The organism is Bradyrhizobium sp. MI1.7 (assembly GCF_055811795.1).
The window spans coordinates 198,669-256,210 of the sequence record NZ_JBVVPO010000005.1 but is presented as its reverse complement, the minus strand read 5'-3'; the positions used below and the strand labels follow the sequence as shown (position 1 = coordinate 256,210).

Sequence of the window (57,542 nt, the reverse complement as noted above, 5' to 3'; positions counted from 1 at the left end):
TTCCTGCTCGAGCCGCTTCTGCTTCTGCACCAGCCAGGACGAGTAGTTGCCCTCGTAGGGAATGCCCTTGCCGCGGTCGAGCTCGAGAATCCAGCTCGTGACGTTGTCGAGGAAGTAGCGATCGTGGGTGACGATCAGGATCGCGCCGGGATAGTTGCGCAGATGGCCTTCCAGCCAAGACACGGACTCGGCGTCAAGATGGTTGGTCGGTTCGTCGAGCAGCAACAATTCGGGCTGGTCGAGCAGCAGTTTGCACAGCGCGACGCGCCGGCGCTCACCGCCCGACAGTTTCGTCACATCGGCATCGTCGGGCGGACAGCGCAGCGCGTCCATCGCCTGGTCGACCTTGCTGTCGAGATCCCAGAGGCCCTGGGCCTCGATCTCGTCCTGCAGCTTGGTCATCTCGTCGGCGGTTTCTTCCGAATAGTTCATCGCCAGCTCGTTGTAGCGATCGAGGATGGCCTTCTGCTTGGCGACACCCAGCATGACGTTCTCGCGCGCGGAGAGCGCCGGATCGAGATGCGGTTCCTGCTCGAGATAGCCGACGCGGGCGCCCTGGGCGACCCAGGCCTCGCCGTTATACTCCTTGTCGAGGCCGGCCATGATCTTGAGCAGCGTCGACTTGCCCGAGCCGTTGACGCCGAGCACGCCGATCTTGGCGTCCGGGTAGAACGACAGATGAATGTTATCGAGCACCTTCCGGGTCGGGTAGCTCTTGGTCAGGCCCTGCATGAAATAGATGAACTGGCGCGCCATCGGTCCCGTGAAACCTTCGATTTGAGGAAATTTGCTTGCCGCCGATGTAACGATCCCGCCCCCAAAGGGCAATGTTTTCCCTCCGTTCACCACGGATCAATACGGAATGGACACCATCCGGCCGCCGATCCGGACAATTGAAACCATTTTTTAATAAAGTGGGCCAAAGCTCGTCATGGCGCCGAAAAAGACGCCACCCGCGGCAGAAGCGACGGGGAGAACAGCGAGGCCGCATCATGGCTCTGATCGAGACCAATTCCATCGCCGTTCCGGCACGAGCCGGTAGCGCTTCCGGACTCGTCACGGAGATCAAGGGCTTCTGGAAGCGCTTCTTCGCCACCGCTTTCAACCCTTACCGCCCCGAGCTGCACTACATGCGTGGGCCCGGCCCCGCCTGGCGCGCCAAGCACGGCATGGATACGCCGTTCCGCCTCAAGCCCCGCGACCTCTGAGCCCTTCTCTCCTATCGGATTTTTGAACACGTCAGCTGCTTGCGCGCAGGCGTGATTGCGCGCAACCATGGCCAGGTTCCGACGATGGCGCTCCCCGCCTGGCGCCGTCACCTCTCGCCATGGATGAAAGCTGATGACGCGGCTGCGCTGTGCAATTCTCGACGACTATTTCAACCTCGCCCTCGACGTCGCCGACTGGCAAAAACTGTCCGACCGCGTCGACGTCACCGTGTTCAGCCATCCCTTTGCCTCGGAGCAGGCCGCGGCGAGCGCGCTGGCCGATTTCGAGATCATTTGCGCGATGCGCGAGCGTACGGCGTTCCCCAAGAACCAGTTCGCGTCGCTGCCGAAGCTGAAGCTGCTTTTGACCTCCGGCATGCGCAACGCCTCGATCGACATGGAGGCTGCGAAGGCGCAAGGCGTTGCCATCGGCGGCACGCAATACTCCCGCGATCCGACCGCGCCGCTGACCATGGGCCTGATCCTCGAACTGACCCGCGGCATCGGCCGCGAGAACGCGCGCATGCATGCCGGCGAGCCCTGGCAGAGCTTTGCCGGTGTCGAGATCGAGGGACTGACGCTCGGCGTCGTCGGGCTCGGCAAGCTCGGCAGCAAGATGGCGGGTATTGCGAAAGCGTTCGGCATGAACGTGATCGCCTGGAGCCCGAACCTCACGCCGGAGAAGTGCGCGGCGGCCGGCGTCGGCTACGCCACCAAGGAGGAGCTGTTCGCCAAGGCCGATATCGTCACCATCCATGTGGTGCTGAGCGATCGTTCGCGCGGACTGGTCGGAGCTGCCGATCTCGCGCGGATGAAGCCGACGGCCTTCCTCGTCAACACCGCGCGCGGCCCGATCGTGGACGAGCAGGCGCTGCTGGAAGCCTTGCAGCAGCGGAAGATCGCGGGCGCCGGCATCGACGTATTCTCGGTCGAGCCGCTGCCGGTCGACCATCCCTTCCGCAAGCTCGACAATCTCGTGCTGACGCCGCATCTCGGCTACGCCACCGAGGACGGCTTGCGCATCCATTACGGGCAGATGGTCGAGGCGATCGACGCCTTCACCGGGGGTCGCGAGCTGCCGCGCAAGCTGGCCTGAAACGAAAAGGGCGTGCCGACGGCACGCCCTTCGCGATTTGAGCTGTTTCGAAGCGCTTAGCGCACGGTGACCGGCGCGGGCAGCGGCGGCACCACCGTCGGCTGGGTGCCCGGGACGGGGCCAGCCTGGGCAGCCATCGGAGCCGGACCGGCAGCGCCCGACGTCGGCGCAGCGGAGGCGGTCGCCGTTCCCGGCGGCGGGCCACCCGGCATCACCACCACGCGGGTGCCGACCTTGACGCGGTCGAACAGGTCGGAGACGTCCTCGTTCAGCATGCCGATGCAGCCCGACGACACGAACTTGCCGATGGTCGAAGGCTGGTTGGTGCCGTGGATGCGGTAGACGGTCGAGCCGAGATACATCGCGCGTGCGCCGAGCGGATTGCCGGGGCCGCCGGCCATGAAGCGCGGCAGATAGGGCTGACGCTCGATCATCTCGGTCGGCGGATGCCAATCCGGCCACTCGGCCTTGCGGGTGATCTTCTGCACGCCGGTCCAGGTGAAGCCATCGCGGCCGACGCGGACGCCGTAGCGGATCGCACGGCCGCCTCCGAGCACGTAGTAGAGGTAGGTGTTCGGGGTATCGACGATGAGCGTTCCAGCCGGCTCCTTGGTCGCCAGCGAGACTTCCTGGCGGCGCAGGTTCGGCGACAACTGCGCGGGAGCAGCGTCGGGCTGCTCCTCGGGCGGCAGCGAAGCGATCGCCATCGGCCGGCCATCGTTGCCCACGGGCGGCTGGCCGGACTGAACCGTTCCGGTCGCGGCGGGGCCGCCAACGGCCTCCGGCGGACGCAGGCCGTCCCTGCCGGGTGCCTGACCCGGGCGATCGGCATAGATCACCGCGGGCGGGCCAGCGGGGCGGCCGTAGCGGGGATCGTCGGGCGACATCACGGGACCCTGCGGCGGCGCCGCCGAATAGACCGGCGGAGCGCCAGCCGGACGGCCATAGCGCGGATCATCGGGCGACATCACCGGCCCCTGCGGCGGGGCGGCGGAATAGACCGGCGGAGGACCAGCCGGGCGGCCGTAACGCGGATCGTCGGCCGGACCAAGCGGCGGCAGCGACGCCTGCGGCATCGCGTCGTCTTCATCGTCTAGCGAGTCGAAATTCGGCGTGCGGTCGCCGGGGCGATATTCGGCCGGAGCGCCATAGCTCGGCGCCTGCTGGACCGGATAGCTCTGAGCCTGTGCGAGCGAGGTTCCCGCCGCAGCGACTGTTGCGGCAGCGCATATCGTCAGAAAATGTTTGATCATCATCGCTCTTGTATAGTCCCCGAGCCCATCCGGACCGTTAACGGCCAGATGACCGAAGATAGCGGCACATTCAAGACATTACAGGCTGATTTGTGCCCGAGTTAGCGATTTGTGATGCAGGCACACACAGTTGCCCCGTTGCATCACGGGGCGGAAATCGCATCGAGCTGTAGATTGCCGGAGTCTCCGGCCCCGAATTTAAGGGAACGGCGCGGAGGCGTTGCGATATGTTCGAATCAGCCTGATTCGCCTCCGCTTTGAGCTTCTGTCCCGGCGTGGCGAACGGCAATCAGTACCGTCACCGCGTTCAGATGGCTCTTGGGTCCCGGCCGCCACCCGCCGGGGCGGAAATTCGTAACCCGTCCGATGCTTCCCGGCTTTCGCTTCCTGTTTGCCGCGATCCTGCTGTCAACCTCCATCCTGGTGTTCGGCCTAGGTGCCGCCGCGCTGCTGCGGGCCACCCACGAGCAGTATGTCAGCAACCCCTCCTGGCGGAACGGCCCGCAGGAAAAGGTGTTTGCGCAAAGCCCAGAGCCGGCCCAGCCGGTGCTAGCGGCGCTCCGCGCCGAGCCGGAGGCGGCCGCCGAGCCCGCGCCATCGCTGCGCGACCGGGTGCCGACCATCGGCTTGCCGGTGAACGAGCCCGAACAGGTGGCCGCCCTGACGACCGAGGCCAACGTGCCGCCGCAGGTCACCGAGGCCGCGCCTCCGGCCGCCGAGCCGGTGCAGGCCGAGGCCACGACGGAAGCCATCGCGCCGGCTCCTGCCGACACACTCACCCCGGCCGACACAACGGCATCGATCCCCGAGCCCACGCCTGCCGTGACCGCCAGCGAACCGGCGCCGGCCGATCCCGATCCCGGTGCGGCCCTCGCCTCCCCGGCGCCCGACATTGCCCCGGCCAAGGTGGCCGCGCTGAACGATCCGGCGGCGCCGGCCTTGAAGGATGCGCCGGCGAAGGCCAAGGGGGACACCAAGGGAGACGCGAAGGCGGACAGCAGCGCCCCGGACAGCAAGGCGGCCAAGCGCCAGGCGAAGGCGAAGAAGCGGCACCGCATGGTGCAGCGTCCTCCGCCCCAGCAGTTGCGGCAGAGCTATGATCCGTTCGGCCAGCAGCAGATGCTGGCGACAACGGCCACGCGCACGCGCCAGTAAGGCTACGCCGGCCCGGTCGCGACCGGCGGGCCGCCGGCCTGGCCCCACTCCGACCACGAGCCGTCATAGAGCGCGGTGTCGGTGATGCCGAGGCGATAGAGTGCGAGCGTCAACACGCCGGCGGACACGCCCGAACCGCAGCTCGTCACGATCGGCGCATCGAGCCTGACGCCGGCGTTCGCGAAGGCGGCGCGGAGATCGTCGAGCGGCTTCATCTCGCCGGTCGCGGCATCGAACAGCTGATTGTAGGGCACATTGCGCGCGCCGGGGATGTGGCCCGAGCGGATGCCCGCGCGCGGCTCAGGCGCGCGGCCCTCGAAGCGGTCGGCGGCGCGTGCGTCGATCACCTGCTCTGCGCTGCTTTCGACGTTGGCGATCAGCTGCTGCATGCTGCGCACGCGTTTTGAGTCGTAGCTCGCCCTAAACGTCGCGGGCTTCGGCTTTACCTCGCCGCTCTCGACCGGATGCCCCTCGGCGCGCCACTTCTTCAACCCGCCATTGAGAATGCGTACATTGCTGTGGCCGAAGGCCAGGAACATCCACCAGGCGCGGGGCGCAGCGACCCATCCGCCGGCATCGTAGAGGACGACGGTGTCGGCATTGGAGATGCCGAGTTGGCCTGCGTCACGGCCGAACTGCTCGGCGCTCGGATACATGTGCGGCAGCGGGTTGGAATGATCCGACACCGCGTCGACGTCGAAGAACACGGCGCCCGGCAGATGCGCGGCGAGATAGTCGTCCTTCGGCAGCGGCAGCACGCCCGGCAGCTTGAAGCTGGCGTCGAGGATCTTGACGTTGGCGTCGCCAATGTGGGCGGCGAGCCATTCGGTGGAGACGAGGGGGTCGGTGACGGTCATGCGAGGTCTTTCTTGTCATTCCGAAGTTGAAGCAATGCGCATCAAACTCCGCTGTCAACGCCCGGCTTGACCGGGCGATCCAGTATTCCAGAGGCGGTTGTGATTGAGTCGAGACGCTGCGGCGTACTGGATTCCCCACTTCGCGGGGAATGACAGCGGAGATTGACGCGACAGCGCAGCACTTCTCACCCCTTCTTCTTCGGCTCCCACTGCTCCACCGGACCGCCGGCATCGCGCCAGGCGGCGTAGCCGCCGGCGATGTGGGCGACGGGCTTCAGGCCCATGTCCTTGGCGGTCTTCGCCGCGAGCGCGGAGCGCATGCCGCCGGCGCAATGGAAGACGAATTTCTTGTCTTCCTGGAAGATCGGTTTTGCGTAGGGGCTCTGCGGATCGATCCAGAATTCGAGCATGCCGCGGGTGCAGGCGAACGCGCCGGGGATGCGGCCGTCGCGCTCGATCTCGCGGGGGTCGCGGATGTCGACGATGACGACATCGCCGTTCTTGGAGATCTCGATGGCCTCCTTGGCGTTGAGCGTCTCGATCTCGGCATTGGCCTCGTCGATCAGCGCCTTGATGCCGCGGGTGATGGTCTGGGGCATGTGGTTCTCCCTCTTGTCGGCCTCTGCGCGGCCGTCCGGACTGACGGCGCGTACAGCTAGTGCGTCAATTCCTTCATCGCACCCTCGAGCCCCTCGATCGTGATCGGGTACATGCGGTTGGCAAAGATGCGTTTGATGATGGTGGTCGATTCCGAATAGTCCCAGTGCTTCTGCTGCACCGGATTGAGCCACACCGTATGCGGATAGGTGCGGATGATGCGGTCGAGCCAGACCGAGCCGGGCTCCTCGTTGACATGCTCGACCGAGCCGCCGGGCACCATGATCTCGTAAGGCGACATCGATGCGTCGCCGACGAACACGACCTTGTAGTCGTGCGGGTATTTGTGCAGCACATCCCAGGTCGGCGTGCGGTCGGTAAAGCGGCGCTTGTTCTGCTTCCACACGCCTTCGTAGAGGCAGTTGTGGAAGTAGAAATACTCCATGTGCTTGAACTCGCTCTTCGCCGCCGAGAACAGCTCCTCGACCTGCTCAATATGCGAATCCATCGAGCCGCCGATGTCGAAGAACACCAGCAGCTTCACCGCATTGCGCCGCTCGGGCCGCATGTGCACGTCGAGATAGCCGTGATTGGCGGTCTCGCGGATCGTGGTGTCGAGATCGAGCTCATCAGGCGCGCCGGTGCGCGCGAATTTGCGCAGGCGCCGCAGCGCCACCTTGATGTTGCGGATGCCGAGCTCGACATTGCCGTCGAGATCCTTGAACTCGCGCTTGTCCCACACCTTCACGGCACGGTTGTTGCGGTTCTTCTCCTGGCCGATGCGGACGCCTTCGGGATTGTAGCCGTGGGCGCCGAACGGCGAGGTGCCCGCGGTGCCGATCCACTTCGAGCCGCCCTGGTGCCGGCCCTTCTGCTCCTCGAGCCGCTTCTTCAGCGTCTCCATGAGCTTGTCCCAGCCCATCGCCTCGATCTGCTTCTTCTCCTCCTCGCTGAGGTATTTTTCGGCGAGCTTCTTCAGCCACTCCTCGGGGATCTCCGCCTTCTCCATGGCGTCGAGCAGGCTTTCCAGCCCCTTGAACACCGTGCCGAAGACGCGGTCGAACTTGTCGAGGTTGCGCTCGTCCTTCACCAGCGAGGTGCGCGACAGATAGTAGAAATTCTCGACCGAGTAGTCCGACAGATCAGCGTCGAGCGCCTCCATCAGCGTGAGGTATTCGCGCAGCGTCACGGGGACCTGCGCATCGCGCAGAGAAGTGAAGAATTGCAGGAACATGGGTGACAGATTGCCCGTCGGGGGGCGAACGTCAAGGGGCCGAGCCCGCCGCGGGACGCTGGACCGGTCGGCTTTTTGCTCTAGAATTGACCGTCTCACGGGGTTGTTTTGGGGACGTTTGCAATGGGAATTCTCGCAGCGCTCATCATTGGCGCGATCGCCGGCTGGCTTGCCGGCAAGATTGTCCATGGGGCGGGATTTGGCCTGATCGGCAACATGGTCGTCGGCATCATCGGCGCGCTGGTTGCGAGCTGGGTGCTGCCGCAACTGCATATTGCGCTGGCCACCGGCACGGTCGGCGCCATCGTGGATGCCACCATCGGCGCGGTGATTGTGCTCGTCATCCTTTCGCTGATAAAACGGGTCTGAAAGCCTGACCGAACCAGGAACGGCCGCCATGAGCGGCCGTTCCGTTTGTTGGACCAGGGCGATGCCCGGCCGACGACCAACAAGGACGCGCGATGAAATTTACCGGCACCAAGGACTATGTTGCGACCGACGATCTCAAGGTCGCCGTCAATGCCTCGATCGTGCTGGAGCGCCCGCTGCTCATCAAGGGCGAGCCCGGCACCGGCAAGACCGTGCTGGCGGAGGAAGTGGCGAAGGCGCTGAACGCGCCGCTTTTGACCTGGCACATCAAGTCCACCACCAAGGCGCAGCAGGGCCTCTACGAATACGATGCAGTGTCGCGCCTGCGCGACAGCCAGCTCGGCGATGCCCGCGTCTCCGACATCAGGAACTACATCAAGCGCGGCAAGCTGTGGGACGCCTTCACCGCCGAGCAGCGCCCGGTGCTCTTGATCGACGAGATCGACAAGGCCGACATCGAATTCCCGAACGACCTCTTGCTCGAGCTCGACCGCATGGAATTCCATGTCTACGAGACCGGCGAGACGATCAAGGCGAAGCAGCGCCCGATCATGATGATCACCTCCAACAACGAGAAGGAGCTGCCGGACGCCTTCCTGCGCCGCTGCTTCTTCCACTACATCAAGTTTCCCGACGCCGACACGATGGGCCGCATCGTCGACGTCCACTTCCCCGGCATCAAGAAGCGCCTGGTCGAGGAAGCGCTGCGCATCTTCTTCGAAGTGCGCGAGGTGCCCGGTCTGAAGAAGAAGCCCTCAACCTCCGAGCTGCTCGACTGGCTCAAGCTGCTGCTCAACGAGGACATGAGCGTCGAGCAACTGCGCGAACGCGACCCGCGCAAGCTGATCCCGCCGCTGCACGGCGCGCTGCTCAAGAACGAGCAGGACGTGCACCTGTTCGAGCGGCTGGCGTTTTTGAGCCGGAGGGAGGTTTGATCTGCAAGCGCGCAGAGACAACCTGACCGCAATTCCTACCGCTACTCTGGGCCGCGCTTCCCCGCGTCATCTCGGATTCGGATGACCGTCAAGGCGGAGCTGATAAACGAAATAGGTTGGGGTACAGAACCCGATCTTTCGGCTTCTCAAGTTATTCAACGCCGGGGCCCTGACGTTGAACCTTGCACTCGTGACAAAATCCGGCATCTGCTGGCAAATATAGTCCTCGCGGCAAAACCGCGACGGCGAGCATGTGTTCAGGAGGCCGCGGCCGACGCCAGCGGCGAAAATGCCGCTGTCGAAATATCCCTTGGCCATCTGCTCAAAGCCCTTGCCTCCGACGATCGCGCAGATTTCCTCGGGCACGCTGCCCGGCCGGATCACCGCCAGCGACGCCTCCTCGGGCTTGCAGGGACGCGTGACGCGGCCCAGCGGCACGCCGATCTTCGTTGGACGGCAGTTGTAGCCGTAGCCGCTCAATTTTCCTTCCGACAGCTTGTAGACGAGTTCTTCCTTGCTGACGCGGTCGCTGAACGCGCGCAGGTTGAAGCCGAGCGGGTTGTTGGCGGCGGTCTTCGCTGTGGAGTCCTCGATGACGTTTGAGCGGCAGCTCAAACCCGCGGCGACATTCTGTGCCGCGGGCACGCATTGGCCGAGATTGGAGGAAGTCGCAGCGTTCGTCACCAACGCCTGACAAGTGAGGTTACGCGTGGCATTGCAGCTCCATTTCGCGGCCTGCGCCAGATCCGCATTCAAAGGGCACGGCATGTTGTCACCGGCGACAACATAGGCCGGATTTCCGCTTTCCCAGGCCGCCGGGGGCGCCGAAGGATGCGGGCGAAAACTGTTCGGCGCCTGACCGAGCGAAACCCGCTCGACATAGTCCTTGCGGCGAACAAGTTCCGCGTAGACATGGGGCGAGAACGGCAATTGCAACTGGTTACCGTCAAGCGCGCTCCTGATCGCGTCCGCGTCGCGGCCGAAATCGAACCGGTCCACGCCGAGAAGATGGAATCCGGCGGTCGAGGATGATTGATGGCAGCCCATGCAGGACGACGTGTTCAGGCGTTCGAGCAGACCCGCGCCGGATTGCACGAATTTTGGTGACCTCCCGGGGACACCCGCCGCCGCGACGATCCGTGCCGCCTGCTCGCTGCCGATTGCGAGATCGAAGGGACGATTGGCCATGCGCGCGCTGCCGGCAGTGGAAAAACTCAGTGCGATGTCGGCCTCCAGGCTCTCCGGTATCCTGAAGGTGCCGTTGTCGATCTCGGCGATGTGGCCGGCGAGATAGTCCTGCAACTGCTTCTGCTTGGCGGGATCCTTCAGGATTGCCTGCACATCAGGCGTATTTTCCAGCCGTGTCGGCTGAAACTTGCCATCCCTCAGCGCGAAGATCCGCATCCAGTAGATCGCCTGTCCGGCGAATTTGCGGTTCTCCATGTTTTCGAGGTCTGATGGGAAGCGCACCACCTGCGCATTGATCTCCATCTGCTTGAAGATGAGTCGCGAAAAATCCAGCGGCCCCTGCAGCAGGCGTTGGGCAACCACTGCCGGATCGTCAGCATCGATCCCGGCGACGCGCCAGAGCGAGGCGACGTCCTGGCAATTCCTGCCGTCATCCGCGTAACTGAACACCATGTTCACGGTGAACGGCATGCGCGACGCGTAAGTCTTGCCGTTCATCCTCACTTCGTAGCCGAGCCGGTAGATGAAGCGCAATTCGCCGCAATGCGCGGAATCGAAATCGCGGCGGTCCATCCGATTGACCACACCCGACAGGAAGAACAATCCGTCGCTGGAACCGAGCCATTTCTCGTTAAACACGCGCGCAACATTGCCATTCAGCCGCAGCGTCTTGCCAGCGTCCGTTTTGGCCGACTTCGGGTCGTAGGTTTTCAGGATCTCCTTTTTCCAATCGATGCCGAGTCCCGCTGTGATACGCGTGATGTCGGCGGACATCACGGCAGCGAACTGCGCGTAGGTCCCACTGAATTGAGACAAATCGCTCGCCCGCGTCGGGCCGTCGGCGACCGACGGCTGCAGCAGCTTTTGCGCGGCGTGAACTTTCCTGAACAGGGTCACCAGCGAAAGCGCGGATGAATTGTCATGATCGAGCACCGCGAGCAGAGGTTCCTGGCTGATCAGGGTCGTCACCTCTGCGGAAGCCCGGGGAGACTGGGCAAAGCAGGGAGAGATCGTGAGGATCAAGAAGCAGAGTATTGAGATGAAGCGCATCTGCTGTTTCTACTACGTCAAGGCGCATCCTGCAATTTAAGGGTGAATGTCCCGAGGAGCCCGCGCTCGAGGAAAGAGGGAAAGCGCACGCTCTCCACATCGTCATTGCGAGCGCAGACACACCGCAGCATCCTCGCGGCGCATTTCGCCCGAGCTTTGCTGTCTCCGTCACGCCCTCCAGGAAAGAGGGCGCAGGGAAGGCCGGGTGCCGGCTGGCACCCACGGTCCGCTGTGCGAAAGCACACGCAGAAGAACTGCACAGCGGCATACAGGTGAAGCCAAACACACGGCCTTCCCTGCGCAGTGGTCGGACGGCGTATGCCGTGCTCTCCCGGGAGCCGAGTTCGTTCTGGCCTCCCTCACCCCTGCGAAAGTCGCCGACACCGCGCCGGTTGACGCAAATGCCGCATCCGCAAGAGCTTGACCGTAGCAGCGACGGCCAGGACCACACGGTTTTGCCGTACGCACACAGCGCCGCTCGTCCGCACGAAGCCTCAGGGCTCACGGAGAGCAATCCGCCCTGCCCTTAGCCTCTCGCGCCCGACGCTGCCGCGTCCACCGCAACCCGGCCCGCGTTTCGAACGACTCGCGAACCGCCCCTCTTCCTCGGGCCGGGCTGTTTCGATGTATGCCGCAATTCCGAATTTCGGTAAAGTGGAATATTTTTGCGAGGAGGGATTGACGGGTGGCGGGGTGTTTTGCCCGACGGGCAAACTTGAGAAGATCGTAGCCCAACACGCGGCGAGTAACCGAGGCTACGCCCCCTTGGCTCGCTTGATCTCATTCACAACCTCCGGGTCGCTTAAGTCGCGGTGCCACCAATGGTTTACGAGATCCAGTGGCCGTTCCCTGCGACGCCTGTTGTCTGCGGCTGCGAGCAACTTGATGAGGAGCCGAAACACTCGAGGCAACTCAAACTCTGGTAGCGTCGAGAGCTTCGCCAATTGAATCTTGAGGTTAGGCATCGCGATCAAGACACACGGAGTAAGCGTCCGCTTCAGCCGCGACTCGGCAATTGCACCTGCCACATCGTCTGGCTTCGGCCCTGCCTGCAATATGAAGTTACTTAAGCCACGAAGCAGCCTGCGTTTGTCGTCCTTGCTCCGCGCGTTGAACCAAGCGTCCCCCTCCGAATCGCTTGCGACCCCCTGCGCCAGTTGGTTCAACAAGATTTCTTCGTCCACATTCAACATCGTGCCACCCATGGCAGCGCTGCACCCCAGCCCACGACAAAGTCATGGTGATTGCTGCAAAGGAGATAGCTCGCCTCCTCGTCACAGACATAAATCTCGAGCGCCGGACAGTCCTCCAGAACCCGAAGCAGGTCCGCACCACACGAAAATTTCCAAATCGATCGGGCGCCTTCCAGAAACATCAAACATTGGTTCGTCCCCACGTATTTCGGAATGAGCTCCCAACCATCGGGCCTTTGCCTCCCTTCGGATGTGGCTTGATCCCACGGCGCGCGGCTCGTCACGTCGACACCGAGTCGCTCCAGCACCCTGATCACGATGGCTCGGCTATCAATTTCGTTCAGCACCTCGGCCTGCACACCAGTGCTGCGAAGCGCAGCAATTACACGATCAAAGGTCATCATTCCGCGATACTCATTGCCGATTTCCCCTTCACGTGCGCAGCGGATTGCCAGGCTTGAAGGGAGACAGGTTTTCGGGTCGCGGTAACACAGACGGCGCATCGCCTGCCAAGCCATACACATCGATGCCCTTCAGCAAGCCACCACTCGAATAGATGAATATTCCACTTTGGTGATCACCATCGTTCAGCAGGAATTCACCGAGAATCTCAGCGCCGGGCGGCGCTTCAGCATGTCCCTTGATTTGGAAGTTGATGCTGGCACATCCACATCGACATCTCCAAGGCGTGACCTCAGCCAGCTTGAGCTGATCCAGATATTGCCTGGCTTCTTCCGTGCCATGCTCCAGCATCCAGCGCGCAAGATCGCGCTCGGCATCTGTGAGAGGACGATTGTGCTCTGTGCTCAAATGACGTCGTCCAAATGCGCAGGGATCGTAGCCCGGACGGAGCGCAGCGAAATCCGGGGAATGCAGGCAGATCGATACAGCTATCCCGGATTGCGCTTCGCTCCACCCGAGCTACGGGACCTTCGGATAGATGCACTGAGATCAGGGAAGACTTCGGAGAATGGCTGGACCTTGGCGATATCAGCTTTTTTCAGCCTCGGATTTTCGCTGACCTCGCGCAGATCTTTCCGGGTATAGCCCGATCTCTTTCTGGCGTTCGACATAGCCGCTTCTCATAATTAGCGACCGCAGGGTGGGTAAAGCGAAGCGAACCACATCCTATGGGCTACGAGCTTTCATCAGGGGTTTTGATCGCTACCTGCCAAGAACTGGCGCTCGGGAGAATTCTGACTTCTCCATTTCGACGAACCAGTATGGGACCATTCCCGGCGAGAGTTGAACTAGGGTTGCCCGTTTCAACAAACTCCTTCGAATCATAGAAGAAGAGCCATCCCTCCTCTACTTCTTTGGTAAACTCATCAAGCACAACAAACTCATCGCAAACCTTTGCGGCAATGGCCGCCACGGTATTTCTTGCTAGCAACTTGGCTTCACCATAATCGATCATGTTTCAGTCCGTTCTCAGGGACCGTAGGGTGGGTTAGGGTTAGCGTCAGCGTAACCCACCTCTTTTATTTCCGCATCGAGAGAAGTGGTGGGTTACGCTTCGCTAACCCACCCTACGTAGCTGTGCCTACGCTACCGCCGCGTCCGGAATCCGCGCGGATTCCATCGGCTGCTTGCCGCGGATCAGGTCCGAGGCACGATCCGCGATCATCATGGTGGAGGCGTTGAGATTCGCCGAGATCATACGCGGCATCACGGAGGCGTCGATGACGCGGAGGCCCTCCAACCCGTGGACGCGGAGCTGGTCGTCGACCACCGCCCACGTGCTGTCCGCCGGGCCCATGCGGCAGGTGCAGCCGGGGTGGAAAGTGGTGGTGCCGCGTTCGGTGGCGGCGGCGAGGAATTCGTCGTCGGTGTTGATGTTCGGACCCGGGAAATCCTCGTAGGCGTAATAGGGCGACAGCGGCGCGCTCTTCAAAAGCCTGCGCGCGAGCTTCATGCCGCCGACGATGACGCGGCGGTCGAGCTCGGCGTCGAGATAGTTGGTCTGGATGATCGGCGGCGCGAACGGATCAGATGAGCGGATGCGGACATAGCCGCGGCTCTCCGGGCGTTGCTGCCAGGAGGCGACCGTCATACCGGGCTCGTCCTCGAGCTGGCCCTGCACGCCTTCCTTGTAGCTCGCCGGCGTGAAGGTGAGCTGGAGGTCGGAACTGTCGGCGCTCTCGCCGGAGTGCCAGAAGCAATACACCATGGTCGGCGAGAGCGAGAGCAGGCCGCGGCGCGCGGTCGCCCATTTCAGCGCTTCGATCCACAGCGAGAAGCCGCGGCGGAGCTCGTTGATGGTCTTGATGTCCTTCACGCGCGCTACGGTGCGCGGGGCGTAATGATCCTGCAGACCTTCGCCGACCGGCAGCGCGTGGCGCACCGCGATGCCGTGCGCGCCGAGCAGATCGGGTGAGCCGATTCCGGAGAGCTGGAGCAGCTGCGGCGAATTATAGGTGCCGCCGGAGAGGATCACTTCCTTGTTGGCACGCACTTCCACCGGCGTGCCGCCGCGGCCGCCCTTGGTGTAGCGCACGCCGACGGCGCGCTTGCCTTCAAAAATGATCTCGGTCGCGTGCGCGTGGGTGTGCACATGCACGTTCGGGCGCTTCATCGCGGGCTTGAGGAACGCGGTCGAGCCGGAGACGCGCAGGCCCTTGTCGATGGTGCGCTGGCAGTAGGAGACGCCTTCCTGCTTAGCGCCATTGTAATCGGGGTTGCGGGGAATGCCGAGCGAGACCGCGCCTTCCATGAAGGCTTCGCAGAGCGGATCGCGCCACTCCATGGTCGTGACGGTGAGGTTGCCGTCGCGGCCGCGATAGGTGTCCTCGCCCTCGCCGACCCGCTTTTCCAGCCGCTTGAAGTAAGGCAGCACGTCGGCATAACCCCAGCCGCGATTGCCCATCTGCGCCCAGGTATCGAAATCCATCCGCTGGCCGCGATTGTAGATGTGGCCGTTGATCGAGGACGAGCCGCCGAGCGTCTTGCCGCGCGGCGCATAGATGCTGCGCCCGCCGGTGTAGGGCCCCGGCTCCTGCTGGTAGGCCCAGTTGATGCTCTTCATGTGGAACGTCTTGATGAAGCCCGCCGGCAGATGGATGTAGGGATGCCAGTCGCTCGGGCCCGCCTCGAGCACGCAGACGCTCACGTTCGGATCTTCGCTGAGCCGGCTGGTCAGTACGCAGCCGGCGGAGCCCGCGCCGACGATCACATAATCGAATCTGTCCATGGTGCCTCGGCCGCTCAGCGCGGCTTGTCGTTGAGTTGATAGTTCAAATGCGTCCGCACCGTCGGCCATTCGGCGGCGGTGATGCTGTAAACCACGGTGTCCCGCAGCGTACCGTTCGGCGTGACCTGGTGGCTGCGCAGAATGCCGTCCTGCTTGGCGCCCAGGCGCTCGATGGCGCGGCGGCTCTGATGGTTGAAGAAATGCGTGCGGAATTCGACCGCGATGCAGTTCAGCGTCTCGAAGGCGTGGGTCAGCAGCAGAATCTTGCACTGCGTGTTGAGCGGCCCGCGCTGCGCGCTCTTCGCATACCAGGTCGAGCCGATCTCGACGCGGCGGTTGGCGGCATCGATGTTCATATAGGTGGTCTGGCCGACGATCTTGCCGCCGGCATCGAACACGGTGAACGGCAGCATCGAGCCTGCGGCCTGGAGGCCCAAGCGGCGGTCGATCTCCTTGGCCACGTTCTCCGGCGTCGGGATCGCGGTGTACCAGATCGTGTAGAGCTCGCCGTCCTTCACGGCCTCCACCAGCCCCTCGCGATGCTCTTTCGACAGCGGCTCGAGACGGGCGTGCTGCCCACGCAGGGTGACGGGATCAGGCCAGGGCATTTCTCTCTCCATAATGACTGCCGTCCTTCCGGGGCGCGACGACGTCGCGAGCCCGGAATCCATAATCACCGCTCGGGGTTATGGATTCCGGGCCTGCGTGCTGGCGCACGCATCCCGGAATGACGACCGACGCATCGGCACGGCTGCTCAGATACAATCACTTATTCAGAAAGTTCAACGGCAAACCGCCGCGCGGCCAGTCCATGGCGATCAGCTCGCCCTTGCCCGACAGCGTGATGTAGGCGGTCTTCAGCCCCTCGCCGCCGAAGGCGATGTTGGTGGTGACGCGGTCGCCGGTCGGGACCTGCTCCACCAGCGTACCATCAGGCGCGATCACCGAGATGCAGCCGGAGACCAGGGTGGCGACGCAGACATTGCCGTTCGCCTCTACCGCGAGCGAGTCGAACATCTGGTAGCCGCCGAGGCCGCAGATCGGCTTGCCGCGCTCGCCGCGATAGATCACCTCGCGCGGCTTGAGCGTGCCGGGCGCGGAGAGCTCGTAGGCCCAGAGCCGCCCCGTCGGCGTCTCCGCGATGTAGACGGTGTTCTCGTCCGGCGACAGGCCGATGCCGTTGGCCGGCAGAACGCCATGCACGACCTCGACGATCTCGGTCATGCCGGGCTTGAGATAATACATGCCGCCGACATCCATCTCGCGGGCGCGGCGCTTGCCGAGATCGGAGAACCAGAGGCCGCCGTGCTTGTCGAAGACGAGGTCGTTCGGCCCGCGCAGATCGTGCTCGCCGCATTTGGTCACGACGGTCTCGACCTTGCCCGATTGCAGATCGACGCGCTGGATCGAGCCGCCGAGATAGCCGTCCGGCTGCGGGCCGGGCATGATCATCTTGCCGGTCGGAATCCAGGAGAAGCCGCCATTGTTGCAGATGTAGATCTTGCCGTCGGGGCCGAGGGCTGCGCCGTTCGGGCCGCCCGGCACCTTGGCGACGACCTCCTTGCGGCCGTCGGGATGGATTCGGGTCAGGCGCTGGCCGCGAATCTCCACCAGCACGACCGAGCCGTCCGGCATCACCACGGGCCCTTCGGGAAATTCGAGGTCGGTGGCGAGAACGCGAACGTTGGTCATGGGGACCCTCCCGGCTGCTTGTTATGGCTTGCACGGGATGTCCGGCACGGGCCCCACACGCAAGATTTGCCTGCGGTTATGACAAAGTCGCCGGGGCTTGCCAAGCAAGCGGGATGGTATGCCAGCGTTGCAACGTAAAGCGCGATGACATATCGCGCCTTAGGTCTCGTTTGAGCATGATCTCTTCGGAAAACCGCTGCGCACTTTGCGCGAACGCGGCCCTTCGGGTCCGGATCGTGCTTACTCCCGCACTGGTATCCAAATCTCGAAGCCGCCATTGCCGGTCGCGGGATCGAATTTCTCGTCATAGCGCTCGAAGTTCGGCGCATCCGCGGCCTTCAGGCCGGACGCCGGCAGCCACTGATTCCAGATCGTGTTGACGGTGCGGCGGATCGAGGCGACGTGCTCGGTGTGGGTGAACACCGCGTAGCGCTGCTCGGGAATGCGGATGCGACCGAAGCGGCGCGGCAGGTCGGAGAAATCGGCGACCTCGACACCGGCGATGTAGTCGAAATTGCCGGAATCATCGCCGTTGCAGCAGACGCCATAGGCGACTTGAGATTTTCCCTGGCCGACGCGCGCGGGAATGTCGGCGACTTCCTGATGGAAGCGGTGCCACAGTCCCGGAATGGCGGCGCCGTTGTCGCAGGAGATGCGCTCGGCGGGGCCGGCGACGAGGAAGGCCTTCGCGGTTTCGAAACGCGGCGGGACCAGATGATCGAGCATGGTGGAGTCCATGAGGATCGGCTCCTGAAGCTTGAGTTTATCGAGGCACGTTGCCGCCCGCACCGCTTCGGGTGTGGTGCCAAACTGGTCGCGGAACGCGCGGGTGAACGCTTCGTGCGAGCCGTAATCGGCCTCCAGCGCCAGCGACAGGATGTCCGGCGCGCCGTTCGCAAGACTGCGCGCCGCTTCCGTCAACCGCCGCGCGCGCACGTAGCGCATCACCGGAAGCCCGGTGGCTGCGGCAAACGCCCGCACGATGTGGAACCGCGACACGCCAGATATCGCAGCAATCTCGTCGAGCGTCATCGGCTCGGCCAGATGGCTCTCGATATACCAGAGCGCGCGCTGGGCTGGGTTCATGCGTCAAGGGCCCTCGTTCGAAGCCTGGCGATGATGCGCTGACGGCCACCGCCTCGCTTGATCGGCATTGCTGTCCTCGCATGAGAATAGTTCCGGAATAGCCACTGGCAACGCCCCGGCATTCGCAGCTACACTCGTTGCAACCGCTCACCAGAAAGAGGAACCGCGTCATGGAAATCACCGATGTGCGGGCGCACCATATCCGCATCCCCTATGACGCCGGTGTCGCGAGCTTTCGCCAGGGCGCGTCCGCAATCTCCGCGCTCGACATGGTGCTGGTCGAGGTCACGACCGATGCCGGACTGACCGGCTGGGGCGATGCCTTTGCCTATGTCTCCCCGCGCACCACGCGAAGCGCCGTCGAGGAGATGATCGCGCCGCAGGCCCGCGGGCTGAAGGTTCCCGATGCCGCCGGCATTCCGGCGGTGATGGAACAGATCCAGCGCAACCTGCATCTGTTCGGCCGCTACGGCATCACGATGTTCGCGATATCAGGGCTCGACATCGCGCTGTGGGACTTGGCTGCGAAGATCGAGGGCGCGCCGCTGCATCGCCTGCTCGGAGCAAGCAAGCGCTCGAACATCCCCGCCTATGCGAGCCTGTTGCGAATCGGCTCGCCTGAGAACATCACGGGCGAATGCAAGAAGGCGCTCGCGCTCGGCTATGGCGCCATCAAGCTGCACGAGACCACGACGCCGGCGGTGTTTGCCGCGCGCGAGGCCATCGGGCCCGGCATCCCGCTGATGGTCGACATGAACTGCCCGCTCACAGGCGAGCAGGCGATCGCATTCGCGAAGGCGTGCGAGGACGCGCAGCCGATGTTTCTGGAAGAGCCGGTCTGGCCGCCGGAGGATTTTGCCACACTCGCCGAGGTCCGCCGCAAGGGCGGGCTCGGCGTCGCCGCCGGCGAGAACGCCTGCACGGAGTATCAATTCCGCCAGATGATGAATGCAGGCGCGGTGAGCCACGCCCAGCCGTCGGTGACCAAGGTCGGCGGCATCACGGAATTTCTGAAGGTCGCCGCACTCGCCGATCAGCTCGGCGTCAAAATCGTCCCGCACTCCCCGTATTTCGGTCCGGGCCTGCTGGCGACATTGCACCTGCTGGCGACGCGCGACGACGGGTTGGTCGAGATGTTCTATCTGAAACGCGAAGCGTGCCTCTGGGGCGGCCGCGCCGATGTCGATGCCACCGGCCAGGTCGCGGTGCCCTCGGGACCCGGGCTCGGCTATGAGCCCGATCGCGGCGTGATGGAGCGCTACCGCGTGGCGTGACGGCGACGCCTATTTCGCCGCATCCTTCGGTGGCGGCGCGTCCTGCTTCTTCTTCAGATCGTCCGCGATCTTCACCTGTGCAGCCTGGAGATCGGCCAGCGTCTTCTGCAGGCCGGCCACAAGCGTCTTCAGCGCGTCGATCTGGCGGTTGGCGGCATCGTGCTTCTGCTGATGATCGAGCGTCAGCTTGGTGATCGTCTTCTGCAGGAAGTCGACGTTGCTCTGCAGGCAGCTCGTGCGCCGCTCCATGGTCTTCTCGACGGTACAGATCTCGATGCCGGGCACGTCTTGCGCGCGGACCGGCGCAATCGCCAGCGGGGCGAGCAACAACATCGCGAAACAGACGTCGGCGCTTCGAAGCAGCATGCAGGTTCCTCGTCCAAATCAATCACGGCAATGTGCGCTTTTTGCTCGCCGACGCCGGAGGCTACCACACTCGTACCGCATTCTCGCGTTGAGCTTGGCTTGTTCCCTTGGACGGGGATCAGTGAACCGTGCGCGGAAGAAAGTGGGCGCTCTTTCCGCGACTTTGATTAGGGGAGATTTTTGGAATGGCAACGCGCGATAGACGTCTGGCGGAATTCGATGGCGCCGGCGAACCGCCACCTGGCCTGCCGGTGGAGGTGCTGTGCGAGGACCACAGCGGAACGTATCAACTGCCGTTCGCCTGCCGCTATGTCGAGGGCCGCTGGCAGAACGACGCGGCCGGCGTCCCGGTGGAGGCCACTGTCATCGGCTGGCGCGTGCCGCGCGCCAAGCACTCGGGCTTCGCCTGACGAGCGGCGTCTGTCTCAAAATGCAACGGGGCCGCGCTCTGCCTTAACGAACGGAACGCGGCCCGAACGAATCACGTCCGAATCAGCCGAAACGCCGTGTACGCGGCTGTTCACGGCTAGATGTCGCAACAAGCCCGCACGCGTATACAATATCTGCGCAGCATATGGGCCGGCCCGAGCCGGCCACGGGTGCTAAAAGTTAACGGCTTCAAAGACATGGCTGCCGGGTGCGGCAGCCCGGGCCTCGCTCCCAAAACAGGCAGGCGGGCGCCAAGCCTGCCTAATATTCGACCTCGAGCTCCTCGATCTCGGCCGGCTCGTCCTTGGCCGCCGCGATCCATTCCTTCATCTCGGGCATGGCCATGATGGTATCGGCATAGGCCTTCAGCGGCGGCTCGAGGTTGACGTCATAGGTCACGAAGCGCGTCACCACGGGGGCATACATCGCATCCGCCATGGTGCGCCTCGCGCCGAACAGGAAGGGACCGCCTGATTTCTCCAGGCAGTCGCGCCAGATGGACCAGACGCGGTCGATATCAGCCTGCGCGCGCGACCAGATCTTGAAGCCGGGGAAGTGCCCCTTCAGATTGACCGGCAGCGAAGCGCGCAATGTCGTGAAGCCGGAATGGATTTCGCCGCAGATCGAGCGGCAATGCGCCCGCTGGACGCGGTCATCAGGCAACAGACCGGCATCCGGCATCGCCTCGTTGAGATATTCGGCGATCGCCAGCGTATCCCAGACCACGGCGCCGTCGTGGCGCAGGCACGGCACCAGGATCGACGACGACAGCAGCAGGATTTCAGCGCGCGCCGACGCATCGTCCGGCGCGGTGACGATCTCCTCGAAATCGAGCCCGGAAAATTTCGTCAGCAGCCAGCCGCGCAGCGACCAGGACGAATAGTTCTTGCTGCTGATCGTCAGTGTCGCCTTCGCCATATGGCCCATTCCCTACGCCTGTGACTTGCACGCCGCCCGGCCCGCGGGAGTGCTCATGACCTGTGCTTCCCGCAAAAGGAGGAGCAAGCGATGTGCCAGTTTTGAGGGCGGTAGGGCTCCCGTTTGGCTTCGATATTGCATGACAGCACGGGAGGGTGGGCGTTTCAGTATGATGTCGATGTATTATCAGGCCTTTCAGAACCATATGGACCTCACCGCGCCGTGGCGGGCGGGAGCTTCGTCCGCGCTCAGATTCCTCAATCTGGTGCCGCAGGGCCTATCGGACCAGGTCGTCGGCCGGCTCTCCGCCGCGCTGGAGCTGATCTCCCGCTCCACCCTCACCTATCACCGTCCAGCCTACGGCATCGACAGCGTGATGGTGGGCAACCGTGAGGTCGGCGTCACCGAGGAGGTCGCCTACGCGACGCCGTTCGGCTCGCTGCTGCACTTCAGGAAGGACGGCGTGCCGGAGCAGCCGCGCATGCTGCTGGTGGCGCCGATGTCGGGCCATTTCGCCACGCTGCTGCGCGGCACCGTGAAAACGCTGCTGCAGGATCACGACGTCTACATCACCGACTGGCACAATCCGCGCGACATTCCACGCCGCGAAGGCCGCTTCGGGCTCGACGATTACACCGATCATCTCATCGACTTCCTCGGCCAATTGGGCCCGCGTCCGCACATGGTCGCGATCTGCCAGCCCTCGGTCTCGGCACTGGCGGCCGCCGCGGTCATGTGCGAGGGCAACCACCCCTCGCGGCCTGCGACGCTGACGCTGATGGCAGGCCCGATCGACACGCGCATCCAGCCGACCAGGGTCAACGAGTTCGCCAAGAGCAGGCCGATCGACTGGTTCGAGCAGAACCTGATCAACTACGTGCCGGTGCAATGCCGCGGCGCGCTCCGCAAGGTCTATCCCGGCTTCGTGCAGCTCACGGCGTTCGTCTCGATGAATCTCGAGCGCCACATCAAGCAGCACATGGATCTCGCCAACCATATCGCCAAGGGCGAGAAGGAGAAGGCCGCGAGCATCAAGACCTTCTACGACGAATATTTCGCCGTGATGGACCTGCCGGCCGAGTTCTACATCGAGACCGTGCGTGACGTGTTCCAGGAGCACCTGTTGCCGCAGGGCAAGTTGATGCACCGTGGCCGTCCCGTGAACACCAAGGCCGTCAGCCGCATGGGACTGATGACGGTCGAAGGCGAGAAGGACGACATCTGCTCGATCGGCCAGACGCTCGCCGCGCAAGACCTCTGCACCGGTGTGCGCGCCTATCGCCGCGTCCACCACATGCAGGCCGGCGTCGGCCATTACGGCGTGTTCTCGGGCAAGCGGTGGAATAACGAGATCTATCCGCTGCTGCGGGATTTCGTGCACGTGAATTCCTGACTGTCATTCCCTGTCCCCAGACTGGGGGCAAACGGCACGTGCCTAATGCACTTGCTCGACCAGCTCTTTCGCTTCCACGACTTCAGAAAGATTTCGCTCCGCATCGAATTCGGCCAGCACGGGAGCGAGCATTTCGGATGCCCCGCCTGCTCGGCCATTTCTCTTGTGCAGGCGAGCAAGTCCAAGGGCGCTGCGCAGCTCGAAAGTCTTCGTCTGCTGGTGTCGTGCGATCTCAAGCGCTCGGTTGAGGGAAGCTTCGGCACTGGCTTCGTCCGAAGGATCAAGACGCGACAAAAGCTCGCCGCGGGCGCGATGCAGCTCGGCATCAAGCCAATGCTGGCCGGATTGCCCGGTCCACGCGATCAATTCGCTCAAGATTTCCAGCCCGGTTTCGAGTTGGCCCGACGCTGCGTTCGCCAAGGCGACATGCATCCCCCAAAACGGCTCACAGAGATAGCAGTCATTCTCGTGCAGCAAAGTCCAGCCGCGACGCATTTCCGTCAGTCCGGTCATTTGGTCGCCTGCACGCCACTTGGCGAGGCCATTCAGATAGGTGCCGGCGGCCACATACAACGGCATCGTGTGGTCGCGCGCGAGACCGAGCGCCAGGATCGTCTCCGTTTGCTGCAACATGCCTCCGCATAGTCCGTCGAACACAGCGCGATGAACCAGCGCGTTGGCCTGGGACAGCGCCCGCTTTTCTCCCGAAGCACTCACCGCTTCGGCGGCGAGGCGGCGTGCGCGCGCGATCTTGCCAAGCGGCCAAAGCACCAGGGCAAGAAACCTCATGATCACGAACGGGAGATCCAGTGCCGAAGCCCTGAACGTCGCGGGATCCGGCTCGGCACCATAGATCTCGAGTGCCTGCTCGAGATGCATCCTCGCGTTCAAGTAGTCACCGCCGAACCAGCAGGTGACCCCGCCCGTCCAATGTGCAACGACGGCGGCCACCGGTGAATCCGGTCGTCGGTCGGCGGCGCTCCTGATGGCATCCGCCAGCTCCAGCATCGGAGCGAGTTCGCCGTGTGTCAGGCAAGCATTGAAAAGACCCGAATGGACCGGCGCGAGTTCGACGGGATCATTGATGTCGGCAGCGAACTGTCGGGCACGCGTCCATGCGGCTACCGTTTCGGGAGCGCTATGGCCGAGGCTGCCTCGCAATGCACGGCCATACTCGATTTGAAGATGCAGCCTGCTCATCATCCGGCGGGGATCATCCGGCACCTCATCGGCGGACGCAATCGCCTTGCCGAGATGCGCGATCGCCTCGGAATAGGCCGAGCGCTTCAGCGCTTGCTGGCCCGCCTTGCGCCACCATTCGAGGGCGATCTCGCTCAGCCCCGCCTCGGTGAAGTGGTGTGCCAGAACTTCCGGCTCAGTCTCGGCAACGACGGGAAACTTCTCGCGCAGGACATCGCCGATCCGCTTGTGAAGCACCTGCCGTTTGCTCTTGAGCAGGCCTTCATAGGCCGCTTCCTGAACGAGAGCGTGCCTGAAGCTATAGTTTGCGTCGGGCGGTGTCCCGCGACGCACCAGCAGTTCCGCCTCTTCGAGTTGCCCCAGCGCAGCGCTCAGCGTCAGATCATCGCGTCCTGTCACATATCTTAGCAGCGCGTATGAAAAGTCGCGGCCGATGGCGGCGCCTATCTGCGCTACCTCCTTGACGGGAGCCAGCCGGTCGAGCCGCGCCATCAGCGAATCCTGCAGCGTCGCGGGAATAGCGAGCGGCGGGAGCGGACTATCGAGGCGATAGCGTCCGGAATCCTCGACGAGCAGTCCGGACTCCAGCACCATCTTGGTCAGTTCCTCGACGAATAGCGGGATGCCGTCCGTCTTGTCGATGATCTGCTCCATCATCTCGCGCGGCAGCTGGCGGCCAACGGTCACCTGCTCGACCAGCGCACGCGTGTCCTGCCGGTCGAGCCGGTCGAGCCGCAACAGGCTGACGTTGGCGAGGCCCGACCAGGAGGGCTCGAACTCTGGCCGGGTTGTCATGAGCATGAGTATCGGCAGTCCCCTGATCCGGTCGACCCCGAGATCGAACAGTTCAAGTGTCGTGGCATCGGCCCAATGCATATCCTCGCAGATAACCAGCAGGGGTTGCTCTCGCGCCAACCCCTCGAGCTGATCGAGAAGCGAGGCAAATGTCTGTCGCCGCTGCTGCGCCGGGCTCAAACCAAGCGGCGGATAATGGTCGCCGGTTGGAATCGAAAGGAGAGCCGCAATGAGCGGTGTCGCCCGGGCGACCTGTTGCGTTCCAAGCGCCAGCATTGCCTCAAGCTTGTCGAGCTTTTGCCCCGGCGTGTCGTGCGAGCGGATACCGGCTGCGCGCTCCAGCTGCGCGACAAAGGGATGAAGCGCGCTGTTGGTGTGGTAGGGCGAACACTGATATCGCACCCGGCGGTGCGCCCCCAACGCGGGATTTTCGCACAGCGTTGCGACGATGCGCGACTTGCCGATGCCTGCTTCGCCGGAGATCAACACCATCTGGCCCTGCCCCTGCCATGCCAACCGCTGGCGCGAGAGCGTGAATTCGATCTCCTCCCTGCGACCGACAAAGCCGATCGAACGCGCCGCGCGGACCGCCTCGAAGCGACTTTCCGATGCGGCCGCCCCCTCGACCGCCCAGACCGCGATGGGTTCGGCTATCCCCTTGACCTCGCGACGGCCGAGATTGCGAAAAGTGAAGAGATCGCCAAGCAGCCGCCGCGTCGACGAGGCGACGACGACCACTCCCGGTTCCGCCAGGCTCTGAAGCCTGGCTGCAAGGTTTGGTGTATCGCCGACCGTTGCGTGCTCCTCCGACGCATCGCCGCTGATGAGGTCGCCGACCACCACAAGCCCGGTCGCGATTGCGATCCGCAGTTCAACCCGTTCGGTGGCGCCCGTCCTCAGTCGCCCGACCGCAGCGATGGTGTCGAGGCCCGCTCGCACTGCGCGCTCCGCATCGTCCTCGTGGGCGCGGGGATAGCCGAAATAGACCAGTATGCCGTCACCGACGAACCTGGCGATCCTGCCGTCATAAGCAGCGATGACGCTCGCGCAGGCGGCGCGGTAGGCCCGGATCACTTCCCACATATCCTCGGGATCGAGACGCGCGGAGAGCGCAGTCGAGCCGACCAGGTCGCAAAACATAACGGTCAGGTGACGCCGCTCGGCGTCGTGAGGAGGAGCCGGCGATGCGATCAACGCGGCTGGATCGAGGTCGGCAATGGCACGCAGCATTTTGCGGCGATGGCCAAGCAGGACTCCGAGCTTATCGAAGTCCTCGGCCATCAGTTCGGGAAGGACGCCCATGTCGATCCCATTTTGGACAAAACGCTCTGCGTATTGTCCAAGCCCCAGCTTCTCGAGCCACTCCGCAATCTGCATTGGCTCCACCGATCGTGCAGTTGGCGGTTAGCAGAATTTTGGACCACGGCGCGGGGACAATATCCCAACGCCACCATGATGGCACGTCTTGTTTGTTGCGCGATAACTTAGGTTGCTCAGTACCGATGCCGCTTCCAAGCAAGGACATTGCTCGATGCAAACGGTCGCGCTACTAAAAATCGTCTGCACGCAGCGTTGAACGACAGAAGTTGCGATGAGCCGTCAACCACTCGCCTTCAGACCTGACGTCAGCACTGGCACTGGTGCCCACATCACGACGCCAAGCAGACGTTTTTCCGTGAGCACAATTGTCTTCATTCTTCATCCTTGGGCACTACGTAGTTGCGCGCCATCGTTCCCGCCGCAACTTGAAGCGAAGACCCAACGACCCAACAGCCGGCGAGAAACGCTATCAGCGCATTGGGTAGGCTTTGATCAAGGACAAGGATGCTGACGGACAGAGTTGCTGCAATCGCCGCGCCGAACGTACCGGCCGCACTCATGATCTCAGCAACCTCAGAGCCGTTGTATTCTTCCGAGGTGCTCGAAATCGACCTCCGAGCGACAGACCGGGACAAATCAATTCCAACATAATAGCTGAGAGCTCCGTAGAGCATTGTTAGCAGCACGATCCAGCCGCTTTCAAAAAGCCCGCCTTTCTGACGCAACAGGGTCGCACCCACATAGAGGCCGCAAGAGGCCCCAACGGCTGCTAGCCCAATTCTTTCGAGGAGATGGGCCGACTTGATAAGACTGGAACGGGCGATCCCAAGATTACCGGCGTACCTCGTTAGGGAAAATGCGCTGAAAACTGCGTTGCCTATCTTCATTGGGGGCTCCTCAATAAGTAGCAGCCTACCGGCCGACCCCGATTAGAAGCTGCGTGGACGCGCTTCGCGATGCCCTTGATTCCAATTTCCAAAAGATGTGGCTGAGTGATGGGGCTGGCTTGCTCGTAACCAAGACGAGAGCCAGTCCAAAGCTGCGAGCTCGCGGCTTCGCAGGCATTGCATCTCACCCGTGTCTGTCAGTCAGCTCTGGGTGCAGCAATTTCTTGGGGGAGAGTTAGCTCGAAAAGAGAGTGATGGACTATGAGACTGTTCACATACTCCTGTTCCCTGTCGCTCCATCCAGTCACGATCTCAGGAGGACTAAGTTTGCATCGTTGCATACGCGGGAGCGCAGAAGCGCGAACTGACAGGCGCCGTGAGTTCGCAAGCTGTCCCGCGTTGCGCCACGTCAGATGGCGATCTCGCTGGCGAAGCGGCACTGATTTGGATTCTGATTTTGACGCGAAAACGCTCTACTCGTCCCGCCCGCCATGGGTTTCGCGGCGCCATGCGCCCGGACTGACGCCGACCATCTGGGTGAACACCCGCGTGAAATGGCTTTGATTGGCAAATCCGGCCGAGATCGCAATCTCGGACAACGGCAGGTTGCGGACGGTCATCAGCTGCGTGGCCGCCTTCACGCGCTGGCGCAGCAGCCATTGATGCGGCGGCAGGCCGGTGGAGATCCGGAATGCACGTGAAAAGTGGCTGACCGAAAGGCCGAGCTCGGTCGCGATCTGCTCCAACGCGACCTTGCCTGAGAGATCGGAGTCGAGCCGGTCGCAGGCGCGCTTCACCTGCCATGGCGCGAGGCCACCACGGTTAGGCTCTGCGACAGGCTTCAGCCCGCCATAGGTCTGGGCGACGTGGGCGGTGAGCGCGAGCATCATGTGATCGACGAAAAGCTGGTTGGTCTCGTCAGGCCGACGCAGTGCTTCCTGCAAGCTGGCGCCGATATGACGGATGACCCCGTCGTCATGGCCCACACCGGGCTCGTAACTGAGCTCGCCAATGCGCGGCGCGCCGGGTTGCCTTGCCATGTCGTGAAGGGCCGAGCGCGGCAGATAGAAGAAGAGCGAGTGAAACGGCTTGTCGATCACATAGCGCGGGTCGCGCTTGAGGTCGTACAGATAGGTCGCGCCCGCACGAATATCCTCCCTGGTGACGTAGCGGCCTTCCTCCCAACATTCGCAAGCGGGATAGTCGCGGAGTTTCAGGCTGACGAGGTAAGCATCTTCAGCCGGCAACGAGCCGGAAAGTTCGGACGTCGGCTTGTCATTGCGGACTTCGGTGACCGCAAGCTCCGCGCTGCGCAGCGAGCGCGTGATCAGAACCGGAGCTTCCTTCACGTGAAGGCCCCGCCCGAGCCTCTGCCCGTAGACGCCTGCTTGTGTCATTATCAATATTCCATCCGTGAAAGGCACGTCTGCGTCGGCCTTTCCGAGTCGATGCATTATCGGAGATCGACGACCGACGGTCCAGCTTCGCCGGATTAGCATATAGATTGTGGCAGCCGGTCGCACTCCGTCGCGACGAGGTGAATTCATTGTGATTTCAGCACGATTTCACAGGCTTGGCATCGCGAAGGACAACACCGTTAACGTGTGCGGCAGATCATGGCACGATTTTATCGTGCGTTCTGGAAAGCATCCGCTGCGCGCCTTTGCGCCGCTAGGCCGACCATTCCTCGCCCCAGACCTGGACGACGTGGCCGGGCGAGACTTCGCGATACTGCCGGACCGGCGGCTGATAATCCGGTGCGCGCACCGGGCTTCTGATCTCGTCGTTCGAGGTCTCGCGCTTCGTGCCGCGGCGCGATGGATCGGGCACGGGCACCGCGGCCATCAGCTTCTTTGTGTAGGGATGCTGCGGATTGCCGAACAAGGCTGCGCGCGGGCCGGTCTCGACGATCTCGCCGAGATACATCACCGCGACGCGATGGCTCATGCGTTCGACCACCGCGATATCGTGGGAAATGAAGAGATAGGCAAGGCCCATGCTGGCCTGGAGGTCGAGCATCAGGTTGACGACCTGCGCCTTGACCGAGACGTCGAGGGCGGAGACCGCTTCGTCCGCAACGATTAGCTTCGGCCCGAGCGCGAGCGCGCGCGCAATGCAGATGCGCTGGCGCTGGCCGCCTGAGAATTCGTGCGGAAAGCGCGCGGCCATATCCGCGGTCAGGCCGACGCGTACGAGCAGATCGGCCACCTTGTCTCGTGCCTGTGAGGCAGTCGCGAGACCGTTGGCGAGCAGCGGCGCTGCGATCGCCGTCCCCACCGACATGCGCGGATTGAGACTCGCGAACGGATCCTGGAATACGATCTGCATCTGCTTGCGGAAGTCGCGCAAGGTCCGGGCGTTCATGGCGAGGACGTCCTGGCCGTCGACCAGGACGGTGCCGCTGTCCGGCTCCGTCAGCTTGAGGATGGAACGGCCTGTCGTCGATTTGCCGCAACCGGATTCGCCAACCAGCGCCAGCGTCTCGCCGGCGCGCAGGGTGAAGGAGATGTTCTCGACCGCGTGGACGCGGCCCGAAACCTTGCCGAACAAGCCGGAGCGGATCGGAAAGCGTGTGGTGAGGTTGGAGACTTCGAGCAGCGGCCGCTCGGCGGTTGAGACCGTTTCAGGTGTCTCCGTCGGCTCGTCCGAGGTGCCCGTCACCTTGTCGACGATCGGAAACCGCATCGGCCGCGTCCGCCCGCCCATCGAGCCGAGGCGCGGTACGGCCGCGAGCAGCGCGCTCGTATAGGGATGCGAGGGCGCAGCAAAGATGCGCGCGGTCGCATCGGTCTCGACCGCCTGCCCGCCATACATCACCACGGTACGGTCCGCGATCTCCGCGACCACGCCCATATCGTGGGTGATGAAGAGGATCGACATCCCCTCCTCCTGCTGGAGCTCCTTCAGAAGCTCCAGGATCTGCGCCTGGATGGTGACGTCGAGTGCCGTGGTCGGCTCGTCGGCGATCAACAGCTTCGGCTTGCAGGCGAGCGCCATCGCGATCATCACGCGCTGGCGCATGCCACCGGAGAAACGATGCGGATGCTCGTGGAAGCGTGATGCCGCCGCGGGAATGCGGACGCGATCGAGCAGACGGATGGTCTCGGCCTCCGCCGCCGCGCGCGACAGGCCGCGATGCTGGATCAGCGCCTCGGCGATCTGGAAGCCGATGGTGAGCACCGGATTGAGGCTCGTCATCGGCTCCTGGAAGATCATGGCGACATCGTTACCACGAACATCCGTCATGCTCGCTTCGGACAGCGTCAGCAGATCGCGGCCCGCGAGCGTGACGCGCCCCTCGACCCGGCCGCTCTCCTTCGGAATGAGCCGCATGATGGAAAGCGCGGTGACGCTCTTGCCCGAACCGGACTCGCCGACGATCGCCACGGTTTCTTTGGCCGCGATATCGAACGACACGTCGCGGACGACGGGAATCCATTGCCGCTCGCGCAGAAAGGACGTGGTCAGGCCCGCGACCGACAACACGGGCGCCTGCGCTTCGGCAACGATCGGATCAGGCCTGCTTGCGCCGGTGCTCATGCGATTGCCCTAATAGCCGCGACTGCGATCGACGCGCCCCGGCAGATCTTCGCCGCGGCGGTGGCGCGCGATGACGTCGAGCACGAAATCGACGGCCGTATCAGGCGTCGTCATGCTGGCATTGTGCGGCGTCAGCAGGATGCGCGGATGGCTCCAGAACGGATGGCCGGCCGGCAGCGGCTCGGGATCGGCAACGTCGAGCACCGCACCGGACAGTGCGCCGCTGTCGAGCGCCGCGAGAAAATCGGATTGGACGAGATGCGGGCCACGCCCGACATTGACGAGCCCTGCTCCGCGCGGCAGGCGCGCGAACAGATCGGCATTGAGGATGCCGCGGGTCTCGTCGGTCAGCGGCAGCAGGCAGACGAGAATGTCGGCCTGCGCGAGAAACTCTGGCAAGGTGTCCGTACCGGCGTAACAGGTGACGGCTTCAATCGCGCGCGGCGAACGATTCCAGCCGAGAAGCGGAAAGTCGAACGCCTTGAGCCGGTCGAGCACGGCCTGGCCGAGCTGGCCGAGCCCCATCACGCCGACACGACGACGTTTGGCCGGCGTGATCCGGATCTCGCGCCAGACCTGCTCCTTCTGTTGGCTGATGAAGTGCAGGAGATTGCGATGCAGGGCGAGCACGGCCATGGTGACGTATTCCACCATGGTCTCGGCGATGCCGGGCTCCAGCATGCGGACGAGCGGTATGTGCGGTGGAAGTTTTGTGGCATCGAACTGATCCACGCCAGCACCGACCGAAAAGACCAGCTCGAGATTGGGAAAGGTCGTCGCGATGTCGTCCGGCGGTACCCACGCCACCAGGTAGCGCACCTCTGCGGGATCGCCGATGTCGGGCCAGAGCCGGAACGACACATCGGGCGCGCGCTCGGCGAAGAAGCGCGCCCATTCGGCGCCGCGAACCATGTTGGCCTTGTAGAGAACCGTCATGCCACCAGCACTCTCAGAACGGGCTGACCGGCGCGAGACGCCGGCCGTCGATCATGCGCTTGTGGCTGTAGGCCGCGGGATCGACCAGCGGCGTCGCGCCGGTCACGATGTCGGCGGCGAGCTTGCCGGCCGCAGGACCGATGCCAAAGCCATGGCCGGAGAAGCCCGTCGCGAGGAAGAAGCCGGGCAAGGCATCGACCGGCGAGATCACAGGAATGGTGTCCGGCGTGCAGTCGATCGTGCCGCCCCAGGCTTCCGCGATCTCGATGTCCTTCAATTCGGGATTCGACTTGATCAGCGAAGCCAGCGCCGCGTTGACCAGCGACATGTCAGGCGCCGGATCGCGCACACGCTCGGTCTCGAACGGCGACGGCTTGTCCAAACTCCAGCTCGTGCCGCGCACGATCTGGTCGAAGAACGACTTGCCGAACGACAGTTTCAGCCCGTTCTTGCGATGCAGGTAGGTCGGCCAGAAGGTGCGCGCGTAGCGGAACAGGTCTGGCGACAGTTCGACCGTGCCGCGGCCGCGCAGCGCCAGTGTAAAGCCGCCGTCGAGGCGGCGACGGATACAGTAGAAGTCGGTGCCGAGCGCGCCGGACGTGATCTCCGGTCCCGGCGTGGTTCGGCATGCGGTGGCGTTGACGAGACCGATCGGCAGCTCGATGCCGTGACGGCGGCAGAACAGCGACGACCACGCGCCGCCCGACAGCAGCACGGACTGGGTGCGAATGGTGCCCTTCTCGGTGACGACGGCGCTGACCCGTCCGCCCTGCGTTTCCAGCCCGCGTGCAGCGCAGCCCTGGTGGATGGTCACGCCGTGCTTGCGTGCAGCGGTGGCGAGCGCGGGCACGGCCATCGACGGCTCGGCGCGCCCGTCGCTCGGCGTGTGCAGACCGCCGACCCATTTCTCGGAATTGCCGGGCAGGCGCTCGGCGACTTCCGCCGGCGTCAGGACGGTCGAGTGGACCTGCATCTCGCGCGCCGTTGCGGCCCATCGCTCCCAACTGGCCAGCTCGTCCTTGCTTTTGGTCAGGAACAGCACGCCGGTGCGGCGGAAGCCGGCATCGACACCGGCGTCGTTCTGCATGTCCTCCCACAGCCGGAGCGCCTCGCGGGCCAGCGGGATCTCCTCACGGGCGCGGCCCTGCTGGCGGCACCAACCCCAATTGCGGCTCGACTGCTCGCCGCCGACATGGCCTTTCTCGACGAGGGCGACGGAGAGACCCTTCTTTGCCAGATGGTAGGCCGCGGACACGCCGATGACGCCGCCGCCGATGACGACGACGTCCACCTGCGCCGGCAGGCGTTCGTCGCTGTTTATACGGGTGAGCGGCGGGGACATGGGACACTCCAGCTATTCAGTTCGATCGAAGCAAGTCGGCTCGGGGGCAGGCTCGTCATGGGATATTCATTCGCGGATCGAGCGCGTCGCGCAGGCCGTCGCCGAGGAAATTGAAGCTCGTCACCGCGAGCGTGATGGCGACGCCCGGCACGATCGCAAGCCACGGCGCGCTGGTGAGATAGATCTGCGCGTTGTTGAGCATGTTGCCCAAACTCGCGGCCGGCGGCTGGACGCCGTAGCCGAGGTAGCTGAGATAGGATTCCAGCAGGATCGCCTTGGCGACGTTCAGCGTCGCCGCGACCACAATTGGCGCGATCGCATTGGGCACGAGCTCGCGAAACATGATCCGCAGGTTCGACGAGCCGAAGGCGAGCGCAGCAACCGCAAACTCACGTTCTCGCAGCGAGCGCACCTGGGCCTCGACGACGCGGGCCACCCACATCCAGGCGGTCGCCGCGATCAGGACGGTCGTGGTGATCAGGCCGGGCTCGGTAAGCGCCGCCAGCGCCAGCAGGAGAAAGATCGTCGGGAAACACAGCACGGCGTCGACCAGCCGCATCAGGACCGCGCCGACCACGCCGCCATAGAAGCCGGCAAAGGCGCCGACGGCGATTCCCACCGCCATCGCGATCACCATCGCGACGATGCCGATCGTGAGCGAGACGCGTCCGCCCATCATCAGTCGCGCCAGCACATCGCGGCCAAGTTCGTCGGTGCCGAGGATATGCGCACCCGACAAGGGCGGCGCGAACCGCTTCATGATGTCGATATGGGTGTCGTCGAACGGCAGCAGATAGGGACCGAACGCCGAGCCGAGGACGAGAACCAGAATGATGACAGCCCCCGCAAGCGCAAGCCGGTGCCGGCGAAAGCGCCGCCATGCGGCCTGGCCGGGCGCGAGCTGAGCGGTCGAGAGGGTCGCAGCCGTCATTCCTAGCCCACCCGGATGCGCGGATCGACGACGGCATAGAGGATGTCGGCAAGCAGCGAGCCGATCAGCACCATGGTCGCCGAGAACATCAGGATGCCCATCACCACGGGATAATCGCGGTAGCCGATGGAATCCAGGAACAGCCGGCCCATGCCGGGCCAGGTGAACACGGTCTCGGCGACCAGCGCACCGCCGAGCAGCGTCGGAAACTGGAGGCCGGCCACAGTGATCATCGGCAGCAGGGCGTTGCGCAGCGCGTGCACGGTGAGGATGCGCCATTCCGGCATGCCCTTGGCGCGCGCGGTTCGGATGTAGTCCTGGTTAATCACCTCGAGCATGGAGGAGCGCATGAAGCGACCCCACATCGCGGTCTCGACCAGCGCCAGCACCAGCGCCGGCGCAATCAGATGATGCAGCAGGTCGAGGAAGGAGCCATCGCCGACCGTTTGGCGATTGCCGGCCGGCAGCCAGCCGAGCTTCACCGAGAACACGTAGATGGTGACCAGGCCGAACCAGAAGGTCGGGATCGACAGCGCGATCATGGCGCCGACGGTCGCCAGCGTATCGAACAGCGAATAGCGGCGCAGCGCGCCTAGCACGCCGATCCAGCAGCCGAGCAAAACCGCGATGATCGTCGCCGTCGCCATCAGCTCCAGCGTGGCGCCGAGATGGGAGGAGATCACAGACAGCACCGCCTCGCCGTCGCGATAGGACTTGCCCCAATCGCCTCTCAGCATACGGCCGAACCAGTCGAGATACTGGATCGGCAACGGGCGATCGAGGCCGAGCTGCCTCGTGACGCGGTCGAGGTCCTCCTGCGTCATCTGCGCGGACGCCGCGTATTGCGACAGCGGACCGCCGGGGGCCAGATGCAGGATGGCAAACCCGATCGCGGAGACGATCACGAGCAGCATGATCGCCTGCGCCAGGCGGTTGACGACGTAACGGGCCATCTCAGGCGATCCAGCGAGCCTGAGGCATCAGGCCCAGTACCATTCGCGGATGTTCCAGCAATTGATGGACGTGTTGATGTTGGGACGGAAGCCCTGCAGCCCCTCCTTCACGCCCTCGGCGATAAAACCCTGGAACAGCGGCAGGATGGCGAGGTCGTTGCGGATCAGCTTTTGCAGATCGCCATAGGTCGTCTTGCGCTGGGCGAGATCGAACTGTCTGGCGCCCTCGGCAAGCAGACGATCGGCCTCGGCGCTGTTGTACTGATAGGTGTTGAAGCCACGGCCGCCCTTGGCAGGGATAGCGCCGGAGCCGAAGCGCGGCGTCACGTCGGGGTCGCTGCCGAGCATGAAGTTCACGGACACCAGCACCGAATTGAACTTCGACTGCTGCCAGAAATCGCCCCAGATCACGGCGGCCGGCATGTTGTTGACCCGCATCGCCGCGCCGATCGCGCGCCAGTCCTGGATCAGGAGCTGCTGGGTTTGCTCGCGCACCGCATTGCCCGACGTCGTCGAGTTGGTGAATTCGAGCTTGACCCCACCCTTCTCGCGGATGCCGCCGGAGCCCCGGGTCCATCCGGCCGCGTCGAGCAACGCGTTGGCCTTGGCCGGATCGTATTTGTGTTGCGGCAGGCCCTGCTGGAACGACCAGGCCTGTTGCGGCACGAAGCTCTCGGTCTGCGTCGGCAGGCCGTAGTTCAGCGCATCGATGATCGCCTGCTTGTTGATGGCAAGGTAGAGCGCCTCGCGCACCGCGCGATCGGCGAAGGGGCCGAATTCGAGATTGGGCGCGACGTGCTCCACCGACGACGTCGCGGAGACGAAGATCTTGCGGCCCTTCAGCGTCTTCGCCTCCTGCACGAAATTCGGCAAAATGCCTTGCAGGCCGGTGTAGTCGACCTGCCCCGTGCGGAACTGGGTGTAGAGGACGGTGAGGTCGGGGATGTATTTGAAGACCACGCGTTCGACGTAAGGTCCCTTGCCGTGGTAGCCGGCGTGGGCATTCAATTGAATGTGGTCGCCGGGCACGCGCTCGCCCCAGCGGAACGGCCCGGTGCCGACAGGCGCATTGTGGAACGGCGAGGCGTTCGGATCCGACAGCTTCTCCAGGATGTGCTTCGGCACGATGAAGGTGAGCGACAGGATCGACATGTAGGGCGAATAGGGAGCCTCCATCCGCCAGTGGATCTCGTCGGGCGCGACGACCTTGATGTCCTTGACGAGGTTGTGGCCGACGCGGTTGCGGACGCGGAAGTCGGGATTGTTGATCAGGTCCAGCGAGAACTTCACGTCCTCGGCCGTGAACGGCGTGCCGTCATGCCACTTCACGTCGCTGCGCAGCTTGATCTTCCAGGTCAGGCCATCGGCCGACAGGCCGCCATTCTCGATGGTCGGGACTTCGCGCGCGAGGTCGGGAACGAACTTGCCATCGGGCTCGATGAACCAGAGCGGCGAGAACACCTGCCACCAGATGCCCTGATCGACCTCGATGCCAGGCATCAGCGGATGGAAGACGGTCGGCTCCTGCGACAGCGCCGCGATCACCTGCCCGCGCGGCTTGTCCGGCGGATTGGTCGGGCGTTCGCTCTGCGCAAAGGCGTTGCCTGCAAGGGTCCATCCCGCCGCGGCACCCGCGCCGAGCTGGAAGAATTGTCGGCGATTCGGAATGCCGAGATGACGCAGTCCGCCAACGCCGAACTTGCCGGTGCTGTCTGCCATGACCAGTCTCCGTTCCCGCACACGGCACCGTCTCCCGCGCCCCCGAGACCCGGCAAAGGGACAGGAGTGGGCTTTAGTGCTTCTAAATTTTTCAGTCAAAAGTTCATCATGACTAAATACAGCTGTCAATCACATTGCTAGGATGCGCGACCTTTTCACGCCGCCGGCCATTCCGGCGGCGAGGCAATGCATGGGAGAGCGACATGGATGGTCGCGGCGAGACCAACAGCCCGAAGGACGCCCCGGCGATCGAGGCTGACGATGCGGTCGACCAGCGGCTCGGCGAAACCGTGCGGCTGCTGCGGCAGCGCGCCGGCCTCTCGATCCAGGACGTCGCCACCAAGACCGGGCTCTCCAACGGCATGATCAGCCAGCTCGAACGCGCGCGGGCCATGCCGTCGATACGGACGCTGCGCCTGCTCAGCATCGCGCTCGACGTTCCCATCTCCTATTTCTTCGAGACCACCGATCCCGCCGACGTGCAGCGCTACATCGTGCGCAAGAACAGCCGGCGCCTGTTGCGGCTCACCGCCAGCGGCGTCGTCAAGGAAGCGCTGACGCCGGCAGACGAGGGCCAGCTCGAACTCTACGAGCTGACGCTCAACCCCGGCGCCTCGTCCGGCACCGACTTCTTGCAGCACACCGGCGAGAAGGCCGGGTACATCCTGTCCGGCAGCCTGCGGCTGTGGCTCGACAACCAGGCTCATCTGCTCGAGGCCGGCGACAGTTTCCGCTTTCCGAGCATCGTGCCGCACATGTTCGACAACCCGACCCAGCAGGCCGCGCGTGTGATCTGGGTCACGACGCTGCGCCAGACCGATTCGCCGGCAGGTTGAGCGCGAGGAACGCCGGCGCCCCGCCGGAAATTGCCCCTCGACGCAGGCTCGCGGAGCCTGTAGCTGACGTGAAGCCGGAGCAATCTACAGCGCGAACGCGAGGGTCCCGCGATTGACGTCGCTGGTGTGAGACCATGAAACTCAGACCGCTTCTGACACTCGCGATGGCCGCGCAGGTCGCCGTGACCGCCGCGGCCCTCCTCGCCTCCTATGCCGGGACCGGGTTCGGCTTGGCCCAGGTCGTCGCTTTGCTGGTAAGCGGCGCCGTCGCGGTCCTGCTCGCACGGCTGTGCACGCGCGCGATCGAAACGGCGCAGGACAAACGCGCCGCCGCGCAACTGGCCGAGCAGGCCCAGGCCAGCGCACAGATGACCCAGGCCGTCATCAAGACCGCGCTCGACGCTTTCGTTCAGACCGATGCGAACGGCATCGTCCTGGAATGGAGTGTCCAGGCCGAGGCCCTCACCGGATGGACGCGCAAGGAGGCGCTCGGCGCCGACGTCGTCAACCTCCTCATCGCCGAGTCGCTCCGCGACGGCTTCAGGCAACGCATGATGCGGCTTTTGCCGGAACTGTCGGATACGCCGATCGGCATCCGGTTCGAAGCGACGCTGCTGCATCGGAACGGCGACCAGATCCTGATCGAGGCGTCGAGCACGGCGCTCCAGCTCGGCGGGCGCACCATCATCAACAATTTCGTCAAGGACGTCACCCAGAAGCGCGCCGCCGAGGAGCAGCTGATCCAGGCCCAGAAGATGGAGGCGGTCGGCCAGCTCACCGGCGGCATCGCGCACGAATTCAACAACATGCTCACCGTGATCACGGGGACGATCGAGATCCTCGCCGACGCCGTGAAGGACGACCCGCCGCTTGCGACCATCACCAAGCTGATCAGCGAAGCGGCCGATCGCGGCGCCGCGCTGACGTCGAGCCTGTTGTCCTTTGCCCGCAAGCAGGCGCTCCAGCCGGCCGAGATCGACGTCAACGAGCTGCTCGAAGAGGTGGCAAAGCTGCTGCTGGCGACCTTCGACAAGAAGATCGAGATCGTGTCCAGGCTTGACCGCAACGTCTGGCTGGCTTTCGCCGACCGCGGCCAACTGAGCGCGGCGCTGCTCAACCTCGCGATCAACGCACGCGACGCGATGCTGGATGGCGGCAAGCTCACGCTGACGACGCGCAACGTGGTGTTCGGCGTGCGCGAGGCCGTCGCGGTGGGCGCCGGCTATGCCGGCGACTATGTCGAGATCGAGATCGCCGATACCGGCACGGGCATTCCGCAAGCCATTCTCGAACGCATCTTCGATCCGTTCTTCTCGACCAAGGATGTCGGCAAGGGCACCGGGCTCGGCCTCAGCATGGTGTTCGGTTTCGTCAAGCAGTCCGGCGGCGGCATCAAGGTCACGTCCGAAGAAGGCCGCGGCACGATTTTCACGATCTACCTGCCGAAGGCCGAGACCAGTACGCTCCGTCCGGCCGGCTATGACGAGCGCAAGGTCGTGGGCGGCACGGAAACCATCCTTTGCGTCGAGGACGATCGCGACGTCCGCCAATATGTCACCGTCCAGCTCGAAAGCCTCGGCTACAAGGTCATCTCCGCCGCCAACGCAACCGAAGCGCTCGCCATCGTGGCCGACGGCACGCCGTTCGATCTGCTCTTCACCGACATCGTGATGACCGGCGGCGTCAACGGACGCGAGCTCGCCGAACAGATGGTGGCTGCGCGGCCCTCGCTGCGGGTGCTGTTCACGTCGGGTTATGCCTACGATTCGCTGCACGCGCAGGGACGCGCCACCATGGGCGCGCCCCTGCTGGCAAAGCCGTACCGAAAAGCCGAGCTCGCGCGCATGCTGCGCCGCTCCCTCGACACCGCCGTCGACGCCGCGGGCGATCCGATCCCGACGCCGTACTCGGTGCAGGCTGATGTCGAGGGCTTTTTGCGCCGGCAGGCGGCTGAAGACAGCGGCACGACGCGATCGCGAAAATAGATGCCTGCCGCCTAGCTCATCCTTCGCCGCAGCGTTGCCGACGGCGTCTCGCCGAATTTTTCGCGGTAGGCCCCCGCCATGCGGCCGAGATGGGTGAAGCCGAGATCGAAGGCGATCTCGGTGATGGAGACATCCGGCGAAGCCTGCGCGAGCCGGGCGTGCAGAGCAGCGAGGCGCATGTCGAGCAGCATCTCCGAGATCGATACGCCGAAGTGGCGGCGGAAGCCGAGCTGGAGCGCGCGGACGCCGATCCCGGACGCGCAGGCGAGCTGCGCCAGGTCGAGCGGCTCACCGGCATTTTCCGCAAGATGATCCCGCGCGGCGCGCAGTGCACGCGGCAGACGCTCGGCTTGCCCCGAGAACCTCCTGATGGCATCCGACAGGCCATGCCGCCGGCCGTTGAGGAGATGATCGAGCAGCACCTCGCGCCAATCGCCCATCGCAACCGGTGAAAGCCTGCCGGACGGCCCGAGACGCTCGGCGAGCAGCATCAGCTCGGCAAGGCTGGTCCGCAGGGCCTGCCCCGCCGGGGCGTCGAGGTCGATCGCGGCATCAAACTCGACTGGGCCGGCCGCCCTGCCCGACAGCGACGCAGCGCGTTGCTCGACCATGCGACGGTCGAGCAGCAGGATCGCCTGCGCACAGTCGCTCCACATCATCCGGGTCGGGATGGTCGGCGACAGCAGCGACGCCATTCGGCCCGGCGCGGCATCGATTTCGCTGACGCCGGCACGAATGCGGGCGGTGCCGGTGAGCGGGACCTGCACCAGGAAGAAGCGCTCGAGGCAGCCGGGATCGATGCTCACCGACCCGCCATAGGCGACATAGTTGATGGAGAAGCCGTCGAACGCCGCGCAATTGTGCCGGGCGGAGAAACCGGGTCCGCGCGGCCGTACCGGCTCGAGATTGTGCGGGCAGAAGATGCGTCCGATCTGCTCTGCCGCTTCGTCGACATCGTCCGTGGTGACGCGGGCGAAGTCCGCAAGCCGTTCGGCTGCAGACGTTCTTGCGGTCATTTCCAGCACGGCTGCGGACATCATCGACCACGCTTCGCGTCACGGAATTGCTTTAAGCCTATAATGGTTCCTCGAACGCGGAAAGGGCCGCGTCGCAAAATCATCATGCTGCACGGCAACAGTCGCGTCCGGATTCGTTTAGCGGATAGACACCGACCGTCGACGGGTCGAAGCTCCATCCTCGCCGGAATCCATGAGGAGCGAGCCATGACTGCACTCGAAAAGGGCATAACCGCTGTTGGCACGGGCTATGGTGGCAAGAGCTGGAACATCCTTGGTCAGGTCTATTTTCCCAAGGCCGTCACAGATTCCACCTTCGCGTTCGAGACCAACAGCGAGCCCGGCCAGTTCGTGCCGGTGCACATCCATCCGACCCAGGACGAGTTCATCCTGGTGCAGGAAGGCACGCTCGACCTCAAGCTCGACGGCCAATGGGTCAAGGCCCATGCCGGGGATCTGGTGCGCATGCCGCGCGGCATCCCGCACGGCTATTTCAACAAGTCCGACAAGCCGTGCCGCGCGCTGTTCTGGGTCTCGCCGATGCAGAAGCTGGAGGCGCTGTTCAACCAGCTCCACAATCTGACCGACCCCGCCGAGGTCGTGCGCATCTCGGCGCTGCACGAGGTCGACTTCCTGCCGCCCGAGGCCAACGACTAGGCAGCGGCCTCCCCGTCCACTTTCATCTGCTTGCAGGTCCGCCGGCCGCGCATTGCGGCCGAACGTGGCCGCTTGCGCCCGAAACACATTGATCGCGAGGAATCCCATGGTCAGCCCCAAGCATGTCTGCGTGATCGGCGCCGGCGTCTCAGGCCTCGCCGCCGCAAAGGCGTTCTCCAGCCACGGCCACCGCGTCACCATCGTCGAGCGCAGTGCCGATCTCGGCGGCGTCTGGGAGCCGGCCCGCTCCTATCCTGACGTGCAGACCCAGAGCCCGAAGGAGCTCTACCGCTACACCGATCGCGCCATGCCGGACAGTTATCCGGAATGGCCCACCGGGCCGCAGGTCCATGCCTATCTCTGCGACTATGCGAAAAACTTTGGCCTCGATCACATGCTGCGCCTCAACACTGGGGTCGCCGGCATGGAGCGCCGCGCCGATGGCAAACCGGGCTGGACGCTCACGCTATCAGGCAAGGACGGCGCGACCACGAACGAGAATTTCGATTTCGTCGCGGTCTGCACCGGGCAGTTCAACGAGCCGCGCGAGCTGCATTGCCCGGGCGAGGACGGCTTTCTGGCGCAGGGCGGCCAGATCCTGCATTCGTCGACATACAGCGATCCGACGCTGGCGAAAGGGCGGCGCGTCGTCGTGCTCGGCGGCTCGAAGTCGGCGACCGACATCGCCGTGAACGCGGTGAAATCGGGCGCGCGCGAAGTCACCATCGTGATGCGCGAGCCGGTGTGGCGCATTCCCTATTTCATCGGCGGGCTCGTGAACTTCAAGCGCATCCTTTACATCCGCGCGCAGGAGGAGATGTTTCCGGGCTGGGGCGCGAGCTCCATGGCACGGCTCGCGCACCGCATCGCCGCGCCGCTGATCTGGGCGAACTGGCGCGGGCTGGAGAGCCTGCTGAAGGCGCAGCTCAAGCTGAACCGGTGCAAGATGGTGCCGAAGGAGCGGATCGAGGACGGCGTCAACTGCTCGGTGCCGATCGCAACGCCGGACTTCTACCCGATGGTCGCCGACGGCCGCATCAAGGCGGTGTTCGGCAGCTTCGACCACTATGAAGGCGACAGCATCGTGATGAGCGGCGGCGAGCGCGTCGCGGCCGACGTCGCCGTGCTCGCGATCGGCTACAAGCTCGGCGTGCCGTTCCTGCCCGAGGCCTATCGGCAGAAACTTGTCGATGCGGACGGGCAATACCGGCTCTACCGCCTGATCGCCAACCCTGATCTGCCGGAGATGGGCTTCGTCGGCTTCAACTCGTCGTTCTGCACCGTGCTCTGTGCCGATCTCGCGGCGAACTGGCTGGTGCGCTACGCCGACGGCCAGCTCGCAAACCAGCCGACGGCGCAAGCGATGCGCGACAACATCGAGATGATGCTGCACTTCAAGCGCGTCGAACGGCCGGCTGCCGGCGTCTATGGCGGCCTCTGCGTCGCGCCCTATCACTATCGCCATTTCGACGAGCTCATGGCCGATATCGGCGCCAAGAACCAGAAGCGCGGCGGGCTCGCCGGACACTTCCAGCCGCCGGATGCGGATGCCTATGCGAAATTCCTGGCCTCGGCGCAGGAGTACCGGGCCACAGCGTAAGGTCGGAGAACCCGGGCTGTGCGTGATTTGCAACTCGCCAGTCCGCGCGTTTGATGTTTACGATCCCGTGACCGACGAATCTCCGGCACATGGGAACCCGCCATGGGACGACGATGTCACGCCGCCATAGCCCTGGCGGTGCTTGGGCTGATCCTCACGACGTTCACAGTCGGCCGGGCACAAACGCTTAACGCGAAGCAATCGGAGGCGCTCGCCACCTACGATCGCGCGCTCGGCGATTTCAAATCCATCCTTGCCGAGCGGCGCCGACAGATCGAGGCGAAGGAGCCGCTGCCGAACCTGCCGGGACAGGCGCTCTATCTGGCACGCGTCGCTGTCATCAGTTCTTACAAGGATCTCACCGACGCCATGCCGTCGCGGATCGGCAAGCCCAACAAGTTCGAGATACCACCGGCCTATTTCGACGCCGACATCGAGCCGCTGATCGACGAATATTCAAAGCTGTTCGACGTCATGGAGGCGCCGCCCGCGGGCGCGCAGAACTCGGCGACGCCGTTCAAGGACGTCGTCGATCTCGCCACAGCGATCGCCCGCGCCAAGGGGCTTGCACCGCCTCACGCCGAAGCTGCGGGCCGGATCAGCCTCGGGCTATTCTTCGCCGAGACCAACGGCAAGCAGAATGTCCGCAACGGGCGCTCGAACACCTATATGGGCAGCTTCCAGACCGGCCCGTCCGAGGACCGCAACGGCCGCAGGAAGTGGGAGGCCATCAAGGGAGACATCGCGGCAGCCGACCCCGAATTGAGCGCGCGCGACGACAAGGAAGAGGCGCGCGCCCGCGGCACGGACTATCGCTTCAACCACTGGACCAACGTGCGCGACGGCCTGATGAACGCGCATGCGGAGGTCTTCCGGGAGATTCCGGGAATCGTGAAGACACTGCCCGACCCGATCGACCAGATGAAGCTGTTCGAGCTGATCCAGATCGTGCCGACCCCGACGCGGTCCGCGCTCAAGTCCGGCGATGTCCTGAATTACAGGGTGTCCAGCCCGACCATCATGAAGCACCTGCGCAACAACAGCATCTTCGCGTTTGGACAGTCCGACCGGGCGCGCAACTCGGCCAGCTTCCGGGAGATCCTCGCTGCGATGTGGCTGTTCAACCGCAAGTTCGAGCGCGCGATGGTGAAGTATTCGGAGATCAAGGGGCGCTGAGGACATACAGAAGGGCGACGCCCCGCGAGACTCAGCACAATTATAGATAGAGTGTGAGCTAGTTCATATCAGCGACCCCATGCCGGGCGTAGTTTTGCAAGGAGATGTCTCGCGTCCCGGCGCCAAAGCGTTGCGGGTTTCCGGACGTCGCGCCGAGCGAACATCTGTCAATCCATAGGAGGACAGGCCATGAAGTTCGCAGCACTGCTTTTTGTCTTCACTCTCGCCGCACTCACGACGACTGTTCCTGCAGATTCGGCCAACGCGTGTGCGCGCCCCTGCGGACACTATTGTTGCGGATAATCGGCGGAGAATTCCAATGCGCCCATTGGTCAAGTGGGGGGCATTAGTCGCGATCGTGAGCATCGCACCACTGGCATCCGTGGCCGCGATACATCTACGCACGCCCCCAAATAGGCTCAACGAAGCAATCACCGCTATCGGCTTTCACCCGATAACGCCACCGGTCCTCCTGCGCGCTCCAGGCTCCATCTATCATGTCTCTCCGAACGGCCAGGATTACGACATGCTGTGCGAAGTCTCGCCGGATCGGCTGGTCGGCGTCACTCGTACTTCATCTTCAGCGACCCAGGTCACTTCGGAGCTACGAAAGACACAGTATTCGCTCGACTCAAAAGTCGTGCGTTCGATTCAGTCACATACCGATGCAAAATTGGCAGAAGCTGTAAAGCTCGAGCTTGATGACGTTCAAGTGTTGGAAATCTCACTTGAAGATCTATCAATCATCGCGGAGGAGCTGTTCCGCCGCGAGTCCTGCGATCGGGAGGTGAAACGTTATCTGGAAAACGGGGAATACGTTTGCCAGGGACAGCGGGTTCTCAAGGCGTCGACGAAATACGTCGCGGCCTATGACAATTCAGCGGCGGGCTCCGTGGAGCAAACGACGGACTTGATAAGGAATAATTTCGATCCGACTGTCAGCATACAGGGCGGTCAGAGCCTCTCTGGAGCGAACCTCTATTATGGAATGAGACTGGCACCGCGGTGCCTGTCCCTCCAGGATGCCAAAAGGCAGCCACGGCCGCCGTCCTCGCTCTGGGACAGACTGGTCAATCACTTTCCTTCGCTTGAGTTCTTTTGAATACGGCCACGCGATCCGACACGGCGGCAGGAGTGTTCATGCAGGCGATGACTGACTTTTTCGCCGCATCCGCATCCCGGAATCATGCGTCGACACTCTAATTCGTCGGCACTCTAATTCTCCGCCTTGTAGCCGTCGATCAGTGTCTTCAGAAACGCGATGATGTCGGCTTCGTCCTGCTCTGTCATTGCCGGCTTGTCGCCGGGGTGGCGATCGAAGGGCGGATCGGTGACGTCGACATTGACATGATATTTTTGCGGCAGGTCGTCGTATTTCCGCATCGCGCCGTCGGCGCCGCGCGGAAAAATCTTTTCCGGATTGGTGTCGCGAAAATTGTAGAAATCCAGGACCTGCTCGAGGGTACTGAAAACGCCGTTATGGAAGAAGGCGTGGCGCGTCGCCGTGTTGCGCAGCGTCGGCGTCAGGAACATGCCGCAATATTGCGTCTGCTCGGGAATGTCGGTGCGCTGCGGGCCGCAGACGCCGAGATCGAAATGGCTGGGATCGCGATTGCCGGCGAGCGCGGCATTGCGCGGCGCGCCGAGCGCCTCGTATTGGTGGTCGGTGAACAGCGGCGGCAGGCCGTCGCGGGTCGGCGCCGAGGTGTGACAGCCGGCGCAATTGGCCTTATCAGGGTCGTTGAACATCTGCAGGCCGCGCAGCTCGCTTTCGGACAGTCGCGCCTTGCCCTCGAGCCAGTAGTCATACTTGCTAGTGTAGGGATGGAAGCTCACTTCCTCCACCTGATAGCGCGCCACCGCGAACATCGCCTCCGCGATCAGGAGCCGCTGATTTCTGAGCACGCCGGCGCCGAACAGCTCGACGAAGCGATTGGCGTAAGGCGCACGGCGCAGCTTGTCCGCGACGATCTCGACACTGCCGCCGTCCATCTCGTTGGGGTCGAGCAGCGGGAACAGCGCCTGGTCCTGGAGCGTGTCGGCGCGGCCGTCCCAGAACAGGCCGCCTTGCGGCACGATGTTCGCCGATGCGCCGCTGCCGCCGGCGGTCTTCGTCGTACGCGCGGCCTGCTGGCCGATCGCAGCCATCTGCGCGAGGTCGATGACGTTGTCGTCGTCGCCCTTGTCGGGGCCGATGCTGAAATTGGGGTGGCGATCGAGATAGGTCAGCGAGGGCACCGCGCGTGCGCCTTGCCGCGACAGGGCGGCGCCGCCGAGCATCACCGGCCCGTCGTTGGGCGGGCCGTAGGCGTGATCCGGGCTGTGGCAGGATGCGCAGGACAGCGCGCCGGACGACGACAGCGAGGCGTCGTAGAAGATCTCCTTGCCGAGCTGCGCCATCGCGGACAATGGCGTGACGGGCGGGCGCATGAGGCGAACCGGATTCGGGTTCGCGCCGAGCTGGCTCGTCTCCGCAAGTCCTTGCGTCCCGGCCGCAAAGACGGCGCCGGCCAGACAAAGCAGGCCGGCGCCGAGGAGCCACATGGTGCGGCTGTTCATCAAGCGTCCCGTCGGACTAGTGGTGGTGGTGCTCGTCCGGCGGGCTGGTGATCGCCGTGCCGGAGGTCGGATCGAGGAACAGCGCGTCGGTCCGGTAGTCATGGCTGTGATCCTGATCGAAGTCGAACAGGTCCATGATCGAGCCGGAGCTGGCGTCGAACGAGCCGCCACCGATACGCTGGCCGCGCAGCCAGTTGTCCTCGATGAACCGCACCACGGACGCCTGCGAGATGTAGGTGCTGCTCACGTGGTTGGTCCTGGCGTAGGGCGAGACCACGATGAACGGAATGCGCGTGCCCGGACCGCAACGGCCGTTCACCGGCTTGCCGGAGAGACCCTTCGGTGCCGGCTGCTTCTGCGGGCCGAGGCCGCACAGGCCCGGACCGTTGACCTGATCGGCGGTCGGATCGTAGGAGGCGGTCTTCGGCGCAACGTACTGGTGGTCGTACCAGCCGTCGGAGTCGTCATAGGTGATGATGACCGCGGTTTCGCGCCACTCCGGCTGCTTCTGGAGGAAGTTGATCAGCTCGACATTGCCGACCTGCTCGTCGAGCGGATCGGAGTTGCCGGCGTGACCGTCCTGGTAGGCCGACATCTTGATGTAGGAGACGGCCGGGAAATTGCCGGCCTTCACGGCGGCGTAGAAGTCCTCGAGGTCGTAGGCGTGGTTGGCCGGATCGACGGTCTTGCCACCCTTCTCGTAGGTGTGGCCGATCGCATCGACCGAACTCGGCCGCGCATGGGTCGGGTTGGCGGTCGACTTGTAGTACTGGAACCAGGCGTGGTGCGGGCTGTAGTCCACGATCGTGCCGTTCACGTTGCTGGAGAACGTGGTGCGCGCGCAGCCGGTGGTGCCGTTGGCATTCTTGAGCGTCAGGTCAAAGCCGCCCATGAAGCTGCCCCAGCTGATGCGCTCGTCGTTGAGCAGGTCGCCGATGTTCTTGCCTGTCATCAGCACGGTGCTGCTCGTGCTCGAGCAGGAATCGTAGGCCGGGTCGGTGTCGCCGATCAGCGTCAGGCCGCCCTGGCCGTCGGCGATCGACGCCGAGGTACCGACGATGTTCTGCGCGCCATTGGTCTGGCCGGAAATCACCGCGAGCGCGCCCTGCGTCGACGGACCGAAAGTGTCGGTCCAGGCATTGTCGCTCATGGCGAAGTGCTGGGCGTAGTTCCAGAAGGCGGTGGTGGTGTTGCCGTCGAAATAGCCCATGACCTGACCGTTGGTGCCGAACGCACCGGCGCCGCCGGCGGTGCCGCGGCCGGTGAATTTCGGAAACAGGTCTTCCTTGCCGTTGTCCACGGCCTGTTGCTCGGGCGTGTAGGAGTGGTTCTGCGAGCGCGTGTTGGCCTGGGTGCGGTCGAGGCGGAACGGATCCGTCGCGCCGGTGCCGTTGGCCGCGCTGTTGTTCGGATTGTTCACCAGCAAATGCGCGTTGGCGAGATTGTTGACCTTCGGCGTATGCGGCTTCGGCACGAAGGGGATCGAGCCCGACGGATTGGCCGCGTTCGGATAGGTCGCGAAGTAATGATCGAACGAGCGGTTCTCGTTGAAGATGATCACGAGATGCTTGATCGGCGTCTCGGTGTGGATGTCATGCGGATGACGGTGATGATCGCGGTCGTGATCGTGATCGTTGTCGCGACCTTGATCATGCCCGTGATCGCGGTCACGGCCGAAATCGTCCGCAAGGACGGGAAGCGTGCAGGCAAGCGCCGTCGCGGCCGCGACAATCGCAGCCGTCGTCAGTAGTCTCGATTTCATTTTTTTGACGCCCCGGAAATGAGGATGTTTACGATCAGAAATGTTCTAAACATCGCGAGTGACAGAGCCGTGTCAGTTTGACGCACGAGACACTTTGCGCAGTGGTCGAGCCATAATTTTTTATGCAGCCACCCGCTTCGGCCGTGCCGGAGCGCGTCTTGCCGTTTTATTCCAAGGGCGAAGGCAAAAATGATCGCGTTCAGATTGTTGCGCGATGCCCCCGGTTGCATTTAGCTTGACCGGACAAGAACAAAGTCTCAGGGGGAAACATGAAAGCCGCTGTTCGCAGGCGCACGCGCGATGTCGCGTCGGCTCTGGTCGCAACGTCCTTTGCCGGCTTTGCAAATTTCGCCGCTCATGCCGAGATCGTCGTCACCGCCAATGACGGCAAGATGATGCTGGAGAACGGCAATGCCGTGGTGCGCAAGCAGCCGCTCCCGGACACGGTCAGCGTCATCGATCTCACCGATGGTGCGCTGAAGCTTTTGGGCGAGGTGCCGGCACCCGCCAGCGTAGTCGGTCCGCCGCCGAGCGTCGCGATTGCGCCGGACGGCTCGCTTGCGCTGGTCACGGGGGCGATGAAGCTCGATCCCGCGGATACGACCAAGACGGTCCCCGACGACAAGCTCTCGGTGATCGACCTCAAATCCAGCCCGCCAAAGGTGCTCGCGACATTGCAGGCCGGCCCAGGCGCCGCCGGCGTCTCGATCAACCGTGCCGGCACGCTGGCTCTGGTTGCCAACCGCAGCGAAGGCACCGTCTCGGTCTTCGCGATCAGCGGCAATACGCTGACCGCAGGCGGGAAGATTCAACTCGGCGATGCCAAGTCCGGCCCCAGCCATGTGGTGTTCTCCCGCGACGGAGCCACCGCGCTGGTCACCCGCGACGGCGACAGCAAGATCTCGCTTCTGAGCGTGGACGGGACCAAGGTCGAATACACCAAGCGCGACCTCTCCGCCGGCATCCGCCCCTACGACATCGACCTCACCGGCAGCGCGGTGGCCGTCGTCGGCAATGTCGGTGCCAGCAGCGGCGACAGTGACACGATCAGTCTGATCGACATGACCGCCAAGCCGATCCGCGTCGTCACGACGGTTACCGTTGGACAGACACCTGAGGCCGTGAAGATGTCGCCGGACGGCAGCCATGTCGCCGTCACCGTCATGAACGGCTCGAACAAGCCATCGGCCTCGCCCTTCTTCAACGATTTCGGCCTGCTCAAAGTCTACAAGATCTCGGGCACCGACCTCACGCCGGTGGCGGAGGCCAAGATCGGCCATTGGTGCCAGGGCATGGTGTGGTCAAAGGACTCAAAACATGTCGTGGCGCAGTGCATGGTCGAGAACGAGCTGATCGCGTTCTCGTTCGACGGCAAGACGCTGACCAGGACGTCCACACTCAAGCTGCAGGTGAGCCCCGCAGGCATTCGCACCGCGGAGCCGTGAGTCAGCCCTAATAACGGGCGAAGCGCCGCGAGATGCCGTCAGAGCCGCTTGGTGAAATGGTAGCGGCGAATGCCACCACCTAGCGTCTTGTTGCTGGCGGCATCGGCGATCTCTTCGCGCACATTCTCGTATCCCGCGTTTCGATACAGCGTCAGCGCATCCTGCTGAAGTTCAGACGTGCTCAGCTGCAATTGCGGACGATTGCGGCGGCGGGACTCCTCTTCCGCAAACGCCAGCATCTTTCGCGCGATACCCCGGCGCCGCGCGCCGGGAGCAACGTACATGCGCCGTAACTCCATCGCGTGTTCGCCAGAGGCCTCCAGTCCAAACATGCCGACGATTTCATCGTCATCGACGGCGACCCAGAAACCGCCGCTCCGATCCGAATAATAATCGGCGAGACGATCTATCTCCTCCGCGAGGGAGCGGGTGATGTATCCTTCAAACGCCTCCGCCAAATGCACCGGCGCCAACAGGCGATTGACCTGGATGAACAGCTCGCGCACGGCGGCCGCATCGGCCAGCAAGAAAGCGCGGAACCGAATCTCGCTTGCCATGGAGGCGGCGCCCTTACTCAGTCCGAATCGGCGTGTCCTTCAGGCCGTTGTTGTCATAGGCCTTGCGCAAGGTGCCGTTCGTCGTGGCTTCCGTCATGAACCTGGAAACGAACGTCAGCGCCTGGGGATGACCGAGCGGGACGGCGACGGCCGTCATCGTTTTCTTGAAGGTCTCGTCCAGCACCTTCGTGCCCGGGATCTTCTGCGCCATCTTGTTGAGCTGGTCGCGCGACAGCGCGAAGGCGTCGATCTCGCCGCTCTTCAGGAAGCCGAAGATCTCGTCATAGGTCTGATAGCCCGTGACTTTCGCATTCTTCAGGTGCGCGATCGCGCCGCGCATGGTCGTGGTGGCATTGACGGCCGCGACCTTGATGCCGGGCTGGTCGAGGCTGGCGAAGTTGGTGACGGCTGAGCCGGGCTTGACGATGTAGGTGGCATCCGCGACCTCGTAGATCGGGCCGAACATCATCTTGGTCTCGCGCTCGGGATCTTTTGGCAGCCAGGTGACGTCCCAGGTCCCCTTGCCGGCCGCGTCGGTGATCTGCCCGGAATTCTGGTGCACGACATATTCGACGGGCACGCCGAGTTGGCCGGCCATCTCCTTGCCGAGGTCGACCGGCACGCCGGCATAGCCGGCTTCGGTCTTGGTCGACCAGAACGCGCCGCCCGCCGGGCTGATCGCGATCGCGACCCGCAGCTTGCCGGTCGGCGCGATCTCGTCCTTCAGGCCATCGGCTAGCGCGGGCATGGCGACTGCCGCTGCGAAAACGAGGCCGGCAAGGGCCGCCTGGAGGGACGTGGGCATGTCATGTTCTCCTCACCTTTTCTTCTCTGCTTCTCGACCGCTTCGTTTCCGTCACTCGGCCTTTGACACAATTCTGGTCGATCATGCACGATGAAAAGCGGTTTGCCATGACAAACGTGTCAAAGGCCACTGCGCCATTTGCAGTGCAAGGCTGGTGACCGCCATGGCTATGGTGTTCCACGGCCGGGCATTTGTTGGTAGCCTGCCACACCGACAGACAATAATCGGGGGCCACCGAATGACCTGCGCGAATCCCGCTGATCTCGCACAACGGAACGGAGCGTGGAGACATGTCGGGCGGGCACTCGTTGCCGCGGCGGCCGTGGTGGCGCTCGCCGGCTGCGAGGACAAGAACACGTTTGTGGCGCCGCCGCCGCCGAAGGTGGACGTCGCCACGCCGGTACAGCGGGCCGTGACGCGCTATGTCGAAGCCACCGGCAACACCGCGCCGGTCAAGAGCGTCGATCTGGTGGCGCGCGTGCAGGGCTTCCTGCAATCGATCGACTATCAGGACGGCAGCTTCGTCAAGCAGGGCACCCAGCTTTTCTTAATCGAGCCTGAGACCTACAAGCTCAAGCTCGAGCAGGCGCAGGCGGCCGAGGTCGGTGCGCAGGCCACGCTCAAGCAGGCCGAGGCCGATTTCAAGCGGCAGGTCGACCTCGTGCAGCGCCAGGCTGTCTCGCAGGCGACGCTCGACACCTCGACATCCACCCGCGACAACGCCCAGGCCAGTCTCCAGCAGGCCCAGGTCAATACGAGGCTCGCCGAGGTCAATTACGGCTACACCAAGGTGAGCGCGCCGTTCGACGGCATCGTCAGCGCGCACCTGGTCTCGATCGGCGAGCTCGTCGGCGTCTCCTCCCCGACCCAGCTCGCAACCATCGTCGCGCTGGATCCGATCTGGGTGAACTTCACGGTCAGTGAGCAGGACGTCCTTCGCATCCGCGCCGAAGCGGCCCGTCGCGGGCTGACCGTGGCCGACCTCAAACAGTTGCCGATCCAGGTGGGCCTCCAGACCGAGACCGGCTATCCGCATGAAGGCCACCTCGACTACGTCTCGCCGACCCTCAATACATCAACGGGCACGCTCGCGGTACGCGGCGTCTTGCCCAACGACAAGCGAGCGCTGCTGCCCGGCTATTTCGTCCGGGTCCGGGTGCCCTTCGACCAGGACAAGAACGCCCTCCTCGTCCCCGACACCGCGCTCGGCAGCGACCAGGGCGGCCGCTATCTCCTGGTGGTCAATAGCGACAACATTGTCGAGCAGCGCAAGGTGCAGATCGGTCAGGTCGACAACGGCCTGCGCGTGATCGAAAGCGGCTTGAAGCCGGACGACCGCGTGGTGATCGCGGGGCTGCTGCGCGTGATCCCGGGTCAGAAGATCGATCCGCAACTGACGAAGATCGAGCAGCCGCAGGCGTCTGCCAAGTGAGGGGGCGCCAGCCATGATCTCGAAATTCTTCATCGAGCGGCCGGTCCTCTCGAACGTCATCGCGCTTCTGATGATCCTGATCGGCGGCGTCGCGCTGTTCAACCTCGCGGTCGCGCAATATCCCGACGTGGTGCCGCCGACGGTGCAGGTCACCACGCGCTATCCGGGCGCCAGCGCCAAGACCGTGATCGACACCGTCGCGCTGCCGATCGAGCAGCAGGTCAACGGCGTCGAGGACATGCTCTACATGCAGTCCTACAGCGGCTCCGACGGCACCTATACGCTGACCGTGACCTTCAAGATCGGCACCGACCTCAACTTCGCACAGGTGCTGGTGCAGAACCGCGTCTCCAGCGCGCTGTCGCAACTGCCATCCTCCGTGCAGAACCAGGGCGTCACCGTCCAGAAGAAGTCGACCTCGATCCTGCTGTTCGTGACGCTGACCTCGCCGGACAAGACGTTCGACAGCCTTTATCTGAGCAACTACGCCACCATCAACATCCGCGACGAGCTTTCGCGCCTGCCCGGCGTCGGCAACGTCACGGTGTTCGGCGCCGGCCAGTATTCGATGCGGGTGTGGCTCGATCCGAACAAGCTCCAGGTCCGCGGACTGATGCCGTCGGACGTCGTCACGGCGATCCAGCAGCAGAGCCAGCAGGTCTCGGCCGGCCAGGTCGGCGCGCCGCCGACGCCGCCGGGACAGGCGTTCCAGTACACGCTCAACGTCAACGGCCGGCTCGACGACACCACCCAGTTCGAGAACATCATCGTCAAGACCGGCACCAGTGGCGACGTCACGCGCGTGCGCGACGTCGGCTGGGTCGAATTGGGCGCGCAGACCTACAGCCAGATCTTCTCGCTGAACAATCAGCCGGCCACCGGCATCGGCGTGTTCCAGTCGCCGGGCGCCAACGCGCTCCAGGTCGAGCAGGCCGTCGAGAAGAAGATGGCGGAGCTTGCAAAGCGATTCCCCGAAGGCATCAAATACGACACGCCGTTCGACACCACCAAATTCGTCGAAGCCTCGGTGCACGAGGTCTACATGACGCTGATCGAGGCCGGCCTGCTGGTGCTGGTCGTGATCCTGGTGTTCTTGCAGGACTGGCGCGCAATGCTGGTGCCGGCGACCACCGTGCCCGTCACCATCATCGGCGCGTTCGCGGCGATGGCGGCGCTCGGCTTCACCATCAACATGTCGACGCTGTTCGCGATCGTGCTCGCGATCGGCATCGTCGTCGACGATGCCATCGTCGTGGTCGAAGGCGCCGCGCACAACATCGAGCAGGGCATGAACGGCCACGACGCCGCGATCAGGGCAATGGACCAGCTGTTCGCGCCGATCGTCGGCATCACCCTGGTGCTGATCTCGGTGTTCCTGCCGGCCTCGTTCCTCGCCGGCCTCACCGGGCGCATCTATTCGCAATTCGCGCTGGTGATCGCGGCGACCGCGCTGCTATCCGCCATCAACGCGGCCACGCTGAAGCCGACGCAATGCGCGCTCTGGCTGCGGCCCACGGTGCCGCCGGAGCAGCGCAACTTCTTCTACCGCGGCTTCAACGCCGTCTATAACCGTGTCGAGCGGGGCTACACGCGCCTCATCGGCGTGCTGTGCAGGAACAGCACGATCTCGGTCGCATTCGCACTGGTGCTGATCGGGATCGGCGGCTACGGCCTGTCGCGGGTGCCGACCGGCTTCCTGCCGATCGAGGACCAGGGCTATTTGATCGCCGCCGTGCAACTGCCCGACGGCGCCGCGCTGGAGCGGACCCAGACGGTGCTCGACAGAGCGAGCGAGCTGATCAAGGACACGCCTGGTGTCCAGCAGGTCATCACCATCGCCGGCATCTCCGCGCTCGACAACAGCGCCAGCCTCGCCAATGCCGGCGTCGCCTACATCATCCTGAAGGACTGGTCGGCGCGCAAAGGGCCCGGCGAAGATCTGCGTTCGCTGGTCTACGGGCTGAACGACAAGCTCGCGACCATCATGGAGGCACGCACCCTGGTGTTGCCGCCGCCGCCGATCCAGGGCATCGGCAACGCGGCCGGCTTCTCGATGCAGGTCGAGCTGCGCGACGGCAACAGCGATTTTGCAAAGCTCCAGGCCATCACCGGCGCGATGGTTTCCAACGCCCAGAGCCAGAGCGCGCTGCAGCGCGTATCGTCTTCGTTCCGCTCGTCGGTGCCGCAGTTCAACGTCGAGATCGACCGCATCAAGACCCAGACGCTGCACGTCACCACCGATCAGGTGTTCGCGGCGCTGTCGACCTATCTCGGCTCGTCCTACGTCAATCAGTTCAACAAGTTCGGACGCGTGTTCCAGGTCTATACCCAGGCCGATCCGGCATTCCGCGTCACCGAGCGCGACATCGCCAACATGCAGGTACGCAACTCGAACGGCGACATGATCCCGATCGGCACCGTCGCCACGATCACGCCGGCCACCGGTCCGTCGCTGATCAGCCTCTACAACCTCTACCCTTCCTCGACCATCGTCGGCCTGCCGGCGCAGGGCTACTCGTCCGGCCAGTCGCTGAAGCTGATGGAGGAGATCGCGGACAAGACGCTGCCGCCGGGCACGGGCTATGAGTGGACCGCGATGTCCTATCAGGAGAAGGCCGTCTCGAACCAGATCTACTGGGTGTTTGGCCTTGCCATGCTGCTGGTCTATCTCGTGCTCGCCGGCCAGTACGAGAGCTGGTACGCGCCGATCTCGGTGATCCTCGCGGTGCCGCTATCGCTGATCGGGCCCATGCTCGTCCTCAACGCCTTGAAGATCGACAACAACCTCTATTGCCAGATCGGCCTGATCCTGCTGATCGCGCTGTCGGCCAAGAACGCGATCCTGATCGTCGAGGTCGGGCTCGAGCTGCATAACCGCGACGGCAAGCCGGTGCTGGAATCCGCGATCGAGGCGGCGCGCGCCCGCTTCCGGCCGATCCTGATGACGTCGTTCGCCTTCATCCTCGGCGTGGTGCCGCTGGTGATCGCGACCGGCGCCGGCGCCAGCGCGCGCAAGTCGATCGGCATCACCGTGTTCTCGGGCATGCTGGCCTCGACCTGCCTTGCGGTGCTGTTCGTGCCGGCCTTCTTCGTGGTGGTGCAGCGCTTCGAGAACTGGCGCACGTCGAAGAAGGCGCCGAAGGCAAAGACGGCGGCCGAGGTGAAACCGTAGTTTTTCCGCGGAGGCGGGCTGCCGACAAACAAAAAAGTCGAAAACAACCCCATGCACAGTAGAACGGCGTTGATGGCATTGGGCTTTTTTGAGCGTTCCGGTGCTTTGACCCGTCGGGCAAAACACCGGCAGAATGGCATTGTGGGCGGGGTGCACGATGCGCCGGTCCATCCCCCGTCATTGCGAGCGCAGCGAAGCAATCCAGAGTCCCTCCGCGGAAAGATTCTGGATTGCTTCGCTACGCTCGCAATGACGATGGGGCGAGAGGCGCCCGTCTCTCGGCAATCCCTCACGCCGGCTGCGGCGTCCTGATCTCGCGCGGCAGGATGATCGCGGCGGCGATCGCGAGCAGGCACAGGGCAGCGAAGGCGTGCAGCATGGTGACGAAGCCGCCCTGCTCATAGAGCCAGGCGACCAGGCCGACGGAGGCGCCCGCGGCGGTGAAGCCGATGAAATAGCGCACGGCATAGGCGCGCGAGCGCCATTCCTCGCTGGTGTATTTGCCGACCATGGCATCGTTCACCGTGACCTGCCCGAACGCGCCCATGACGATGCCGATCGAGACCAGGATCAGCGGCAGATTGGACAGGTTCGCGGCGAGATACAGGAACGGCGCCAGCATGAAGGACAGCGGCAGCGCCACCGTCTTCAGCGAGTAGCGGTCGAGCAGCCGGCCGATCGTGTACTGGGTCATCGCGCCGAACACGTAGACGCAGGCCGCGATGACGCCGAGCAGCGCCGGGCTTTTTGTCAAATCCGCGAGCCGCTCGGCAAACAGCTTCGGCAGCGCGACGGTAACCGCGTTGAACGTCGTCGAGATCGCGATCACGACGATCAGCAGCGACAGGATCACGCGCCACATGTCTTTCTTCGCCACGCGCGCTTGAGCTGCCGCCTGCTTCGAGCCCTTGCGGTCCTCATGCACGACCATCATCGCAAAGGCGATGCCGATCAGGATGGTGACGACACCGGGCACGATGAAGGCAAAACGCCAGCCGAGATACTGGCCGATCACGCCGGTCACCAGCGCGGAGGAGGCAACGCCGAGATTGCCCCAGACGCCGTTGATCCCCATCTCGCGGCCGAGCCGGTCGGCATAGGACACGATCATCGCGGTGCCGACGGGGTGATAGATCGAGGCAAAAATGCCGATCGCGAACAGCGCCGCGCCGAGCTGTGCCGGGGTCTGCACGAAGCCGACCGAGATCATGGAAGCACCGATGCCGACGAAGAAGATCAGCATCATGTGGCGGCGGCTCCAGCGGTCCCCGAGCCAGCCGGTGAGCAGCGAGCCGGCGCCGAAGGCGACGAAGCCCGGCGTCGCATAGGGCAGAAGTTCCGAATAGGCCATGCCGAGCGCCGGCCCCATGATGATCACGGCGGCGGCGAAAATCAGCATCGCATAATGGTCGATGAAATGGCCTGCGTTGACGAAACTGATCACCCGGCTGGGACTATTCATTCCGAATCCTCTCCTGCTCCGAAATGGGTTATATGTCGGAGCCATGACGGGATGCTGCCAATGACTGTCTTGGAAACGCCAATCCTGCGGGAGGTCCGGAGCAACCATCGCTCGCCAGCGGGTGTGCACCTCGTCGCCCGCGACTATCCCAAGGGCATGCGGATCGATCTGCACATGCACCGCGAGGCGCAGCTGATCTATGCCGCCAAGGGCACGATGCAGGTGACGACGCCCGCGGGGCGCTGGCTGGTGCCGCCGGACCGCGCCGTCTGGGTGCCGGCCGGGCTCGAGCATGCCCTCGACCTGCTCGCCGACATCGAGATGCGCACGCTGTATTTCGACCTGCCCTGGCTCAAGCGCGAACAACGCTATGAGGGGCTGACCAAGGAATTCGTGGTGCGGGTATCGCCGCTGCTCAACCAGGCGATCCTCGCGCTGTTCGACGCGCGCAACACCGAGGAGCGCACCGAGCTGCTGGTCCGCCTGGTGATGCTGGAATTGCACCAGGCGGAGGATTCCGCGACCTTCGTGCCGCTGCCGCATGAGCCGCGCTGCCGGCGCGCCGCGATGATCGTGCTCGACGATCCCACCGGCCTGCACGACATCGACACGCTGGCGCGTGAGGTCGGAACCTCCGCGCGTACGTTGTCGCGGCTGTTTTCGACCGAGACGCAATTGAGCTTCAAGAGCTGGTGCCAGCGCGCAAGGGTTGCGGCAGCGATCCAGCGGCTGTCGACCGACCCCAATGTGTCGGTGAAGCAGCTCGCCACCCAGCTCGGCTATGCCAGCGTGCCGGCGTTTTCGGCAGCATTCCGTCAGGTGACTGGGCGGACGCCGACGGAGTTTGCGGGGAAATAGTCACGGTGTCGTGGGGCCCCCGGGGCCGGCGGCCCCCCCAGAAAAAGAAACGCCGGCGTGGGGAGCCGGGGCCCCGCGCGGCGGGAGTCCCCCGCCCCCCGCCGGCGGACAGCG

Annotated in this window: 49 protein-coding genes (1 of these 49 only partly in view); 18 read left to right on the top strand and 31 right to left on the bottom strand. The window is 64.0% G+C overall.

Features of this window, described 5'->3' with window-relative positions; translation table 11 throughout:
* Positions 1-756 carry the 5' portion of an energy-dependent translational throttle protein EttA gene (gene ettA, locus AC0L3X_RS08455; RefSeq protein WP_166102215.1) on the bottom strand. It extends 894 nt beyond the left edge of the window, so 756 of the gene's 1,650 nt are visible here — the first part of the coding sequence; the start codon lies at positions 754-756; its stop codon lies off the left edge, out of view.
* A gap of 236 nt (positions 757-992) precedes the next feature.
* Here ettA and AC0L3X_RS08450 point away from each other — a divergent pair, with 236 nt between their 5' ends.
* The gene (locus tag AC0L3X_RS08450) at positions 993-1,208 is read left to right on the top strand and encodes a hypothetical protein (RefSeq protein ID WP_028152324.1); all 216 of its coding nucleotides are present in this window, start codon (positions 993-995) and stop codon (positions 1,206-1,208) included.
* A gap of 133 nt (positions 1,209-1,341) precedes the next feature.
* Positions 1,342-2,304 (top strand): D-2-hydroxyacid dehydrogenase family protein, encoded by a 963-nt coding sequence (locus AC0L3X_RS08445; protein ID WP_063981469.1) that lies wholly within the window; start codon positions 1,342-1,344, stop codon positions 2,302-2,304.
* 56 nt (positions 2,305-2,360) lie between these two features.
* On the opposite strand, the gene AC0L3X_RS08440 is transcribed toward AC0L3X_RS08445, so the two are convergent.
* Positions 2,361-3,557: a L,D-transpeptidase family protein gene (locus tag AC0L3X_RS08440; RefSeq protein ID WP_063986134.1), complete on the bottom strand. Its 1,197-nt coding sequence runs from the start codon at positions 3,555-3,557 to the stop codon at positions 2,361-2,363.
* 366 nt (positions 3,558-3,923) lie between these two features.
* On the opposite strand from AC0L3X_RS08440, the gene AC0L3X_RS08435 reads away from it, so the two are divergent.
* Positions 3,924-4,712: a hypothetical protein gene (locus AC0L3X_RS08435; protein WP_063981468.1), complete on the top strand. Its 789-nt coding sequence runs from the start codon at positions 3,924-3,926 to the stop codon at positions 4,710-4,712.
* Between the two features lie 2 nt (positions 4,713-4,714).
* Here AC0L3X_RS08435 and sseA read toward each other — a convergent pair whose 3' ends face one another.
* The 3 genes from sseA to AC0L3X_RS08420 form a co-directional block, all read right to left on the bottom strand.
* A complete protein-coding gene (sseA, locus tag AC0L3X_RS08430) occupies positions 4,715-5,569 on the bottom strand; it encodes a 3-mercaptopyruvate sulfurtransferase (RefSeq protein ID WP_063981467.1) in 855 nt (284 codons plus the stop codon).
* A 185-nt stretch (positions 5,570-5,754) separates the two neighbouring features.
* Positions 5,755-6,168 carry a rhodanese-like domain-containing protein gene (locus tag AC0L3X_RS08425; protein WP_028152329.1) on the bottom strand — a complete coding sequence of 138 codons (414 nt, stop codon included), beginning with the start codon at positions 6,166-6,168 and terminating at the stop codon, positions 5,755-5,757.
* A gap of 56 nt (positions 6,169-6,224) precedes the next feature.
* A complete protein-coding gene (locus AC0L3X_RS08420; RefSeq protein WP_028156289.1) occupies positions 6,225-7,400 on the bottom strand; it encodes a vWA domain-containing protein in 1,176 nt (391 codons plus the stop codon).
* 123 nt (positions 7,401-7,523) lie between these two features.
* On the opposite strand from AC0L3X_RS08420, the gene AC0L3X_RS08415 reads away from it, so the two are divergent.
* Together AC0L3X_RS08415 and AC0L3X_RS08410 are read left to right on the top strand one after the other, a co-directional pair.
* On the top strand, positions 7,524-7,769 hold the full coding sequence (locus AC0L3X_RS08415; RefSeq protein ID WP_063981466.1) for a GlsB/YeaQ/YmgE family stress response membrane protein: 246 nt from the start codon (positions 7,524-7,526) through the stop codon (positions 7,767-7,769).
* A gap of 92 nt (positions 7,770-7,861) precedes the next feature.
* Positions 7,862-8,704 (top strand): AAA family ATPase, encoded by an 843-nt coding sequence (locus AC0L3X_RS08410; RefSeq protein WP_063981465.1) that lies wholly within the window; start codon positions 7,862-7,864, stop codon positions 8,702-8,704.
* Between the two features lie 66 nt (positions 8,705-8,770).
* Here the strand turns inward: AC0L3X_RS08410 and AC0L3X_RS08405 are convergent, their stop codons facing one another.
* The 9 genes from AC0L3X_RS08405 to AC0L3X_RS08365 form a co-directional block, all read right to left on the bottom strand.
* On the bottom strand, positions 8,771-10,861 hold the full coding sequence (locus tag AC0L3X_RS08405) for a hypothetical protein (protein WP_354131744.1): 2,091 nt from the start codon (positions 10,859-10,861) through the stop codon (positions 8,771-8,773).
* Positions 10,862-11,697: 836 nt separating this feature from the next.
* The gene (locus AC0L3X_RS08400) at positions 11,698-12,147 is read right to left on the bottom strand and encodes a DUF5958 family protein (RefSeq protein ID WP_283017515.1); all 450 of its coding nucleotides are present in this window, start codon (positions 12,145-12,147) and stop codon (positions 11,698-11,700) included.
* A complete protein-coding gene (locus AC0L3X_RS08395) occupies positions 12,129-12,539 on the bottom strand; it encodes a hypothetical protein (RefSeq protein WP_063981463.1) in 411 nt (136 codons plus the stop codon). Before AC0L3X_RS08395 ends, AC0L3X_RS08400 begins: the two co-directional genes overlap by 19 nt.
* Before the next feature lie 28 nt (positions 12,540-12,567).
* Entirely contained in the window at positions 12,568-12,945 is a 378-nt protein-coding gene (locus tag AC0L3X_RS08390; protein ID WP_084794989.1) for a hypothetical protein, read from the bottom strand.
* Between the two features lie 325 nt (positions 12,946-13,270).
* Positions 13,271-13,552 (bottom strand): YrhB domain-containing protein, encoded by a 282-nt coding sequence (locus AC0L3X_RS08385; protein WP_084794987.1) that lies wholly within the window; start codon positions 13,550-13,552, stop codon positions 13,271-13,273.
* A gap of 126 nt (positions 13,553-13,678) precedes the next feature.
* Positions 13,679-15,325, bottom strand: coding sequence for a GMC family oxidoreductase (locus tag AC0L3X_RS08380; protein WP_063981461.1), 1,647 nt, complete (start codon positions 15,323-15,325; stop codon positions 13,679-13,681).
* Positions 15,326-15,339: 14 nt separating this feature from the next.
* Complete coding sequence (locus AC0L3X_RS08375) at positions 15,340-15,933, bottom strand: GNAT family N-acetyltransferase (protein WP_028147003.1); 594 nt, start codon at positions 15,931-15,933, stop codon at positions 15,340-15,342.
* 157 nt (positions 15,934-16,090) lie between these two features.
* Positions 16,091-17,017, bottom strand: a complete 927-nt coding sequence (locus AC0L3X_RS08370; RefSeq protein ID WP_063981460.1) for an SMP-30/gluconolactonase/LRE family protein — start codon at positions 17,015-17,017, stop codon at positions 16,091-16,093.
* Between the two features lie 240 nt (positions 17,018-17,257).
* The gene (locus AC0L3X_RS08365) at positions 17,258-18,103 is read right to left on the bottom strand and encodes an AraC family transcriptional regulator (RefSeq protein WP_063981459.1); all 846 of its coding nucleotides are present in this window, start codon (positions 18,101-18,103) and stop codon (positions 17,258-17,260) included.
* A gap of 170 nt (positions 18,104-18,273) precedes the next feature.
* Between AC0L3X_RS08365 and AC0L3X_RS08360 the strand changes: the two genes are divergently transcribed.
* Complete coding sequence (locus AC0L3X_RS08360; protein WP_063981458.1) at positions 18,274-19,377, top strand: mandelate racemase/muconate lactonizing enzyme family protein; 1,104 nt, start codon at positions 18,274-18,276, stop codon at positions 19,375-19,377.
* Positions 19,378-19,386: 9 nt separating this feature from the next.
* Here the strand turns inward: AC0L3X_RS08360 and AC0L3X_RS08355 are convergent, their stop codons facing one another.
* Positions 19,387-19,743: a hypothetical protein gene (locus AC0L3X_RS08355; protein WP_063981457.1), complete on the bottom strand. Its 357-nt coding sequence runs from the start codon at positions 19,741-19,743 to the stop codon at positions 19,387-19,389.
* A gap of 185 nt (positions 19,744-19,928) precedes the next feature.
* Between AC0L3X_RS08355 and AC0L3X_RS08350 the strand changes: the two genes are divergently transcribed.
* The gene (locus AC0L3X_RS08350) at positions 19,929-20,153 is read left to right on the top strand and encodes a hypothetical protein (RefSeq protein ID WP_041953164.1); all 225 of its coding nucleotides are present in this window, start codon (positions 19,929-19,931) and stop codon (positions 20,151-20,153) included.
* A 280-nt stretch (positions 20,154-20,433) separates the two neighbouring features.
* Here AC0L3X_RS08350 and AC0L3X_RS08345 read toward each other — a convergent pair whose 3' ends face one another.
* Entirely contained in the window at positions 20,434-21,090 is a 657-nt protein-coding gene (locus AC0L3X_RS08345; protein ID WP_063981456.1) for a glutathione S-transferase family protein, read from the bottom strand.
* Positions 21,091-21,259: 169 nt separating this feature from the next.
* Here AC0L3X_RS08345 and AC0L3X_RS08340 point away from each other — a divergent pair, with 169 nt between their 5' ends.
* Positions 21,260-22,483, top strand: coding sequence for a polyhydroxyalkanoate depolymerase (locus AC0L3X_RS08340; RefSeq protein WP_187387949.1), 1,224 nt, complete (start codon positions 21,260-21,262; stop codon positions 22,481-22,483).
* 42 nt (positions 22,484-22,525) lie between these two features.
* On the opposite strand, the gene AC0L3X_RS08335 is transcribed toward AC0L3X_RS08340, so the two are convergent.
* From AC0L3X_RS08335 to AC0L3X_RS08295, 9 genes are all read right to left on the bottom strand, one after another.
* A complete protein-coding gene (locus tag AC0L3X_RS08335; protein ID WP_354095466.1) occupies positions 22,526-25,855 on the bottom strand; it encodes an adenylate/guanylate cyclase domain-containing protein in 3,330 nt (1,109 codons plus the stop codon).
* Between the two features lie 314 nt (positions 25,856-26,169).
* The gene (locus AC0L3X_RS08330) at positions 26,170-26,685 is read right to left on the bottom strand and encodes a hypothetical protein (protein ID WP_063981455.1); all 516 of its coding nucleotides are present in this window, start codon (positions 26,683-26,685) and stop codon (positions 26,170-26,172) included.
* 473 nt (positions 26,686-27,158) lie between these two features.
* Positions 27,159-28,082, bottom strand: a complete 924-nt coding sequence (locus AC0L3X_RS08325; RefSeq protein WP_063981454.1) for a helix-turn-helix domain-containing protein — start codon at positions 28,080-28,082, stop codon at positions 27,159-27,161.
* 274 nt (positions 28,083-28,356) lie between these two features.
* Positions 28,357-30,225: an ABC transporter ATP-binding protein gene (locus AC0L3X_RS08320; RefSeq protein ID WP_094184520.1), complete on the bottom strand. Its 1,869-nt coding sequence runs from the start codon at positions 30,223-30,225 to the stop codon at positions 28,357-28,359.
* 9 nt (positions 30,226-30,234) lie between these two features.
* Positions 30,235-31,161, bottom strand: a complete 927-nt coding sequence (locus AC0L3X_RS08315) for a 2-hydroxyacid dehydrogenase (protein ID WP_063981453.1) — start codon at positions 31,159-31,161, stop codon at positions 30,235-30,237.
* A gap of 13 nt (positions 31,162-31,174) precedes the next feature.
* Entirely contained in the window at positions 31,175-32,503 is a 1,329-nt protein-coding gene (locus AC0L3X_RS08310; RefSeq protein WP_063981452.1) for an NAD(P)/FAD-dependent oxidoreductase, read from the bottom strand.
* 55 nt (positions 32,504-32,558) lie between these two features.
* A complete protein-coding gene (locus AC0L3X_RS08305) occupies positions 32,559-33,434 on the bottom strand; it encodes an ABC transporter permease (protein ID WP_063981451.1) in 876 nt (291 codons plus the stop codon).
* A 2-nt stretch (positions 33,435-33,436) separates the two neighbouring features.
* Positions 33,437-34,387, bottom strand: coding sequence for an ABC transporter permease (locus AC0L3X_RS08300; protein ID WP_063981450.1), 951 nt, complete (start codon positions 34,385-34,387; stop codon positions 33,437-33,439).
* A 27-nt stretch (positions 34,388-34,414) separates the two neighbouring features.
* Positions 34,415-36,106: a peptide ABC transporter substrate-binding protein gene (locus AC0L3X_RS08295; protein ID WP_063981449.1), complete on the bottom strand. Its 1,692-nt coding sequence runs from the start codon at positions 36,104-36,106 to the stop codon at positions 34,415-34,417.
* Between the two features lie 203 nt (positions 36,107-36,309).
* On the opposite strand from AC0L3X_RS08295, the gene AC0L3X_RS08290 reads away from it, so the two are divergent.
* Both AC0L3X_RS08290 and AC0L3X_RS08285 read left to right on the top strand, forming a co-directional pair.
* The gene (locus AC0L3X_RS08290; RefSeq protein WP_063981448.1) at positions 36,310-36,942 is read left to right on the top strand and encodes a cupin domain-containing protein; all 633 of its coding nucleotides are present in this window, start codon (positions 36,310-36,312) and stop codon (positions 36,940-36,942) included.
* A gap of 134 nt (positions 36,943-37,076) precedes the next feature.
* A complete protein-coding gene (locus AC0L3X_RS08285; protein ID WP_354131745.1) occupies positions 37,077-38,927 on the top strand; it encodes an ATP-binding protein in 1,851 nt (616 codons plus the stop codon).
* 11 nt (positions 38,928-38,938) lie between these two features.
* Here the strand turns inward: AC0L3X_RS08285 and AC0L3X_RS08280 are convergent, their stop codons facing one another.
* Positions 38,939-39,964 (bottom strand): AraC family transcriptional regulator, encoded by a 1,026-nt coding sequence (locus AC0L3X_RS08280; protein ID WP_354131769.1) that lies wholly within the window; start codon positions 39,962-39,964, stop codon positions 38,939-38,941.
* Between the two features lie 186 nt (positions 39,965-40,150).
* Between AC0L3X_RS08280 and AC0L3X_RS08275 the strand changes: the two genes are divergently transcribed.
* From AC0L3X_RS08275 to AC0L3X_RS08260, 4 genes are all read left to right on the top strand, one after another.
* Positions 40,151-40,600 carry a cupin domain-containing protein gene (locus AC0L3X_RS08275; RefSeq protein ID WP_063981444.1) on the top strand — a complete coding sequence of 150 codons (450 nt, stop codon included), beginning with the start codon at positions 40,151-40,153 and terminating at the stop codon, positions 40,598-40,600.
* Between the two features lie 88 nt (positions 40,601-40,688).
* Positions 40,689-42,200, top strand: coding sequence for a flavin-containing monooxygenase (locus AC0L3X_RS08270; protein ID WP_354176383.1), 1,512 nt, complete (start codon positions 40,689-40,691; stop codon positions 42,198-42,200).
* A 102-nt stretch (positions 42,201-42,302) separates the two neighbouring features.
* Positions 42,303-43,376 (top strand): hypothetical protein, encoded by a 1,074-nt coding sequence (locus AC0L3X_RS08265; protein WP_354131747.1) that lies wholly within the window; start codon positions 42,303-42,305, stop codon positions 43,374-43,376.
* Between the two features lie 319 nt (positions 43,377-43,695).
* On the top strand, positions 43,696-44,478 hold the full coding sequence (locus tag AC0L3X_RS08260) for a hypothetical protein (RefSeq protein WP_166343939.1): 783 nt from the start codon (positions 43,696-43,698) through the stop codon (positions 44,476-44,478).
* A 113-nt stretch (positions 44,479-44,591) separates the two neighbouring features.
* On the opposite strand, the gene AC0L3X_RS08255 is transcribed toward AC0L3X_RS08260, so the two are convergent.
* Positions 44,592-45,935 (bottom strand): cytochrome-c peroxidase, encoded by a 1,344-nt coding sequence (locus AC0L3X_RS08255; protein WP_354131748.1) that lies wholly within the window; start codon positions 45,933-45,935, stop codon positions 44,592-44,594.
* Between the two features lie 16 nt (positions 45,936-45,951).
* The gene (locus AC0L3X_RS08250; RefSeq protein ID WP_354131749.1) at positions 45,952-47,697 is read right to left on the bottom strand and encodes a phospholipase C; all 1,746 of its coding nucleotides are present in this window, start codon (positions 47,695-47,697) and stop codon (positions 45,952-45,954) included.
* 269 nt (positions 47,698-47,966) lie between these two features.
* Between AC0L3X_RS08250 and AC0L3X_RS08245 the strand changes: the two genes are divergently transcribed.
* Positions 47,967-49,142 (top strand): beta-propeller fold lactonase family protein, encoded by a 1,176-nt coding sequence (locus tag AC0L3X_RS08245; RefSeq protein WP_354131750.1) that lies wholly within the window; start codon positions 47,967-47,969, stop codon positions 49,140-49,142.
* 38 nt (positions 49,143-49,180) lie between these two features.
* Here AC0L3X_RS08245 and AC0L3X_RS08240 read toward each other — a convergent pair whose 3' ends face one another.
* Positions 49,181-49,699 (bottom strand): GNAT family N-acetyltransferase, encoded by a 519-nt coding sequence (locus tag AC0L3X_RS08240; protein ID WP_354131751.1) that lies wholly within the window; start codon positions 49,697-49,699, stop codon positions 49,181-49,183.
* Positions 49,700-49,712: 13 nt separating this feature from the next.
* The gene (locus AC0L3X_RS08235; RefSeq protein ID WP_354131752.1) at positions 49,713-50,504 is read right to left on the bottom strand and encodes an ABC transporter substrate-binding protein; all 792 of its coding nucleotides are present in this window, start codon (positions 50,502-50,504) and stop codon (positions 49,713-49,715) included.
* A gap of 238 nt (positions 50,505-50,742) precedes the next feature.
* Between AC0L3X_RS08235 and AC0L3X_RS08230 the strand changes: the two genes are divergently transcribed.
* Positions 50,743-51,936, top strand: coding sequence for an efflux RND transporter periplasmic adaptor subunit (locus tag AC0L3X_RS08230; protein ID WP_063981436.1), 1,194 nt, complete (start codon positions 50,743-50,745; stop codon positions 51,934-51,936).
* A gap of 13 nt (positions 51,937-51,949) precedes the next feature.
* On the top strand, positions 51,950-55,108 hold the full coding sequence (locus AC0L3X_RS08225) for an efflux RND transporter permease subunit (protein WP_283017519.1): 3,159 nt from the start codon (positions 51,950-51,952) through the stop codon (positions 55,106-55,108).
* 289 nt (positions 55,109-55,397) lie between these two features.
* Here the strand turns inward: AC0L3X_RS08225 and AC0L3X_RS08220 are convergent, their stop codons facing one another.
* Positions 55,398-56,570 (bottom strand): MFS transporter, encoded by a 1,173-nt coding sequence (locus AC0L3X_RS08220; RefSeq protein ID WP_063981434.1) that lies wholly within the window; start codon positions 56,568-56,570, stop codon positions 55,398-55,400.
* Between the two features lie 60 nt (positions 56,571-56,630).
* Here AC0L3X_RS08220 and AC0L3X_RS08215 point away from each other — a divergent pair, with 60 nt between their 5' ends.
* Positions 56,631-57,428: an AraC family transcriptional regulator gene (locus AC0L3X_RS08215; RefSeq protein ID WP_063986130.1), complete on the top strand. Its 798-nt coding sequence runs from the start codon at positions 56,631-56,633 to the stop codon at positions 57,426-57,428.
* Positions 57,429-57,542 lie beyond the last annotated feature (114 nt).

Coding starts and splice junctions, on each gene's coding strand:
- AC0L3X_RS08450 (WP_028152324.1), top strand. CDS start 993: ATGGCTCTGATCGAGACCAATTCCATCGCCGTTCCGGCACGAGCCGGT.
- AC0L3X_RS08445 (WP_063981469.1), top strand. CDS start 1,342: ATGACGCGGCTGCGCTGTGCAATTCTCGACGACTATTTCAACCTCGCC.
- AC0L3X_RS08440 (WP_063986134.1), bottom strand. CDS start 3,557: ATGATCAAACATTTTCTGACGATATGCGCTGCCGCAACAGTCGCTGCG.
- AC0L3X_RS08435 (WP_063981468.1), top strand. CDS start 3,924: ATGCTTCCCGGCTTTCGCTTCCTGTTTGCCGCGATCCTGCTGTCAACC.
- sseA (WP_063981467.1), bottom strand. CDS start 5,569: ATGACCGTCACCGACCCCCTCGTCTCCACCGAATGGCTCGCCGCCCAC.
- AC0L3X_RS08425 (WP_028152329.1), bottom strand. CDS start 6,168: ATGCCCCAGACCATCACCCGCGGCATCAAGGCGCTGATCGACGAGGCC.
- AC0L3X_RS08420 (WP_028156289.1), bottom strand. CDS start 7,400: ATGTTCCTGCAATTCTTCACTTCTCTGCGCGATGCGCAGGTCCCCGTG.
- AC0L3X_RS08415 (WP_063981466.1), top strand. CDS start 7,524: ATGGGAATTCTCGCAGCGCTCATCATTGGCGCGATCGCCGGCTGGCTT.
- AC0L3X_RS08410 (WP_063981465.1), top strand. CDS start 7,862: ATGAAATTTACCGGCACCAAGGACTATGTTGCGACCGACGATCTCAAG.
- AC0L3X_RS08400 (WP_283017515.1), bottom strand. CDS start 12,147: ATGGGTGGCACGATGTTGAATGTGGACGAAGAAATCTTGTTGAACCAA.
- AC0L3X_RS08395 (WP_063981463.1), bottom strand. CDS start 12,539: ATGATGACCTTTGATCGTGTAATTGCTGCGCTTCGCAGCACTGGTGTG.
- AC0L3X_RS08385 (WP_084794987.1), bottom strand. CDS start 13,552: ATGATCGATTATGGTGAAGCCAAGTTGCTAGCAAGAAATACCGTGGCG.
- AC0L3X_RS08380 (WP_063981461.1), bottom strand. CDS start 15,325: ATGGACAGATTCGATTATGTGATCGTCGGCGCGGGCTCCGCCGGCTGC.
- AC0L3X_RS08375 (WP_028147003.1), bottom strand. CDS start 15,933: ATGCCCTGGCCTGATCCCGTCACCCTGCGTGGGCAGCACGCCCGTCTC.
- AC0L3X_RS08370 (WP_063981460.1), bottom strand. CDS start 17,017: ATGACCAACGTTCGCGTTCTCGCCACCGACCTCGAATTTCCCGAAGGG.
- AC0L3X_RS08365 (WP_063981459.1), bottom strand. CDS start 18,103: ATGAACCCAGCCCAGCGCGCGCTCTGGTATATCGAGAGCCATCTGGCC.
- AC0L3X_RS08360 (WP_063981458.1), top strand. CDS start 18,274: ATGGAAATCACCGATGTGCGGGCGCACCATATCCGCATCCCCTATGAC.
- AC0L3X_RS08355 (WP_063981457.1), bottom strand. CDS start 19,743: ATGCTGCTTCGAAGCGCCGACGTCTGTTTCGCGATGTTGTTGCTCGCC.
- AC0L3X_RS08350 (WP_041953164.1), top strand. CDS start 19,929: ATGGCAACGCGCGATAGACGTCTGGCGGAATTCGATGGCGCCGGCGAA.
- AC0L3X_RS08345 (WP_063981456.1), bottom strand. CDS start 21,090: ATGGCGAAGGCGACACTGACGATCAGCAGCAAGAACTATTCGTCCTGG.
- AC0L3X_RS08340 (WP_187387949.1), top strand. CDS start 21,260: ATGATGTCGATGTATTATCAGGCCTTTCAGAACCATATGGACCTCACC.
- AC0L3X_RS08335 (WP_354095466.1), bottom strand. CDS start 25,855: ATGCAGATTGCGGAGTGGCTCGAGAAGCTGGGGCTTGGACAATACGCA.
- AC0L3X_RS08330 (WP_063981455.1), bottom strand. CDS start 26,685: ATGAAGATAGGCAACGCAGTTTTCAGCGCATTTTCCCTAACGAGGTAC.
- AC0L3X_RS08325 (WP_063981454.1), bottom strand. CDS start 28,082: ATGACACAAGCAGGCGTCTACGGGCAGAGGCTCGGGCGGGGCCTTCAC.
- AC0L3X_RS08320 (WP_094184520.1), bottom strand. CDS start 30,225: ATGAGCACCGGCGCAAGCAGGCCTGATCCGATCGTTGCCGAAGCGCAG.
- AC0L3X_RS08315 (WP_063981453.1), bottom strand. CDS start 31,161: ATGACGGTTCTCTACAAGGCCAACATGGTTCGCGGCGCCGAATGGGCG.
- AC0L3X_RS08310 (WP_063981452.1), bottom strand. CDS start 32,503: ATGTCCCCGCCGCTCACCCGTATAAACAGCGACGAACGCCTGCCGGCG.
- AC0L3X_RS08305 (WP_063981451.1), bottom strand. CDS start 33,434: ATGACGGCTGCGACCCTCTCGACCGCTCAGCTCGCGCCCGGCCAGGCC.
- AC0L3X_RS08300 (WP_063981450.1), bottom strand. CDS start 34,387: ATGGCCCGTTACGTCGTCAACCGCCTGGCGCAGGCGATCATGCTGCTC.
- AC0L3X_RS08295 (WP_063981449.1), bottom strand. CDS start 36,106: ATGGCAGACAGCACCGGCAAGTTCGGCGTTGGCGGACTGCGTCATCTC.
- AC0L3X_RS08290 (WP_063981448.1), top strand. CDS start 36,310: ATGGATGGTCGCGGCGAGACCAACAGCCCGAAGGACGCCCCGGCGATC.
- AC0L3X_RS08285 (WP_354131745.1), top strand. CDS start 37,077: ATGAAACTCAGACCGCTTCTGACACTCGCGATGGCCGCGCAGGTCGCC.
- AC0L3X_RS08280 (WP_354131769.1), bottom strand. CDS start 39,964: ATGTCCGCAGCCGTGCTGGAAATGACCGCAAGAACGTCTGCAGCCGAA.
- AC0L3X_RS08275 (WP_063981444.1), top strand. CDS start 40,151: ATGACTGCACTCGAAAAGGGCATAACCGCTGTTGGCACGGGCTATGGT.
- AC0L3X_RS08265 (WP_354131747.1), top strand. CDS start 42,303: ATGGGACGACGATGTCACGCCGCCATAGCCCTGGCGGTGCTTGGGCTG.
- AC0L3X_RS08260 (WP_166343939.1), top strand. CDS start 43,696: ATGCGCCCATTGGTCAAGTGGGGGGCATTAGTCGCGATCGTGAGCATC.
- AC0L3X_RS08255 (WP_354131748.1), bottom strand. CDS start 45,935: ATGAACAGCCGCACCATGTGGCTCCTCGGCGCCGGCCTGCTTTGTCTG.
- AC0L3X_RS08250 (WP_354131749.1), bottom strand. CDS start 47,697: ATGAAATCGAGACTACTGACGACGGCTGCGATTGTCGCGGCCGCGACG.
- AC0L3X_RS08245 (WP_354131750.1), top strand. CDS start 47,967: ATGAAAGCCGCTGTTCGCAGGCGCACGCGCGATGTCGCGTCGGCTCTG.
- AC0L3X_RS08240 (WP_354131751.1), bottom strand. CDS start 49,699: ATGGCAAGCGAGATTCGGTTCCGCGCTTTCTTGCTGGCCGATGCGGCC.
- AC0L3X_RS08235 (WP_354131752.1), bottom strand. CDS start 50,504: ATGCCCACGTCCCTCCAGGCGGCCCTTGCCGGCCTCGTTTTCGCAGCG.
- AC0L3X_RS08230 (WP_063981436.1), top strand. CDS start 50,743: ATGACCTGCGCGAATCCCGCTGATCTCGCACAACGGAACGGAGCGTGG.
- AC0L3X_RS08225 (WP_283017519.1), top strand. CDS start 51,950: ATGATCTCGAAATTCTTCATCGAGCGGCCGGTCCTCTCGAACGTCATC.
- AC0L3X_RS08220 (WP_063981434.1), bottom strand. CDS start 56,570: ATGAATAGTCCCAGCCGGGTGATCAGTTTCGTCAACGCAGGCCATTTC.
- AC0L3X_RS08215 (WP_063986130.1), top strand. CDS start 56,631: ATGACTGTCTTGGAAACGCCAATCCTGCGGGAGGTCCGGAGCAACCAT.